Raw genomic sequence first — 57,671 nt, 5'->3', positions numbered from 1 at the left:
CATCAGGCAGGGGATGGCAATATATTCCAATCGATCGTTACACCAAGCGCTCTGCCAAATAGTCGACCAGTAGTCTGATTTTTGGCGATAGTTGACGGTTGTGTGGGTAGATGGCCCAAATGCTTTCTTTGGGTTCTCTATAGTTGTCGAGTACGCTCACCAACGCACCCGATGCCAGATGTTTTTGTACGTAGTAATCGGGCAGTTGTACGATACCCAGCCCTTTTAGCGCCGCATCAACCAGACTATAGCCGCTGTTGTACTGTATGGAACCAGAGACGCGCAGGTTTTTTTCTATGCCTTTTTCGACAAAATGCCAATAGTCGCGTGTACCTAGTAAGCAGTTGTGCTGGCTGAGATCGTCAAGCGTGCGCGGTACCCCGTATTGATTGAGATAAGCTGGTGTCGCACAGACAAAATTGGTGCGCAGGCTAAGCTTTTTTGCCATCATCGTAGAGTCGCGCAACTTACCAATACGAATGGCCAAATCGTAGCCACCCTCGATTAAATCAATTTTTTGGTTACTCAAAAAAGCGGTCACCTCAATGTCCCGATATTGCACCATAAAATCATTGATTAAGGGCAGCAATTGTTGCTCGCCATAAGTCACAGGCGCAGTCAGTTTGATTCTGCCTTGAGGTTTTGATTGCAAATTGCTCACCGCTTGCTCAGCCGCGTTCAAACCATCGAGCACACTGCGGCAATGCTGATAAAACACGCGGCCCTCTTCGGTGAGTGAGACTTTACGCGTGGTACGATATAGCAGCTTGATCTTCAGTCGCTCCTCTAACGCACTGATCTGGCGGCTGACTTGCGCAGTCGAGATGCCAAGCGCTTTTGCAGCGCGCGTAAAGCTCCCGTACTCTGCCACACAGACAAACTCACTAATCCCTTCCCAGCGCATGATTATTACCAATATGTAAAAGATATTTGCAAATATAGCATATTGTTATCTGCTCAGAAATAAATATAATGGTTAGTATCAATGTAAATAGATGCTGCTTTATGGTCATCAATGCTTGCCTACACTTGCCTACAGAGGGCAGGCAAGATAAGCTCAGTCTGTTTTTATCCGTTTTAGTCACAGAAATCGTGACGATTAAAACAAGCAGATAGCCTTATTGAACAAAAAGAATGATTGGGCGTGAATGACGTTTTAATTTTACGCTACGTTACAATCCATCAATAACAATCAAAAAGAGAGATTCCTATGTCAGATAAATTTATCAAATCAAAAGCCGCCATCGCTTGGGGCCCAAAGCAGCCATTGTCTATCGAAGAAGTAGACGTCATGCTACCACGTAAAGGCGAAGTACTGGTAAAAATCGTGGCCAGTGGTGTCTGTCATACAGATGCGTTTACCTTATCTGGTGAAGACCCAGAAGGCGTATTCCCAGCGATTTTGGGTCATGAAGGTGGCGGTATCGTTGAGCAAGTCGGCGAAGGCGTAACCAGCGTGCAGGTTGGTGATCATGTCATTCCGTTATACACGGCAGAGTGCGGCGTTTGTAAAATGTGCCGCTCAGGCAAAACCAATCTTTGCTCAGCAGTACGCGAGACGCAAGGTAAAGGCTTGATGCCAGATGGCACGACGCGTTTTTACAAAGACGGCGAGCCTATCTATCACTATATGGGTTGCTCAACGTTTTCTGAATATACTGTGCTACCAGAGATTTCTCTAGCCAAAGTCAATAAAGAGGCCCCATTAGAAGAAGTTTGTTTGCTTGGTTGCGGTGTGACCACGGGCATGGGTGCGGTCATGAATACAGCAAAAGTCGAAGAGGGCGCTACCGTTGCTATCTTTGGTCTAGGCGGTATCGGACTATCCGCAGTAATTGGCGCTGCGATGGCAAAAGCCAGCCGTATCATTGTGATTGATATTAACGAGAGCAAGTTTGAGTTGGCCAAAAAACTAGGCGCAACCGATTGCATCAATCCAAAAGACTACGACAAACCGATTCAAGAAGTTATTGTTGAGCTAACCGATGGTGGTGTGGATTATTCGTTTGAATGTATCGGTAACGTCGATGTCATGCGTTCAGCGCTAGAGTGCTGCCATAAAGGTTGGGGCGAGTCAGTCATCATCGGTGTCGCTGGTGCTGGACAAGAAATCTCAACCCGTCCATTCCAGTTAGTGACGGGTCGCGTCTGGAAAGGTTCAGCATTTGGTGGTGTGAAAGGCCGTACGGAGCTACCAGGTTATGTCGAGCGCTATCTAGCAGGTGAGATTCCTTTACAAGACTTTATCACCCACACGATGCCAATAGAAGACGTGAACGAAGCGTTTGACTTAATGCACAAAGGCGAGAGCATTCGTACGGTTGTTAATTTCTAAGCGTCATTACTGACAGTAATATCAAAATCACAGTTTTAACCTGATGACGCTACAATAAAAAAAGCTGCTTCAATTTTGAAGCAGCTTTTTTTATTTTATTTTTTTTACAATGACAGACGGTTTAGTCAGTTATGTTCGCCAATTGTTCTAATATGCTGACGTAATTTTCAACCCCTTGCGCACCGCTGACCAAATGGCGCTCGTTGAAGATAATCGCCGGCACACTTTGAATGCCTTGCTGCTGCCAATGCTGTTCTTCTGCTCGCACTTCTTTTGCAAAGAACTGACCCTCTAGCACTGCCAGTGCCTCACTACGATCCAGTCCAGTCTCAGCTGCAATGTCAGCAAGCACATTGATATCGGAGATGTTTCTGTTATCGGTAAAATGTGCCGCAAATAATGCTTGTTTTAACTCATGCATATATCCTTGCTGGTCTGCAAAATGCAGCAGCTGATGCAGATTAAATGTATTGTGCATGCGAGTGTCGTCATTGAAGTTGAACTCAAAGCCAACTTCCTGTCCAGCTTCAGTCATTCTGACTCGGCTAGCATCTGACTCTTCTTTAGTCGAGCCATACTTTTCGATAATGTGCTCACGCAAGTTTTGCCCCTCGCTTGGCATATGAGGATTCAGCTCAAACGGATGCCAATGAATGGTGTGTGCGGTATTGGTTTGCTCAAGTGCTGCTGCCAGTTGGCGATAGCCGATGACGCACCAAGGGCATACAACGTCTGAGACGATGTCTATTCGGAGTGGTTTTTCTGATGTGCTCATATATCCTCGCAGGCATTATTGTTTATTTTTTATGATGGTATTTTATAGCTAGACATATCAGCCAAAGCGACTTGGTTGAATCAGCTTTGGATAATATCGCTCAGTCAATATTAAGAGAATGAGGGAGCGATTACAATGTAGTCTGCACAGTCTGCGTTATCACTTAGGTAGCTCAATTGTAACTATTATCAGTAGGGTAGCCGAAATTTTTGCAAAAACGGTCTAACAACTGACGCACTGATAACAAAACCCATGACTACTTAACCAATCTGCCATGGTCACAAAACAGATTTTATTTAAAGTTGCTCCATTGGAATTAGCGATGATTATTTATAAATAACGCTAATACTAATAATTAAATAAACAATAAAAACTTAACACTCACTATGATGTCATATATGAAAAATATCACTGAAGCAATGAAATGGCGTTACAGCACCAAAGACTTTGATACCAACAAAAAATATCAGCAGAAGACTTTCAGAGTCTAAAAGATATCTTACGTCTCAGTCCGTCGAGCACCAATATTTAACCTTGGCATTTTGTGATTGCTGATGACGAAGCGGGTAAAGCTCGAATTGCAAAAGGCACTGAGGGCATGTATGAATTCAATGATGCCAAAGTAAAAGATGCCTCGCATGTCATTGTATTCTGTAGTCGTGTCTATGCCGATGACGAGTTTTTAGAAGGCTTGCTCGACAAAGAAGATGCCGATGGTCGCTTTGCAGAACCAAAGTTCAAAGAGTAAATGCATCAAACGCGCAAAATGTTCTTGGACATTCGTCGTTATGAGCAAAAAGACGAGGCGCATTGGTTGATAGAGCAGCTCTATCTCGATATGGGTGCATTACTACTGGGCGCTGCTACTTTGGGTATTGATGCTGTACCGATGGAAGGCGCAGACTTAAAAGCGCTTGATGAAGAGTTTGAGTTACGTAGTAAGGGCTATACCGCTGTTGCCGTGATATCGCTTGGCTATCGTAGTGAAGATGATTTTAATGCTGATTTGCCTAAGTCTCGATTTGACGAAAAAACAATCATCACTAAAGCCTAGTTTTAGGTGTTTGATTTGAAATGATCATTCTAAAGTAGCCTCATAATAGTCCTATAAACTTTCGTTTGTGGGGCTTTTCTTTATTGAAGTCTATTTAATATACTACCTTTTTCTAAAAAATAGATTGTCCACTTCACATAATATATTGCTAAATCATATGGCCTGAATTTGAGTGCTGATAAATTAAAACCAATTAATACTAGCTAGCAGCGGATGGTTAGGCTAATTGAGGTAAATGATTATCAATTACCCTGCAGCGATTGGTAATACACACTTTCAGGTACTGCCTCGGATTAAAAACTACACTGTAATAACTACAAAATAAAAACAAAACAAGTTTTTTGGTACCCCATAATGGATTTATTGCCGCCGTAGCTATGTAGCTATGTAGCTATGTAGCTATGTAGCTATAAGGCGCTTTTTTCACCCATTATATTCATCTGCCAGCGAGAAGCCAGCATGTCTACCTTGACGTTAACAATCAATAAGCAGGATTATCAGCTCGAGAATCTTGACGCCCGTACGACACTGCTCGACGTCTGTCGTCAACATTTACAAATTACTGGACCCAAAAAAGGCTGCGACCACGGCCAATGCGGCGCTTGTACCATGCTCATCAATGGTCGCCGAGTCAACTCTTGTCTCACACTTGCTGTCATGCATGATGGTGATGAGATTACGACCATCGAAGGCATCGGTATGCCGGACTCACTATCGGCGCTGCAACAAGCCTTTAAAGATAACGATGCCTTTCAGTGCGGATATTGCACCCCAGGTCAAATTTGTTCAGCGACTGCCTTAATAGAAGAAGTAAAACAAAATTGGCCAAGCCATGTGAGCACAGACTTACAACATCCTGATAGCCTTCTGGTACAAGAAATCGCTGAGCGCATGAGTGGTAATGTCTGTCGCTGCTCCGCTTATCCCAATATCATCAAAGCCATCTCACAAGTGCTTGAGAATGAAGCATCAGCGTCTACTTCTAAAACAGTTGACAACGCTGCGCAAAACTCAAGCGTAACAGGTATTTGGTCACCGCCGTCAAGCGAGACTCAGTTCCATAAGGCCTCAGCGAATAACAAAACAATAACAGGCAAGGCAGGAGACCACTCATGAAACGTTTTGAATATAGCCGCGCTGATGCACCTAAGCAAGCCGCAACCTCTGCTAGCAGCAAAGACGCTTCTTTTATCGCAGGTGGTACTAACTTATTAGATCTCATGAAACTAGAGATCGAAACCCCAATCAAACTGGTCGATATCACTCGTTTAGAATTAGAGCAAGTGGAAACGACTGCCGATGGTGGTTTACGTATTGGTACGCTTGTGACCAATAGCGATTTGGCCGCGCATCCTGAGGTGATTGCAAACTATCCGGTATTGTCCCGAGCTATCTTGGCAGGAGCGACTGGTCAGCTACGTAACAGAGCGACAACGGGCGGCAACTTTTTGCAGCGTACTCGTTGCTATTATTTTTATCAAACAGACAGCGCTTGTAATAAACGTGAACCGGGCACAGGATGTCCTGCTATCAACGGGGAGAACCGTACCCTAGCTGTCTTAGGTACCAGTGATTCATGTATTGCTCAGCACCCATCCGATATGGCAGTGGCAATGCGCTTACTGGATGCCACGATAAAGACAGTTAAAGCAGATGGCTCGACTCGCGCTATCGATGTCAAAGATTTTTATTGTTTGCCAAAAGACACGCCGCATATCGAAAATGTGCTAGAAGCAGGCGAGCTGATTACTCATGTTGTATTACCTGCCCCTATTAAGGGCATGCATACCTATGACAAAGTGCGCGATCGCGCTTCTTACGCCTTTGCACTGGTATCTTGTGCCGCAGTCGTCGATGCTGACGACAATGGCAACCTAAAGACAGTACGATTGGCGTTCGGCGGCATCGGTACCAAGCCATGGCGTAATGAAGAGGTTGAGGCACTATTAACGGATACCGATGGCAATAGCGACGTTATCACGCAGGCCGCTGATCTATTATTGCAGGATGCCAAAGGTAATGGTCAGAACGACTTTAAAATACCATTGACGCGTCGCCTACTAAAACAAGTTATTCAGCGCGCATTAGCGGGCGAGGGAGCATAATCATGGCACTATTAGAATCAATCACCCAGTCAGAACCAACCAAAAAACTGACCATGGATGAGCCTGTTGAAACGCTATTTAGCACAACGGCAAGTAAGTTAGTTGGTAAGCCAATCAACCGTGTTGATGGTTCCCTAAAGGTTAGCGGTCAAGCGAAATACAGTGCCGAAATACACTTAGACAATCAAGCCTATGGTGTATTGGTAGGCGCGACCATTGCTAAAGGTCAAGTTGAGAGTATCGATAGTGACTCTCTAAAAGGCATTCCTAATATTATTAAAGTCGTGACCGATCCTGAGCACTTTTTGCGTAACTCTCAACAAGGGACAAAAACTAAAGCACCCAAGCAAGGGGTTAGCGAGATTTTTTATCATGGTCAGCCTATTGCTGTCGTGGTTGCTGAGACTTTTGAGGCGGCAAGAGAAGGCGCTAAAGCGCTGAAAGTGACTTATAAGGATGAGACTGACCAAGCGGCACTGAACTTTACTCAAGAGCTCTCTAACGCACATGCGGTAGATGAAAAAAAAGGCTCTGATAAAAATAATGTCCAAGGCGATCCAGACCAAGGCTTAACTGATGCGGCAGTGACCGTTGATCGCTTTTATCATACCCCAAGTCAAAGCAACTCTCCAATGGAGCCCCATGCAACGTTGGCTCATTGGGAAGGCGATAAGCTCGTTCTGTATACTTCCAATCAGATGCTCGCTTCTTGCAAACAGCAAGTCATGGATGCTCTGGACCTAAATGAAGATCAAGTACAACTGATCGCACACTATGTCGGTGGTGGGTTCGGTAGTAAGCTCGGTATTGCTCCTGAATCTATTGCAGCGGCGATTGCTGCGAAAGATCTGGGTCGTCCTGTGTTAATCACTATGACGCGTTCACAAGTGATGGAAGCAACGGTCAGACGCTCAAACACGCGTCAGCGTATTGCAATCGGCGCGAACAATGACGGCGTGATCGATACATTGATACACGATACGATCTCTAGTAATTTGCCAGGTGAGGCTTTCTTTGAGCCAACTGCTCTATCTACGCACCATCTATATAGAGGCAAAAACCGCCGTGTGAATTATGAGATGGTAGACATGAACCAAGTGTTGTCAGGTTCTATGCGTGCGCCTGGCGAAGCGGTAGGTATGATCGCGCTTGAATGTGCTATGGATGAGCTTGCCACACAGTTGGAGATTGATCCGGTTGAACTACGCCGTCGTAATGAGCCAGAGCAAGATCCGAGTAAAGATATTCCTTTCTCAACGCGCCAATTGATTGCCTGTATGGAACAAGGTGCTGAGCATTTTGGTTGGAGTGAGCGAAACGCCAAGCCTGCCAGTCAATTAGAAGGTGACTGGTGGATAGGTACAGGCATGGCGGCTGCTGCCCGTGGTAACCAACTACAGCCATCTGAAGCACGTGCAACCCTACAGGTAGATGAGTCAAAAGCACTTGGTATCAAAGCAGTTATCGAGACAGACATGACAGACATCGGTACAGGGTCTTATACGGTGTTTTCTCAGGTAGCGGCAGACCTGTTAGGACTGCCTATCGACCATGTTGAGATGAAACTAGGTGACACTGCATTGCCACCAGCATCAGGCTCAGGTGGCAGTTGGGGTGCTGCGAGTGCGGGTAGTGGTGTCTATCTTGCTTGTGAGCAGCTGCGTGAAATGCTAGCAGAAAAAGTTGGTCTGTATCCTGACAACATTCAGTTAGACAATGGTCAAATCAAGAAAACAGGCGAGCATGCTTTAACGGCAATGGAAGCTGCCAAAAAGAGCGGCCAATCATTTGCTGACAGCACTATTGATAAGCTATCGCAAACCACAGGGCTTTCACTATCAGGACAGTCAGCATCACAAAAGTATGATTTTGATAATACAGAGTCTTATACGCTTGCGGATGTGGTCGCTGACTATGACGAGCAAAAAATCACTGCCAAAGGCCAGATAAAACCGGGTAAGAACGGTAAGAGCCATCGCCAAGCCTCTTTTGGTGCGAACTTCGCTGAAGTGGCGGTTCATAAAGTCACTGGTGAGATTCGGGTGAGACGTATGACAGGTGCATTTGCCGCTGGTCGTATTCTGAACCACAAAACTGCAACGTCGCAATGCTATGGCGGTATGGTGTTCGGTATTGGCTCAGCGTTGATGGAACAAGTGATTCATGACAAACGTGACGGTCGTCTCTGTAACCATGACCTTGCCGAGTATCATGTGCCAGTTAATGCGGACGTACCGCAGTTAGATGTCATATTGGTAGAAGAAGATGATCCTTACACCAATCCAATGCACATCAAAGGTATCGGTGAGACGGCTATTTCAGGTGCTGCTGCCGCGATTGCCAATGCTATCTATAATGCGGTCGGTGTGCGTGTTTATGACTTCCCGATTACCCTCGACAAGCTGCTTTATGAGATGCCAGAGTAGTTTTATCAGCTTATGTATGACAAGAACCCGCTTACTGAGCGGGTTTTTGTAACTGAGTCGGTAGTATATTTTATTACTAGCAAAAAATTCACTAACAAAAAACAATTATTAAATAAGAGGCATTATGAATCAAGTCGCTGACATTCTGAAGCTGGCAAGCGAGGCTCAGCAGCAAGGTGTTGATGCTGTATTGGCCACTGTCGTTCATACAGAAGGCTCAGCGTATCGCCGTGCTGGTGCCATGATGCTCATCCGTGAAGATGGTCGTTCGGTCGGAATGATCAGCGGTGGTTGCTTGGAGCCTCACATCATCAAACGTGCCTTTTGGCTCACGCGTGACGGTGCCAATGTGCAGGTTTATCAGACAGGTGATGACATTGAGTACGCTGATAATGGTCAAGCGCAGGTAGCGATCAACAAAGAAGCTGGCGATACAGACGATCTAGACGACTTGGATGGCCTGGATGATATGGACTTTGATGAGTTGAATTTTGGGCTTGGCTGTAATGGACGTGTGCATGTGCTGTTTGAGCGTCTGGCAACAGCCGAACCATTTTTAGAGTCAGTTCGTCAGGTGCGACGTCATCAGCAGCCAGTTATGGTCGCTACTTTGATTCGCAACAACGGTTGTCAGAATACCGAGTTGCAAGTTGGCCTGCGTATCAATCTAGACGAATATCACAATTCAGAAAATTTACCAAAACAAGAGATAATAAACCCTTCGAATGTAATTGCCGATATTGTAGAAAAGTTAGCAGAGTACAAGCTGTCTGAGAGCAATACTGAATACGTGACCATAAAAACGGACGAGGCAACCACCGAGTGGCTCGTACAACGCCTGCAACCACAAGTGCGTTTATTAATTTGTGGCGCAGGTAATGATGTGATGCCATTGGTGACCATGGCCAAGCTACAAGATTGGCATGTCACGGTCATAGACAGTCGCGCGCAATATGCGACTCGTATGCGCTTTCCTCAAGCAGATGCAGTGATGTCATTATCTTTAGAGGATAGTGATACCCTGCTGACGCTGAGTAAAAATGCTGCGGTTGCCCTGATGTCACATAGCTTGACTCAAGACCGCGCTCGCTTGGCGATACTATTAGCGCATGCGCAAAACTATAGATACTTAGGACAGTTAGGGCCGCGCTATCGTACCGAACGCTTAATCAATGAGATAAGCGCTAACATGGATCATCCTGCTATCTTGGATACTGGCGTTCAAAAACTGCATTATCCGATTGGCTATAAGCTAGGAGGAGATGGTCCAGAGGCACTCGCACTGGGTATCATGGCACAGATAAATGCAGTCATGCACGATCAAACTGCATCAGTAGAAGGCTCTTACAGTAGGGCCTCGAATTCAAAAGCAAGCGTTGGTAATACGGATGCTGATATTGTGCCGAGTACCGTATGAGTAGTATCGTCTTAGAAGACAAGGACAGACAGATGCAAAATCATGCGGTCATCATGTTGGCAAGTGGCCTCAGTCAGCGCCTTGGCCAACATAAGCAGCTGCTCGTTAAGGATGGCGAGCTATTAATCGTGCGCATGATCCGATCGGCAGTGAGCACCAATCCGCAAGCCGTCATCGTTGTGATTCCTGATAAGCATCCTGCAATTGCTAGTGTAGTGACAGAGTTGGCTCTGCAATATCCAGCGGTTCAAGCGGTAGTAAACCCAAAACCTGAGACTGGTATGGCGGACAGTTTGCGTTTGGGTATTGAGAGCATTGCGAGTCTTGGAAATTCGTTAATCGAGCGCGTGCTTATCATGGGGGTTGATCAGGTTCTATTAGATCAGTCACATTTAACGGCTTTGCTGGCTGGTGAACAGTCTGTGGTAGCCAGCAGTTATCATAGCTGGACGTATTCAGATGAATTAAGCGCTACAGAGCCAAAAAATATCATCGGCTTACCGCTAGTGATTGATACAGGTTTACTCAGACAATGGCAAACTGAATTGACAGGTGATAAAGGCTTGCGTCATTTAATCAGAGCATTACCGCCAAGCCAAATACGTACAGTGATCAATAAGCAGCTCAGTTATGATATCGATACGCCAGCACAGCTAGCGTTTGCTCAAAAAAAAGGCTGGCTTGATCAGCACTCTGAACGAATATGAATAGTAAGCGACAGACATGACAAGCATGATAGCAACCAAGCGTCTGTACCTAAGACAGTGGCAAGCAAGTGATCTTGCGCTGTTTGCCGAGATGAATGCTGATCCTGAAGTGATGGCATATTTTCCTAAACTATTAACCCCTGCATTGAGTAATACCATTGCCAATAAGTGTCAAAAATTAATTGAAGAGCATGGCTGGGGATTTTGGGCGGTGGCTCGTAAAGATAGCGCAGATAAAAGCGATGATTTTATCGGTATGGTTGGGTTAAATAACGCGCATGCTGATATGCCCTTTGCTCCTGCTGTTGAGATTGGTTGGCGATTGAATAATGATTATTGGGGATTAGGGTATGCGACTGAGGCCGCGCAGGCTGCTTTGCGCTATGCTTTTGAAGTTTTAGAACTTAGCGAGGTTGTTGCCTTTACTGCCGTTATCAATAAGCGCTCGCAAAAGCTTATGCAGCGTCTTGGTATGACTGATACGCAGGACAATTTTTATCATCCAATGCTCGATGCTGAGCATCGACTGGCTGAGCATGTTCTATATAAAATCACGCGTCAGCAGTGGAAGCTTGCTTAAGTAGTTATTTACGTAGTCAAACTAACTGGATTTCATATACCCAAACTGATATATAATTATCGATTTATGTATGCAGACTGAGAGTACTATGGAAGATATGCTGTTAGGATTTGAGAATGATATAGCAAATATAATAGAAATATTTAACAAATTTAGAGATAGTATCGGTGATAAACCAGTATCTAAAAGTACTAAAAATCATATTGAAAACTTCATAAAGGCTCTTAATGATTATGAGGTGATTTCAGATAAAGGAAGTATAGAAGAAATTGCCGAGGCTATATTAAATATCTGCTCCAGTGTAACGTCTATTGGTTTGTTTATTGATGATGTAGGTGAGCAGACCAAATCTCATAAGAATGATCTATCAGGTAGTGCCACAGCACTTCGAAAGAAGATAGAAAGCTCATCAATCTTAAAAGTAACTTTGACAGACAAAGCACGTTTAAATGTGTCAAGCGATATGCAAGACTATAGATCTTTTAAGAAAAAATTAAAAGATAATAATGAAAAGATTGAAGAGTTGAATCGTAGAATAAAAAAAGCGCTAGATGAAAGTGAAGTCAAGGCTGATAGTTTAACGAAACAAATAGAGTCTTTAGAAAAGACATATAAAAGTAAAATTGGTGCCATATCGCTAGAATATGAAAAAGAGCTAAAAGCTATTAATGATAAAAATAGTGAGTTGGATACACTTTTGGGTAATGCAGCAGGCAGAGTTATTGTTTCAGAATATGCGCTTAGTGCCGAGCAAGAAAGGAAAGCAGCAAATTGGTTAAGAATATGCTCACTAGTTTGTATGGTACTTATCGTAGCAATAGCCGGCTATTCTTTCTTGGAGTCAATTACTCAAAGCTTTGATCTTTCTAATGCTCTTTTAAGATTAGCGTTAGTCTTTTTGTTGTCAGTTCCAGCTGCTTATTTAGCTCGCGAGTCTACTAAGCATCGTCAACAACAATATACTCATCTTCAAACATCATTGGATTTAAAAGCTATTAATCCCTATATAGCCTCGTTACCTGAAGAAGAGCAACATAAAATAAAGTCAGAAATCGCTCAAAGAATATTCGCACCTAAAGACTTCCAATCTGTCAGTAATGAATCTTATCCAATTAACTCTCAAGAAGTCATCATGGCGCTTATTTCAAAGTTTGGTAACGACAAAGATAAGTCTGCCGATTAACCACTCCGCGAAAACGTCAAAATATGCCCCTTAAACGGCAACGCTAGATAAGTCGTATTTTCAGGTTTGACGTGCTTGCTACTAAAGCAAAACTCGATCATCTTATTGGTTAGCTTGTTTTTACGCCCGCGTCCAGGATCACCTACGATGACTTCACAGGTTGGCAGCGCATGACGTTCGATAAACTCAGCCAATATCCCAATATGTTGGTCTTCGTAGAGCAAGTCACTGCCGATAATGATATCAAACTTGGCAAGGTGGCTGTTATCCTCTGCCCAATCCAAACGCTCAAAATTAATCTCTTTGTTATTATTCAGTGTGGTATTTCTATCAAGGAAATACTCAACGGTCGGATGATAGTCGGTCGCTGTAATGTCAGCTTGTCTATGATTGAGCAGCAAACTTAATAGCGCCATGCCGCAGCCCACCTCCAAAATTCGTTTGTCCGCGATATCGTAATCAAGCATGTGATTGGCCAGCACCAAGCTTGACGGCCAGATTACTCCAAACATCGGCCAAGAAGCAGAGCACATACCCAAGTTTAATGCCTCATCATCAGGATCGCTAAATTGCTGATTGTCACGCAGGGTGCAAACGTCAGTATTGCCAATTTCGATCGTTTGATAGCGCACGCGCACGGTGGTCAGCGAAGTCACAAACTGTCCTAAAAAATAAGCAAAAGTGCAAGGTTTGGCAAAGGTTGCCACTGTCGATGAGGTAGGACGTTGGAATGGGGTATCTAAATCTTAGAAATGGTAGAAAATGAGCGTTTGTAGAAACTATTGTTTTAGAAAAGACTAGGCAGCGCCAAGAAAAGCGTCTTACAACTGTGAGGAGAGTATGACTTAAACGATGACAAGTTATTGTTAAATCTCAGGGTATTGTTATTGCTGGATAAAAGGGCTGGTGAAAGCGGACGGTAAAAGAAGCGCATGAGAGATGTTGAGTGGCTTTTATGCTGGCATGATAGGCTTGTCGTTTATTTTGACAAGCCCATACAAGAGAGGGTTAAAGCTGGCGTGTGCTGCTGAATCAATTTAGAAATTTGAGTCCAGAGGTCTTGAGCGCCCAGACCAGCTCTACAAAGGCGCGACTGTTGGTTAAGGGTTCGCCATCGATGATGAGCACATAACCTGCGCCATCGATCCATAAAAACACAAAGCTGGTTTCAGGTATGAGCAAGTCAACTTGCTGAAAAAACGAGATCGCTTGGCTTTCTACTGCCCAGCCACGCTGCTTTTGGCGCAGCATAAAGCCGGAAAAGTCAGCAGCAGCGACACTGAGCATGTCCGCTTCTTCTTGACTATAACCAATCCGAGCCAGACAAAACCCTTCATCAGAGCCAATTGCGGCACGGCGTTTGCCAGATAAGCTCGCGACTACGTAAGGCAAAAACTGATCCAATGGTAGATTGGGCGCTGGCAATAGCAAAGACAGTTTTTCAATCCAGCCTTGCTCGATAAAGCTTTGTAGCCATATATCAGAATAACGCTGCAACCAATCAGCGGCGAGTAGTGTCTGCCCATAAGACAATAAATCTTGTAGCGCCAACTGCTCGTCAGTCGGCTCATTCTGTGAAAACGCCTCAAAAATACCAGCAGGCGTTAAGGTTAGATAGGTCTTATCGGCATTCAAATAAGAAGACATAGCGGCTACCTTAGCGATGAAAAAGTGGTAAAAAGTGATAGAAGTTAAGTTATAAACGCATGACAGTTTATGATGTCGTGGTAGGCTTGATGGTCTGATCCAAATGCTGTTGGCAGTTATCCCAGCGTTGATCAAATTGCCAATCACTTTTGCCCAAGCTAAACCAAACTAAGGAAAATGCCAGACGATCGTTGCGCGCCGTACAGTAGGCAAAAAACTCATTTTCAATTTGCTCAATGGTGCCCCAGTCGTGGCTAGCACGTGCTTGCATCAACTCGCTTGTGATGTCTTTAGCGATTTCTTTGGCATCATCGCTACTGATGCGCAAGCGTTGTTTTTGCTCATTGAGCGACGGTGATACCAAAACGCTCCAGCGAGTGGCGAGCATACTGTTGCGCTGAATATAGCTTTTTTTATCAATACAATCGCGAAACCCTTGCTTGGCCTCAGGGGTCAAACGGTCTTTGATACGCGTAAACAGATTATTGACATCGTATGGAATGTCAAACCAGCACCCATAGAAAAAGTCTGCTACCGCGCCCTGTAGGGGTTCTTTTTCGGTGAGTAATAAGGCGGCGTTGATGCGCTGCTCATGAAAGTAACGGTTGTTGGATGCCAAAAACACTTTGCGTGAATAAAACCGAAAGACTCGGTGCGCCACTTTCTCGTTTTCTTTGATCAGGTCTGAATCAGACATAATGGTCTCCTTGTGTCATAGCCGTGACGACAACCAGTGCCTCAGGCTATGAGCTCATTCAGCAAAACAACCTCTGATAATATGAGTGTCAATGAGCCATCAATCCAGCAATGTCTGCATCAAATCAATCATAAATTCAGCATCCTCTTCACTCATGGCCTCAAACCCTTCAGGCATACCAAGCTCAGTTAAGGCTTCTTTTCCATCATCATCGCTATGCAAATCCAGGATGGCTTCTATAAAAATTTGCGCATCTGGAAAGTCGTCTTTGATGAGAAGGACGTGGCTTATGTCTGCCAGATCACTTTCAATCAATACTGAGAGCTGAGCTTTGGTCAAGCGTGAGAAGCTGTGAAAAATCTCCGCCAAGAAAAACGCCGCTTGGGCATCGCCTTTGATGACTTTACGAGCAGCTGCTTGATAGGTCTCAGTGATATCCCAGTTGAGGTCAGATTCTTCTATATCGACAGCTTCGAGCAGGCGCAAACCGATCAGCTTGACGTCTCGATTGTCTGCCATCGCAACGGTTGCGCCTTTATGGATATCGTCTAAGTGATTGATGTCGCTATTGGCCGCCGCGGCAATGACCATCTCATCAGATTTGCCAATGGGACGTGCAACTGCACGGTAGCCTTGCTCACGGATGAGGGCAGCGGCATCAAAAGGGTTGGCGTAGATAATTTGAATATCACCTGCCTCAATCAAGGTCTCTTGCTCAGCATGTGAGGCTGGGATATTGAGGTGCATGTTTAGGTTGGCACGCTTTTGAATCAAGGTGTTAAACATATGCCAGCCAGCAAAGCGCTCAGGCGAAAAATCAGGGGCGATTAACATATTGTGTGTCGTCATGATTTAGCCTTCCTCATCTTGTTTCATTTGGGCGTACTGAGCCATTGCCGCTTCGATTTTACTGCGTGATGGCTTACGGCGTACTGAAGTGTATCCTACAGTTTCGCCGCGGCGAACATTGGGCACGACCGTGGCATATACCCAGTAGTGACTGCCGTCTTTGCATAAATTTTTGACATAGCCATGCCATTTTTGTCCAGACTCAGCAGTATCCCACAGGTCTTTGTAAGCGGCTTTTGGCATATCAGGATGACGCAGAATATAGTGCTGTTGACCGATGAGCTCATCGACGTGGTAGCCACTAATCTCGACAAAGGCGTCGTTGACGTGAGTGATAATACCGTCTAAATCGGTACGCGAGACAATGAGCTTACCATCTGGGTAGGGACGCTCTACACCTGTATCATAGACAGTTCGAGAGGTGCCATCATGATAGGTCAGGGTGACTTGCTCAGCAGGCAGGTCAGGCTTGTGTGCATCAGGGATTGGAGAACCCATGGTCATCTCCTTCGTTGGTCGTTATATTTATAATGAGTAAAATCGAGTACATAGGGCACTCGTCAAAAAGCCAAAGCCATCAATCAAATGAGTTTTGCTAGGGCTTCTGAGGCGCGCTTGATGTCCAAGAATATCAAACCAAGCTTGGCATTGGGTTTTGCCATGATAGTGAGTACCGCTTCATCGCCTGATGACGTCATGATTACGTAGCCCATCTCGCCTTGAATCATGATGCGATCGATACTACCGCGTGCCAATTCGCGGCCTGCACGGTCGCCTAATGATAGCAGTGCTGCTGACATCGCACCCACACGATCTTCATCAACGCCAGTTGGTAGAGCTGAGGCAATCATCAGACCATCGTTAGAGATTAGGGCAGATGCTTCAACATCTGCTGATGAGCTGTTTAAGTCTTCCAATATCTGTTGAAATGAATCTGTACGCATATCGCTTTCTCTATACTGTGTGTTAATTTTTATTTATGAACTATAGTTAGCCAAAAATAACCCTGTTTGAAAAAGGGTATTATAAATCCTTACTAAAAATATTGATATAGTAAATCCCTATTTAAACTAAGGTTATGATAAGTTTTTTCTGCTATTTCATAAAACTTGCAATGTAACGACCAAAAAGCCTCCATCATTCAATGATAGGGGCTTTTTTAGTGACGATAAATCAAGGCGTATTCGTTAAGCTTTATCACGCCATTGACCTTGAAACATAGTGCCTGCAATGGGGTTCAGTCCCATCTGATAGGCCAAGTCAGCAGGACGAGCGATATCCCACAGTACCAGATCAGCATCACAGCCCACTTCTGTTTTGCCTTTATTAGATAGACCCAAAGCCTTGGCTGCATAAACGGTTGATCCTGCCAATACTTCTTCAGGCGTGAGGTAAAACAGCGTACAGCCCATATTCATTGCCAACAACAGCGACGTTAACGGTGAGGTACCGGGGTTACAATCGGTTGAAATCGCCATAGGAACTTGATGCTTGCGAAGTGCCTCAATCGGTGGCAGCTTGGTGTCACGCAAGGTATAAAACGCTCCGGGCAATATCACCGCAACCGTGTTGCTAGCAGCCATTTTCTCTATGTCAGTTTCTGATAAATGTTCTAAATGGTCGCTAGATAGCCCTTTGTATTCGGCAACTAAAGCGCTACCGCCGATGTCAGATAACTGCTCAGCGTGTAGTTTGACCGGCAGGTCTAAGGAGCGTGCAACCTCAAAAACGTGTCTAATCTGATCGCTACTAAACGCAATGTTTTCACAAAAGCCATCGACCGCATCAACCAAGCCTTCTGCATGCAGGATTGGTAGCCACTCACAGACTTGCTCGATATAGTCGTCCGCACGGTCCTGCATATGGGACTTATATTCAGGTGGTAAGGCGTGCGCTGCAAGATACGTGGTGCTGACGTGGATGTCGTATTTTTCGCCAAGCTGGCGTGCGACGGTGAGCATTTTGCGCTCAGTATCTAAGTCAAGACCATAACCTGATTTGATTTCGATGCTGGTGACGCCTTCTTTCATCAGCGCAAGTAGGCGCTTTTCACTTTGGGTAAATAGCGATTCAATACTGGCCGTGCGGGTGGCACTCACGGTTGCGACAATACCGCCGCCTTGTGCTGCGATGTCTTGGTAACTGGCCCCTTGCAAACGCGCTTCGAATTCATTGCTGCGGTTGCCACCATAGACAATGTGCGTATGACAATCGATAAGCCCAGGCGTTAGCCATTTGCCATCGGCGTCTGTGATTTGGTTCTCGTGATAATGTGGCAGATGCGTCGTGATTTGCTCTTGTGCCCCAATCCATGCAATCTTGCCGTCTTTAATACCGATAGCCGCGCTCTCTAGCTGACCGTATGGGACGTTATTAGTATCTGAATTTTCATAAAGATTAAAACCATAGTGCGCTGAAAACGTCGCAATATTGGCATTGATAATAAGGTGGTCAAACGATGTCATAGTAGATTCGTCGAGCGTCTGCTCTTTAAAATTTTCTGATTCATTCATAGTATGCTCCTAATAATTGGGAGGCGAGCGATCTTTGTTTGCAAGACCTTTGCTTGTAAGATCTAAGTGACAAGTAAGTGCTGTTCTACAATCGTTGCCAGCAGTCGAGCAGCGACTTTGCAGCTACGACTATCCACATCAAAGGTTGGGTTGATCTCAGCAATATCTGCCATTTTTACTTTGCCTGATGACACAATCAGCTTGACCATACGCTCAACAAAACCAAGCTCAATACCAAAAGCAGCAGGCGCACTGACACCCGGAACGACACTAGAGGGGAGACAGTCCATATCAATAGTGAGATAAATAATATCAACCTGATCTATGAAGCTTTTGACCTGCTCGGCAATGGTGTCCCAAGGCTGATAATGACAGTCTTCATCACTAATAACCTGTACACCCAGTTGCTCAGCGCGATCAAAGAGCGCGGCGGTATTAGAAAAGCGACTGACGCCAATACAGCAATAATGAAAGGGCTGATCGTGTGCGTCAAGATGCTCGGCAATCTGGCGAAACGGTGTACCAGAAGTCGCCACATCAGACTGACGAATATCAAGATGGGCATCGAAATTAATAATCCCGATTGTCGGTGCTGCGGATGTGCTGATAGTTGTATCGTTTGCCTTTTCTAAGGCCTGCCATAATCCCAAAAAGCTACCATAAGCAATGGCATGACCACCGCCAAGCCCGATGGGTAATCCACCTTGCTTGACGATAGTGCTCACTGCATCGGCATATTTGATCTGAGCTTGCTCAAGAATACTGTCGGCAAAGCCATCATTATCATCACAATGAATGTCGCCAGCATCACCCAATAAGGTTGATAATTGGCTATCAAAGCGTTGTTGCAAATCAGCGATGACTGGCAGCGTAGCAAAAGCTCGACGAATCAATGACGGTGCAGCTCTAGCACCCACGCGGCCTTGATTGCGTCTGACGCCTTGATCACAGGCAAAGCCAATTAGCCCAATATGTTGAGCCTCATAAAGCTGAGCAAGCTGATACCAATAACGGGCGCGTGCAGTCTCAAACGGCTCTGCGCGTCCTGTCCACTGAGTCATATCAGCAGGTGTATGGCAAATGGGTATGGTCAAGTTTGTGACTGCCATCATGGCTCTCCTTTTACCAGCCAATGCTTATTTAGACTCGTACCAGTCGCTACGTAGTTCTTGCCAATGCTCAGCAAGTGTACCGTCTAGTACTAACTGCTTGGCCGCTTCGATATCAGGGGCGAGGTAGCGATCTTTATCATAGAACGTCACTTTCTCACGTAGTTTTTGATGTGCCACAGTCAACGGCTCTGATGTCTCAAGTCCGCGATGAAAATCAATACCTTGACCAGCGGCCAATAGCTCAATACCTATGATAGTCGCAGTGTTTTGCGCCATCTCATATAGGCGGCGTGCGCAATAGGTAGCCATGGATACATGGTCTTCTTGGTTGGCAGAAGTCGGGATGCTATCGACGCTACCAGGATGGGCGATAGATTTGTTTTCTGAAGCCAGTGCTGCTGCGGTTACATGCGCAATCATAAAGCCTGAGTTGACCCCAGCGTTATCGACTAGGAATGGTGGCAGACCACCTGACAAAGTTGCATCGATCAGCAAAGCGACACGGCGCTCAGACATCGAGCCAATCTCAGCGATTGCCAATGCTAAAATATCCGCGGCAAAAGCGACTGGCTCAGCATGGAAGTTACCACCTGATATGGCGACCGGACCATCTTCATTATTAAAGATAAGCGGATTGTCTGTTACCGCATTAGATTCGATGAGCAGCGTTTTCCCTGCTTGGTTGATGATATCAAGACAAGCACCCATGACCTGTGGCTGGCAACGTAAGCAATAAGGGTCTTGAACGCGATCATCTTGTTCACCATCGTGCGAGGCGCGGATAGCACTGCCTTTGATCAATTGACGGTGTGCTTTGGCGATCTCTATTTGACCATGATGACCGCGTACTTCGTGAATACGCGCATCAAATGGTGAATCTGAGCCTTTGGCGGCATCAATTGACAGTGAGCCGACGATAGTAGCAGTCTCAAGTAAATCACGCGCTAAGAAATAACCACGTAATGCCAGCGCAGTTGAGACTTGCGTACCGTTGATAAGCGCAAGGCCTTCTTTGGCTGCAAGAGTAATAGGCTCAAGTCCATGCTTTGCTAGGGCATCAGCAGCTGGCACTTTTTTACCAGCGACAAACACATCACCTTCGCCCATCATCGCAAGTGTCATATGTGATAGTGGCGCTAAGTCACCAGAGGCACCAACTGAGCCTTTGGCTGGGATATTTGGGGTGATTTGATTGTTGATTAAACCAAGTAAACTATCTACCACCTCGCGACGTACGCCAGACACACCTTGTGCTAGGCTAGCAACTTTCATCACCATAATCAGGCGCACCACGCCCTCTGGTAGCGCGTCACCCGTACCTACCGAGTGAGAAATGATTAGGTTACGCTGTAGCAGTTCAAGCTGGTCATCACTGATGCGGGTTTTGGCAAGCAGACCAAAGCCGGTATTAATGCCGTAGGCGCTCTTATCACGCTCAATAATGGTTTTGACATTGTTATGCGAGGCGTCAATCGCCTCATACGCACTCTCAGGCAAGCTCAATACCACGGGCTGATCGTAGATGTCGCGTAGCATCTCAAAGCTAAGCTGGCGTGGGTGTAGGGTTAGTTGTTTGATGTTGCTCATAAGGGTAATCCTAGTTGCATAGTCATATAAGTGTTTGTTTTTATAATATTAAGGTAGTTCAAACTATTTGATCATTGGCAGATTTAAACCATAATCTTTCGCTGTCTTAATCGCCAACTCATAACCTGCATCGGCATGACGCATAACGCCTGAGCCGCAGTCATTGACCAATACGCGTGACAAGCGTTTGGCTGCGGCATCTGTACCGTCCGCCACGATGACCATGCCTGAATGCTGCGAGTAGCCCATGCCGACACCGCCGCCATGATGTAGTGATACCCACGTTGCGCCGCCTGCCACGTTTAGCATACCGTTCAACAGTGCCCAATCAGATACCGCATCTGAGCCGTCTTTCATGCTTTCGGTCTCGCGGTTGGGGCTGGCGACCGAGCCCGTGTCGAGGTGGTCACGACCAATCACGATTGGGCCTTTTAGCTCACCGTTTTTGACCATTTCATTAAATGCCAAACCTGCTTTGTCACGCTCGCCCAGACCCAACCAGCAGATACGTGCAGGCAAGCCTTGGAACTGAATACGCTCTTTTGCCATATCGAGCCAGCGATGGATATGCTTGTTTTCAGGGAACAGCTCTTTGATTTTTTGATCGGTCTTATAGATGTCTTCTGGATCACCTGAGAGCGCCACCCAACGGAACGGACCTTTGCCTTGGCAAAACAGCGGACGAATATAAGCAGGGACAAAACCGGGGAAATTAAAGGCATCCTCAACCCCTTCATCGAACGCCACCTGACGGATATTATTACCGTAATCGGTCGCTGGAATATCCATCGCTTGCAAGTCTAAAATCGCTTGGACATGTACGGCACAAGACTCAGCAGCGGCTTTGGTGAGAGCTGCATATTGCTCTGGATCTTCTTGAGCGGACTTCCATTCTTCAACAGTCCAGCCGCTTGGTAGATAGCCATTGATCAGGTCGTGCGCTGAGGTTTGATCGGTCACCAAATCAGGTTTGATGTCTCCTTCACGAGCGCGCTTAACGATTTCAGGCAAGATATCTGCAGCGTTACTAAGTAGCGCGATAGAGATCGCCTCGCCTGCTTTGGTATGCTGCTCAATCAATTCATAAGCATGGTCAAGATCGCGCGCTTGCTTATCGACATAACCCGTGCGCAAACGGAAATCGATGCTTGATTGCTGGCATTCGATGTTCAATGAGGTTGCGCCTGCAAAGGTTGCGGCCAGTGGCTGCGCGCCGCCCATACCGCCAAGACCTGCGGTCAAAATCCAGCGACCTTCCCAGCTGCCATTATAATGCTGACGACCCGCTTCAACAAAAGTCTCGTATGTGCCTTGCACGATGCCTTGCGTACCGATATAAATCCAGCTACCTGCGGTCATCTGTCCGTACATAAATAAGTCTTTGCGATCGAGCTCATTGAAGTGCTCCCACGTTGCCCAGCGTGGTACTAGGTTTGAGTTGGCAATCAATACGCGCGGTGCGTTCTCATGAGTTTGAAACACGCCCACAGGCTTGCCTGATTGTACGAGTAAGGTTTCGTCATCTTCTAATTTTTTTAATGACTCTAGGATTTGATCATAGCTCTCCCAGTTACGCGCGGCGCGTCCGATACCACCGTATACCACAAGACTTTTTGGGTTTTCTGCTACATCAGGATGTAGGTTGTTTTGCAGCATGCGATACGGCGCTTCGGTCAGCCAGCTTTTACAATGTAGTGTGCTGCCTGTAGGCGCAGCGATATCGCGAGACTCATCACGGCGGGTAAGTTTATTGTTGGTTCCGTTTTCAGTAGTCATGGTCATATCCTTGTGGTAGCTCATAGGGCGATAAAATAATCAGAGTAAATGTTTTATAGGCAGTCTATAAAGGCATCGAAATATAGAGTAGCTAGATCAAGATTTTTAGACTTGCTATAAGTTGTATATACAAATTATCAAAGATACTTTTTTCATGCAAGGATTTTTGATAAGAATTAGAATTAATGAAAAAAAAGAGCATAACTGATAGAGTGATATGAATAAAAGTTCGCATGATTGTCGTGATATTATGGCGCTACTCTTATTAGCGGAACTGACGGTTTAAAACGAATATGACAAAAACGATTCCGGCGTATCAGCGGATTAAAAATGCGATATTAGACAATATTCACTCTGGCAAATGGCAAGCGGGCAGTGCGATCTCTACAGAAATGGCACTGGCGACAGAGTTTGGTGTCTCACGGATGACGGTGAATCGCGCGCTCAAAGAGCTAAGCGAAGAGCGTGTATTGGAGCGGCGTCAAGGCTCAGGAACCTTTGTCGCGCAGCAGCAATTCAACCATACCTTTGTAGAAGTGCGTAATATCGCAGAGGATCTCAAATCTGCCAATCGCGATTATGAAGCAAAAGTGGTGAGTAAGCGCGCGGTGACTGCTGCTATGCTCGATGATGAGTTGCGCCGTAAGTTTGGTATTGATGAAATGGCTACCGTGACTCATACAGACGCTAGTGATGCACCGATTTTATATGAGGTGAAAATCATTCACGTTGCAGATGGTCAGCCCATACAATTCGAAGAGCGCTGGGTTGATGCCAAAAAAGTGCCACATTTTATTGATCAGGATTTTACCGTGGTCAATACCAGTGATTATTTGGTTGCCAAAATACCGCTAGAGAGTGGCAGCTACACCATACGTGCGCTTGCAGCACCAAACGAGGTGGCAGATGCGTTGCAGATTGCGCCGCAGTCGCCGACATTGGTATTGCGTCGCCAGACTTATTCAGCCGGTCAAGTCGTCACCTTTGTCAAGATGTGGCATGCTGGTGATCGCTATCAATTCTCAGGTGAGTTGTAGTTTTGCGCTAATGGCGGTCATTACCTGACGCACGCTCACGGAGTTTGTACGCTTTTTTATCTAAAGTAAGATATTATATTTATGAGCAGCGATTGATCCAGTAGCAACTATGAACGTCTGATCGGCTGCCTATTGAATGATCATACGCTATAAAAATTCGAAAATAACAGGGTCGCAGCATTGAAAAATATGCTGACTAACCTCAAATCGAGCAACCAAAGCCGAATGTTGCAGGGCGATTATTATATTGCCCTTTTGTATCGGCTTTTCCCTATTTATTGGCGCTAACTGTTTTCATGTAAACCCTTTTATCTCATTCATCTACTTTTATAAGGACGTCTTATGAAACGTCGTACTCTTTTAGCCCTTGCTGCTAGTACTGTGTTACTTGCCGCTTGTGGTCAGTCTAATACTAATGAAGCTGACACTACTGCCACTGACACCACCTCGACTGGCGGTTCTGATTTGCTGCAACGTATCAATAACGGCGGCACCATTAACGTCGGTACAGAGGGTACATATCCTCCATTTACCTATCATGATGAGAGTGGCAAGCTGACAGGCTATGACGTCGAAGTGACGCGTGCGGTCGCTGACAAGCTAGGCGTAGACGTTGAGTTTAAAGAGACTCAGTGGGATGCGATGCTAGCAGGTTTGGATTCAAAACGCTTTGATATGGTGGCCAACCAAGTCAGCTTAACGACGCCTGAGCGTCAAGCTAAATATGACAAATCTATGGCTTATAGCTGGTCAGGCGCGGTTGCATTGGCACCGACTGATGACAACCGTTATAGCTCTTGGGATGGCCTAAAAGGCTTACGTACGGCTCAATCACTCAGCAGTAACTACGGCGAGCTGGCAGAAAAATACGGCGCAGAAATCGTCCCTGTCGATGGTATGGCACAAGCGATTCAATTGGTGAAGCAAGACCGCGCTGACTTTACAATGAATGACAATCTAGCCGTGCTTGATTATCTCAAAAAATTCCCAGATTCTGATCTTGAGATCAAACTGACAGCCCCACCAAGTGAACAAACAGGCTCAGGTCTCGTGCTTATCAAAGGCAACGATGAAGTGGTGGCAAAATTGGATGAAGCAATGGCCGCACTCGCCGCTGATGGTACACTCACCAAGCTTAGCGAAGAGTTCTTTGGTGCTGATGTAAGTCAGCAGAAGTAATGTTGGCTTCTATCACGTCTGTGCTTGCAGAACTATTGGCATTATTGCCATTTATAAGTCCTGATCGGGCGCAGATCGTCATCTCGTCGTTTTGGCCAATGCTCAAAGGCGGTATCTATTATTCGATACCGCTGGCGCTGATATCGTTTTCTATCGGTATGGCCATTGCCCTGACCGTCGCATTGATTCGAATCGTACCGCGTACTGGTTGGTTCCATGAGATTATTTATCGATTGGCTCGTATCTATGTATCCGCGATTCGTGGTACACCGATGCTGGTTCAGCTGTTTATTATTTTCTACGGTTTACCAAGTGTAGGCGTCAAGCTCGATCCGTTTCCTTCAGCGATCATTGCATTCTCGCTCAATATTGGTGCGTATGCATCAGAGACGGTGCGTGCCTCGATTTTGTCGATTCCAAAAGGGCAATGGGAAGCGGGTTCAACGGTCGGCTTGACGTATCTACAGACATTTCGTCATGTGATTTTACCGCAAGCGCTGCGCGTGTCAGTGCCGCCATTGTCTAATACCTTTATCAGTCTAGTAAAAGACACTTCACTTGCATCACTGGTATTGGTCACTGAGCTGTTTAAACAAGCGCAGATCATCACAGCACGTAACTATGAATTTATGCTGGTGTATACCGAAGCGGCGATTATTTATTGGGGTATCTGTCTGTTCTTGACCTTTATCCAAGGCAAGCTTGAGACTCGATTAGACCGTTACGTGGCAAAGTAAGTCATAGCTGAGCTGCTTGACAAGAGCGCTTAGCAACCGACCATCGTACATATAGACCAGCACAACAGGAATTTTTATGATCAAAGTCACTAATATTCATAAAGCCTTTGGTGGCAATCAGGTGCTAAAAGGCATCGACTTGACCATCAATAAAGGTAAGGTGGTCGTCATATTAGGACCTTCAGGATCGGGTAAAACCACGTTTTTGCGCTGTCTCAATGCGCTGGAGATTCCTGATAAAGGTGTCATTGCATTTGATGATGACAGCTTAAAAGTTGACTTTGCGACTAAGCCAAGCAAAAAAACGCTGCTCGCTTTGCAGCGCAAATCAGGTATGGTGTTTCAGTCTTATAATTTGTTTCCGCACAAGACTGCGATCGAAAATCTCATGCTCGGCCCGACAGTGGTACAAGGTAAAAACAAGGCTGAGATGCGTAAAGACGCGCTGGTATTGCTTGAAAAAGTCGGACTGGCGGACAAAGCTGAGCTGTACCCGTTCCAGCTATCTGGTGGTCAGCAGCAGCGTATTGGCATCGCCCGTGCGCTCGCGATTGAGCCTTCATTGTTATTGTTTGATGAGCCAACGTCCGCGCTTGATCCAGAGCTGGTACAAGATGTGCTTGAGACGATGAAGCAGTTGGCGTCAGAAGGCTGGACGATGGTCGTGGTCACTCACGAAATCAATTTTGCCCGTGACGTTGCCGACCACGTGGTCTTGATCGAAGACGGCGTTGTCGTCGAAGAGGGCAGCGCTAAGCAGTTATTTGAAGACTCAACGCATCCGCGTACGCAGGCATTTTTGCAGCGTATCGAGCAGTAAGCGATTTATATCGTTGCAATATGTTTAGTTAGAAAGAAGCCCATTGAGGGCTTTTTTTGTGTCTATAATTTGAGTTTGACGGTTTGGGATAAATTTTACGTAGTCTCTGTCAGCGGAGATACAGCAAGCGAGAAAAATACCTTTTAATAAAGTTTATCTATTGCGTCGTTTTTTAATCCAAATTTGGTTATCGCACCCTGCCAGACAACCAAATAACAAGGCTAGACCGTTTGCCGTCTTTTAAGCCAGCGAGGGACGCGCGTGGTTGTGCCATTAACCACTGCATTTAACAACGCCGCCAGCAAAATCAGCGTTACGCCCAGATATTGAATCCAAGACAGAGCTTGATGTAGCAGTATCATTGCCAGCGCAATCGCCGTCAACGGCTCAAAAATGGTAAAAACAGAAGCACGCGAGGCAGGCAGCTTCTCTAATGCTTTCATATACAGGCCAAAGGGCACGACTGTACCCAAGAGCGACAGCCCTAACACATAGCCCCAAGTCAGTAGTGGTAACGACATTAGCTGCTCATAGGTGTGATACGTTTCGGGTAGTAGTAGCAGCCCGCACGCGCTGATGATCACAGAGGTAAAAAACACCAAAGGAGCTGGATGCGCGTCATGCATCGCGCGCTTGCCGAGCACGCCGTATAAGGAGTAGCACATCCCTGCTGCCAACCCGAGCAAAACACCCCAATTGACCTCTGCTTGCTCACCCAGCATCGTCAACCCAACCCCAAAAACCGCCATGAATGCCAGCGCGATAGATTTTCGCGTAATGGACTCACTGAGCAAAAACTTTGAGAATAGCAGGCTAAACACAGGCGCGGTATACAGCAGGGCTACCGCAGGGCCCGCACCAACATAACTGACAGCAAAAAAATAGCAGACGGACATCCCCAGCACACCAATCAAGGACTGAAGTGCCAACCCAAACCACTGCTTGGGTCGTAGTTTGATCAGCTGTGGCCATAGGGTCGGTAGCATGGCTAAGATAATCACTGCTGCCGTCACAATGCGTAATATCGTGACTTGCCAACCACTAAAGCCCATTTGATTGAGGTAGGTTGAGAATATTCCAAGCGTCCCCCAGCAGGTTGCCGCGGTGATGATTTGGACAATGCCTATCCATGACTGATGCGAGTGTATCGCCGCTGTGCTTTCAAGATTTGCCATACTGAGTTCTTCTTACGATCTAAATGACATTGGGCTATTGCCAGAGTGCCTGTGATGTAAAGGCACCAAGCCATATTGCAATAAGAAAAGACAACCGGTTCAAGGGCTGTCTTTTGTTTGTTCTTTTAGTCTATCATTAAAAGATTATAAACTGCTACTAGGGCGTGGTCTAAATTCAATCGACTATTATTTAAAATGGAAGACGTGGCTGGATAGTAGCATTTACACCTGCAGTAAAAAATTACTCAGCAAACGCTTAGCGCCTTCAGTGGCAAACGATTCTGGGTGAAATTGCACGCCTTGAATTGGATAGTCTTTGTGCTTTAGTCCCATAATTTCATCGCCCGTCAGCGCAGATTCATCAAAGCTTAATGTCGCTCGCTCGTCATTGGCGACGACTGAGGTAATCTGCAAGCAGTCGGGTAGAGTGTCGGCTTTGACCACCAGTGAGTGATAGCGCATGATTTCAAGCGCTTGCGGCAAGCCCTGATAGATACCCTTACCATCATGGCGAATCGATGAGACCTTGCCATGCATCGGCACACTAGCGCGTATCACATCGCCGCCGAACACATGCGCGATACCTTGCATACCGAGGCACACGCCCAGTAGTGGCACAGTTTTGCCCAGTTTCTCGATGACCTCGCTACATATACCAAAATAGGCAGGATCATCAGGGGAGCCAGGGCCAGGTGAAATGATGATTCTATCCAGATTCATTGCTTCTACCTCTGCGAGGGTAATCTCATTATTGCGCTTCACGGTGACGCTGGTTTCTTTATCATCGCTCAAGGTTTGCAAAATCTCGCCGACATATTGGTACAGATTGAAGGTAAACGAGTCGTAGTTATCGATAATTAAAACATTCATGGGTCATAAACTCTTTGATAAAAATAGGGGTAACTATGGTTGCATAAAGCTGTCTAATACGACTTTCATCGCCGACAGCTTACGCTGAATCTCTAGATACTCATCCGCTGGGTTTGAGTCATAGACATTGCCGCCGCACGTTTGCGCGTAGGCTGACTCGCCGCTGATAAACAGGCTACGAATTGGAATGGCAAAGATGCAATCACCATTGAAGTTAAATGAACCCAGCGCGCCGCCATACGCGCCGCGACCATCTGGTTCAAGCTCGTTAATCACCTTAATAGCCTCTACCTTAGGAGCGCCTGATAACGTACCAGCGGGGAAGTTGCTGGCAAGGGCACTGAACATATCTTCGTCAGGGTGCAGGATGCCGACGATCTCAGAGGAAATATGCTGTACGTGCGAGAAGCGCTTGATGTCCATCAAACTACGCACTTTTACCGTGCCAAATCGCGCCACTCGGCCAATATCATTACGATGCAAATCAACCAGCATATTGTGCTCGGCAATTTCTTTGTCATCGTTGAGTAGGGCGCGAGCAAGTTTGCGATCTTCTGCTACATCGACGCCACGCTTGGCAGTACCTGCGAGTGGGTAAGTTTCCATCTCGCCTTGACGCAAGCGAAACAGTAGCTCAGGGGAAGCACCAATAATGCACTGCTGAGCAAATTTCATAAAATACATGTGCGGCGAGGGGTTCACGGTACGCAATTTTTCGTAGATGGGCATTTTGTCGCCAGCAATACGATATTTGGACTTAAACCCAACCTCACACTGAAAGATACGACCAGAGATGATGTCTTCTTTGACCTGCATCACTACCTTGGCATGCTCCTCTTGACTCATACCATCGCCCAAAAATTCAACGGTGGGCGCTTCGTAGCTGGGAACTGGCTCATCAAGTAGGGCTTTGATTTGCTCGATACGATTATTCTGCTGAGCGGTTGGATAATAAAAGTAGAAAATCTCACCCGTCATTTTATCGAGCGTCAATCCATCTAAATAGACGCCAAATTTAAATGGCTCAAAGTCGTCACTGGCTTTGGCTGTCAGGCTTGGCTCAAAAAAATTGACGCAGTCATAGCCCAAATAACCAACGAGACCGCCACTTTGATCACGGGCAATGACGTGCTGCGGCGTGATGGCGCGGAGCAATTGATAAGGATTGTCAGTTTGATAACGAGTCGTTTCAGCCGTTTTATTGTCCGTGATAGCGAGCGTATTACGGTCAATAGCAGCGATGGTGGTCACAGGATCAAAGCCGATGGCATGGTGGCGTGAGATGTGACTGTCTTCGCCCAATGATTCGAGCAAATAACAGGTGTCAAAAGCGCTCTCGATACGTTTGAATAATGCAAAAAAATCGATATCTTGCGTGAGCTTGATACGTTGTGGTTTGCTCGGGATATCGATAGGTGCAGGTTGGATATGTATGGGCGTACTAGCAGTCATAATAAAGTCCAAAATGGTTCAAATATGTGTCAATCAACAATTAATAAAGTAATGAGGAAAAGGGTAAACGGTATTGGGATCGGTGGTTTAAGACCGTTCTCTATGAGTCGCAAGTAATGCACTCACATCATGGCTGTGCATGGCTCTAGCACCGCGAGAGACAGTAGCAATACCAACGCCTAGTTGCTCAGAGATGTCACGCTGCGTGATACCTCGATCAAGCAAGTCAAAGATACGAATGCGGTTAGCAATATCATGCTGCTCTTTATCTGTCAGCAGGGCACTGAGTAGCTTTTCAATCTCTGTGCTATCAGTACAGTTTGCCAGATGACTCAGTAAGCTGTGATAAGGGTCGGTACTCATAATTTATCGTCTTATAATCAGTCGTCTTAATCAAAAATAGCCAGGATAACCATGATATTTTTGGCTTGTATCAGCATTCTAGTACAGTAGTACAAGAAATACAAGTGATGAGCTAAGTTAATAGCAGGCTGCTATAGACGTGATGATAGAAGTGATGATTTTTAAGCTTTGTTTATATAGATTCAACTCGTGGCCAGCATCATATTCGATAGCATATTTATAGTTAGTACCAAGCGTTGCTGCGTTGTATTGCTACGTCCACCTGGCGTACTAAGTACTAGAATTGAGAATGTATGATATTAATTATTGCCAAATTGTTAATACTTAGTTATTATGCCTCTCATTATTTAAACGCTAATCATTATCATTAGTATTAATAGTGTTATTTGCACGACATGATTGAGTGTTTTTAAGGTAATGAATCTTCTGATAGGCGTTATTTTCAGGACTATTCGATGATAGGTTTTAAAAATAATTCTAATTTTTGACAGTAAATAAAGTGAGTAGATGTGTTATGCGCGAAGTAAAGTTATCTAGCAGATTGACTGTGCTATCTATGGGTGTAGCAGCGGCATTGTGTGCACAAGCTGCCAGTGCTGCAACGGCAGCAGATATGCCAAATACGACGTTGCAAACGATTACCGTGACAGCAAATAGCTCTGTCCGCGATAGTGTACAAGAAGACTCTGTCTATATAGATGACTATACGCCAGCAGCTCAAGCAAGCCATCTGAGCGATTTTCTGGACGTCGTACCGGGGGTAAGCGTAGGCGGTACCTCATCAGTCAACCAACGTATTCGTGTACGTGGTCTTGATGATACCAATCTAAAAGTAACGATTGATGGCGCACGTCAAGAAGGCGCGTTGTTCTACCATATGGGTGATGTCACGATTGATCCAGATCTGCTAAAACAAGCAGAGGTGTCAGTGGGCAATAACTCAGTGACGCTCGGTAATGATGCTATCGGCGGTGCGGTTGCTTTTGAGACAGTCGACGCGGCAGATTTACTTAAGCCTGGTCAAAAAGTAGGTGCTAAGCTGCATGCAGGCTACGGCAGCAACAATGATGAACTGCTAACCTCAGCTACTGTATATGGTGCGCCAACAGAAAATGTTGATTTACTGGCTTATTATGGCAAACGTGATGCTAATGCTGGTGAAGATGGTAAAGGCCGTAAAATCCAAACGGAAGATAGCGAAGGCGAAAACATCTTATTAAAAGCGGGTGCGTATGTCGGTAGTGATCATCATGTAGGCGCTAGCTTTAGCCGTACCGAAAACAAAGGTAAGTTCCCATTACGTCCAGATTTTCCTGCTGGTGGCTGGAACCCAATCATCCCGCAGGAAGTCAAACGCGATACCTATGCGCTTGACTACGCATACAGTCCTGCCAACCAGTTGGTCAATGTAGACGCCAATGTATATCAGACCAGCACGCAGATTTTGCGTAACTCTGATGGCGTACCTGGGTTTGAGTTTGATGCGGAAGTCAAAACCACAGGCGGCAAAATACAGAACACCAGTATCGTTGATAGCAATATTATCAATGGTTTGCCAGGGACTCATAAGTTAATCGCTGGGGTTGAGCATTACAAAAAAGAATCTGAGATGACACGTGATTTTGGCAAAGCGAGCACTGATGAGGCAACCAATACCTCAGTCTATCTAGAAGACCAATGGCAAATGGGTAAGCTTAGTTTAACGCCAGGCGTCCGTTATGACCGTTATGAATCTCCAGAGTACGTATCGGCTGGCAAGACTTACGACAATGTCGTTGGCGCATTGGCCGCCAGCTATGAGATTGCACCGCGTACCCAGCTATTTGCGAGCTATACGCAGTTATTTAATGGCCCAGATCTTAGCCAAACGATCTTTAATTCCGACGGTGTTGATACCTATGTGAACAATGACCTAAAAGCAGAAGAAGGTGACAATGCAGAAATCGGTATTGCGACAACGCTGCGTGGTTTGACCATGGCTGATGACTCTTTAAAACTGAGCGCTAAGTACTTTGAAACCAATATCGAAAACTATATTGAGTTCGTACGTGCAGGTGGCAGTAGAACTGGTATGAATTGTACCACTGGGCAACTAGGTACAAGTGCTGCCCCTGAAGCCTGCCAAGGTGTCATCAACAATGACGAAGATTTTAAGATCAAAGGCGTAGAGTTATCAGCTGATTATCGCGCAGATAATTTCAACATGGGTCTAAGCTATGCTCGTGCACGTAGCAAAGGCGAAGATACGGGTTACAATATCTCTTCTGTCAGCGGCAGTGGCTCAGAGTCTGGTGACAAGTACATGGTCAATCTTGGTTACGCTCCAACCAGCACCACCGAGCTTGGCTGGCGCAGTACTTATGTCGCCGATGTGACACCAAATACCGCCGGTGATGACAACGAAAAACCAGGCTATGACGTGCATGATATCTTTATGACTTATGCACCAACTCAAATCGAAGGTCTAAAGGCCACGCTAGGTGTCTACAATATCTTTGATGAGACTTATGCAAGTCATGCATCTCGCAACTCTATCGATGATGCCTATACTGATTTTGAGATGGGACGTAATATCAAAACGTCTTTAACGTATCAGTTCTAATATAGCTTATCTGGTTTGAGTCTAATCGTACTTATAGAGTCAGCTGTCTGTACATGGGAGCTGGCTTTTTATTGCCTACTGGCTTTTGGATTGGCTATAGCAGCAATGACGTGCTAACGGATAAATACCTACCCAAACAACATATAATAAAGAACCAAGACCAATGATTACATTCAATCCTCGTCAAGCCTGCTTGTGGATTCATCGCTATACGGGTCTTGTGGTGGCAGGCTTTTTATTGCTTGCAGGTTTGACAGGGGCGCTGCTCGCTTTTCATCATGAGTTAGATGACTTGTTTAACCATAAACTGGCGCGTGTCGAGGCGCAAAACACGCCGATACAGTCTGTCGCTGCGCTGCATGATAGTGTGATCCGTACCTATCCGCAATATGGTTTTTCAAGTTTGCCGACGACCATTGAGGCGGGCAAGTCAGCGGTGTTTTCGGTAGATAGATGGCGCGGCGGCAAGCCTACCACGCCTGAGCCTGCTTTTAATGAGGTTTATGTCAACCCTTATACCGGCGCGATTATCGGTACGCGTGATAAGGAGGCATGGGCATGGCACAATACCATGTGGAAGGTATTTTGGCTGCATCGTGATTTATTGCTGGGTGATATTGGTAAATGGGTCTTGGGCATTGTCTCGCTAGTTTGGACGATTAATTGCTTTATTGGCTTTTACTTAACGTTTCCTCGAGCAGTCAAATCGAGTCAGTCAAAACAAGTCTCTAGCAAAAAACGCGCCTCGCTGTTTAAGCGCTGGCTACCTGCATGGAAAATCCGTACTAAGACCAATACCTTTAAGCTTAACTATGATTTGCATCATGCTTTTGGTCTGTGGCTATGGGTGATGCTGTTTGTCATCGCGTGGTCGAGCGTTGGGTTTAATCTAAAACCCGTTTATCAGCCTGTGATGCAGGCAGTGGTCGGACTGACGCCAAAAGAAAGAGGGCGACCGCCAACCAAGCCTGAACCGAATAAAACAGTAGAAAATCAGGGTAGGGCAGATAAGTCTATAAACTCAAATACGACTGTTAACGATAGCCGCAATACAGCGGATGCCATTGCTCAAGCAGTCAATAAGAGCAACAGCATTGCCTATCTGAGTGCACAAGCCGATATTGCGGCGCGGCAGAATGGCACGGCTGTACAGCAGTTATTGGGTATCCGCTGGGTTGCAGAGGACGAGCAATGGCAAATGCGTTTCAAAACAGATAGAGATATTGGTACACACAGCGGCGCGTCATCTATTACGGTTGATGCTGCCACAGGAGAGGTTGCGCGTGTTAGTTTTGGTTATCAAAGCGGTTTTGGTAATAAAGTAGACCAATGGCTGTCAACGCTGCATATGGGACATGTAGGTCAAGGTTGGAGCCATCGACTGTATCAAGCATTTTTGGCAATGATTGGACTGGCAGTTGCGGTGCTATCAGGGACAGGTGTGTATCTATGGTGGAAAGGCCGACAGCAGCGTTTAAAGGCGTTGCAAAAGCTCAAATAGATATTAAAACATAAAATTGATGTGCTCAATATAGTGCTAGTACCAATGTACTAGCATTATATTGAGCTTTTTTACATAAGAAGAAGTGGGGTTTTACACCGTATCAACAATCACAGGACGACCCTGATGATTGAGCACAGTCACATCGACATTGTATAAATCTTTCATTGTCTCTTGAGTAATAACATCAGCAGGGCGACCAACAGCCATCACTTCTCCTGCTTTCATTGTAACGACCGTATCGGCAAATTGTGCTGCTTGATTGATATCATGTAGGACGATCACCACGGTTTTTTGCTGGCTGTGGCTAAGCGTACGTAGCTCACGCATGAGTCGACCAGCATGATACATATCTAGGTTATTGAGTGGCTCATCAAGCAATAGATAGGGCGTATCTTGGCAGACAATCATCGCAATCAGCACGCGCTGACGCTGTCCACCTGATAGCGTTGACAAGAAACGCTCGGCAAGTGGCTCAAGCTCAAAGCGTTCGAGGATTTCCTGTACTTTTTGCTGATCTTCTGCGGTTGGTTGTCCTTGATGATAAGGGTAACGACCAAACATCAGCAGCTCATGCACGCGCAGTCGTCCTTGTACATGGTTGTCTTGTCCGAGCATCGCGACCGTCTTGGCAAGTGTGCGCGCCTGACAACTGACAATATCACGTTCCTCATTATCTACAGCGAAGCTCACTTGCCCAGCCTGTAACGGTTGCAAGCGAGCCATGACAGAAAACAACGTCGATTTTCCAGCGCCGTTAGGCCCAATCAAAGCAATGACCTGCGCCGTTGGTAGGGACAACGTAATGTCATGCAAGATTTTTTGTTTGCCAATATGGTGAGAGATATTATTCAGTTTAATCATAATCGTCTTATTTAAAAAGTCTTAGGGCTTTCTTTATCAACAGCATCAGCCAAATAAACAATGTCGGCTAAGTCGTTATAACGAACGGCGCTGGGACATAAATATCAATGCCAAGAACACGAGGCCACCTGCGAGCTCTATCACAACGGACAATACGCCTGCCATATCTAGCACTTGCTCAAAGAGTGTCTGACCCAACACCAAGCAAATCATAGCGACCAAACTGACCAATATCAGCCGCTCAGTATGATACATGTGTCGAGCGATACGATTGGTCAATGCACAAACCAATAGACCAAAGAAAGTCACTGGACCGACCAGTGCCGTGGCTGTGGCGACTAGCACTGCGATAACAGTTAATAGGCCAAATGCCAGACGTTGATAATGGATACCAAGGTTAATGGCTTGGGCTTGTCCGAGCATCAGCACATCGCATTGGTAGCGCCAGCGCCAGACAAACACCGCAGTGATGATACAGATAAATAGGCTAATGCCTAATAGCTGAGGATTGACCGTATTGAACTGCGCGTAGCTAGCGGACTGTACGACCACAAAATCATCAGGGTTAATCAGCCGTGCAATGAGTGCTGATAAACTGCGGAACAACACACCAAAGATAACGCCCACCAATATCAAGCGTGTCAGATCCTGACTGCTTTTAGAAAATAATAGCTTAAATAATAATAAAGATGCCCCAAACATCAGGACAATCTCTAGCGTGAACTTGGCAATAGGATCGAGACTGGTAAAACTAATCGCCCCTAAAAAGAAAACCAGTAAGCTTTGTAGCAAAACATAGAGCGAATCAAACCCGAGTAGGGAGGGCGTTAGAATTGGATTGTGAGTCAACGTTTGAAACAATAACGTCGACACGCCAATCGCATAGCCAACCACCATCAGTGCCAGCAGTTTTTTGCCGCGTAGCGGTAGCGCAAAGTCCCAATAGCCATTGACATTGAGTGTCATAAACAAGGTCATCGAGATCAGTAGAATAATAGCTGCAATGGATTTCGGATGCGCAGCTATCCATGCCCAAAGCTTTGCCAACTGACCTTGGGCAGCAGCTGAATACTGACCATCTGCTGCAGATGAGTTATCTATCGCTGTGTTGGTTTCCGTAGAACGAGCCTTTGTGGCACTAAGCTTAGTTGATGAGAACATAAATAAATCCTATGATGCCAAGCTTATCTAAATAAGGCAAAAAATGAACGACGGTAAGTGAGTGGTTAATCGATTAAAGATTGCTGTTTTATTATTCAGCTTTACTGCTTAGTCTTATTGCTCAGCTGGCGCGCGCAGTAATAGCCATAAAAACAGCACTGTACCGACCACGCCAAATATGGTGGCAACAGGCACTTCAAATGGATAGCGAATCGAGCGACCGATAATATCGCACAGCAATACTGCCGAAGCACCAAGTAGCGCGACTGCAGGCAAGCTACGACGCAACTTATCTCCCATCAGTCGGCTCACAATGTTTGGCACGACGAGGCCAATAAAAGGAATCATACCGACCGTCACGACGACAACGGCACTCATCATGGCCACCATCCCCACACCAATCCACGTCACTTGGCGTTTACTAATACCTAAGTTCAAGGCGATATTGTCACCCAAACCAACGATGGTTAGCTTATCGGCGATGATATAGGCGAGTACACACAGCGCGCCCGTGAGCCACAAAAGCTCATAACGACCTGCCAAGACGCCTGAGAAATCCCCAAACTGCCACACGCTGAGCATCTGTAGCGATTCGGTTTGATAGGCGATAAAGGTAGTGACTGCTTCGATAATGCCGCCGAAGACAATACCAATCAGTGGAACCATCAAAAAATCAGTCGGCGGAATACGGTGAATCAATAGCATAAATAGCATCATGCCGAATACAGCGGCGATGGTCGCTACGCTCATCTTCACAATGAGCGCACTGGCAGGAAATAGCAGACTGACTACCAGCAAACCGAGCGCGGCGCTTTGGGTAGCACCGACCATGGACGGCTCTACAAAGCGGTTTTTTAGCACCACTTGGATGATCATTCCCGCCACTGCCATCGCAATGCCCGTCAAAATAATCGCAACGGTGCGCGGGATACGGCTGACCAGTAGTAGCGAGCTATCAGAGTTTGCACTATGACTAATGATACTTTGTAAGATACCCGACCACGAAAAGTCAGCCACACCAATAGATAAGCTCAATAACACCAAAAGCCCCATGATAATGAGGCTTGCGGTGTTGATTAACCACGGTGGCATGGCAGCACGTCGATATTTCGAGCCTAAAGTATGGCTAGCGCTTCCTTGCCAATTTGATACTGGCAGAGAAGCGTTAGGTTTGAGCCTAGCACGAGCACGGTGTGAAAATAACGACATAATCTTTATTGGCTTAAAAATGAGCAAGGTTAACGGTAATAATTACCTACTTGTGCAATAATCGCTTGTATAGAGAACGACGTTATTTAGCGTTAGCAAAAGCATCTTTAATCGTTGTGAGATCCTGCATCCATTGGTAATAGCCACCAAACGCTAGGTAAGAGTCTGGGCTTAGATAAACCACTTGCTGCTTGCTCCAAGCGTTGGTTTGCGCGACCAGCGGATTGTCCAATACGGCTTTGGCACCGATACCATCTTCACCAATCGCGGCGCTGCGATCGATAACAAACAACCAGTCTGGGTTGGCTTTTTGGATATATTCAAAAGAGACCGGCTGTCCATGAGGGGCATCGGCAATTTGCTTATCTGCCATTGGCACATCTAGCACCGTATGGATAAACCCGTAACGAGATTTATCGCCATATGCTGACATTTTATTGCCATTAACCATAACGACCAGACCAGTGCCTTTATCTTTAGTGACACCCTTTGTCTCGTCAATAAGCGTATCTATGTTTTGTTGCAATCTAGCGGCCTGATCGCTTTTGCCAAACAACGCACCCAAATCATGCAAACGCTGCTTACTCGACTCATAAATATTAGCCGTGTCGATAGACATATCCAACGTCGGCGCGATGTTTGACAGCTCATTATACTTTTCTGCCATGCGTGAGCCCACCAATATTGCTTGTGGTTGCATGGCATTCAATGCCTCAAGATCTGGCTCAAACACAGTGCCGACCGCTTTTGGTTCAGGCTGCGTTTTTGAGTGTAAATTGTCTAACAACAAACTGCCTGGCATACCGTCAACAGCCACATCTAGTGCTGCCAAGTCTTGCATCAAGGTCATGTCATAAACCACCAACGGTGAGGGACTCATTGCCAATTCAACATCACCCTTAACCGTATTCACCGTGATTTTTTCAGCAGAGACGGCATCGTTATTGGCCACGTTTGACGACTCATTGGCCGTTTGATTGGTAGCTGTAGCATCAGCGGTGTCAGTCTCAGGCGAGCTACAACCTGTCACACTGATAGCAGTGACTAGAGCTGTCATCATCAATAATGGACGTTTAAAAATAGGATTAGTACGACGGTGTGATAATGGGGTAGTAGACATAAGGGACTCGGTATATCAGGATGTTTAAGCAGTCTGTTAATAAGACAACTGCACAGGTAGCACAATAGAAATAGAAAATGATGAGAGCAGCTGGGCAGAGTAATGCTCATATCAAAGGGGTGCCGATAGAGCGCCTGTCAGTTTTACTCTCTAGCCTTATTCTTTTGGGTTGAGCGTTTTATGGTTTGGATATTTTTATGGGTATCAGTTTTTGATCATGATACGGAAAAACCAAACAGCCGTTATGATAAAGTAGTTGAGACTCATTATCAATAATAATAATGATAATGATTTTTATTGACGATAAGTATTTATCTAAAAGACTTATTAAAAAAGCGAGCTAAATACGGGCGAGATGGCAGTAATGCTCAATAGTTATAGGACATCTGTCAGAGATAAGAGGCAATGAGTTCACAAAGCAAAGAAAATATTATAAATTATTATTGATAATAATTATCGTTTGCATTATTATCAACGCCATTCCACCTCGGATAATAAACATTAGGCTGTTATGAGTTCAACGGATTTAGAGACACCACCAACCAGATTGATACTGCTATCTCTTCTCGTAGTAGTAGGGCTGCATGTACTCACCGCAGTCGCCTTGGCGGTGATCAAAACGCCCAAACCACAGCCTGCGCCAAAAGAAGATATCACGCCTGTCGAAATAGAGTTTGTGACGTTACCTGCTAATAATGCAGTAGCGAAAGTAGAAACGAAAGAACCTGTGCAGCAGGTCAAAAAGGTCACCGTCAAAAAAGAAGTGCAACCTAAGCCTGTACAAAAGCCAAAAGCAGAGCCACCGCCTAAGAAGCGTGTCGAGACACCTATAGAACCAGCGAAGCCTGTGGTGAAAAAAGTATCTGAAACACCGCCAATCATCGCAACCGAAAAAACATCTACTGAGAGTAGTCAAAAGCCTGTACCAAAAGAAGCAGCACCCAAAAAGATCAGCCCAGAACCGACAGTTGATACATCAGCTGCTGATGAACAGCGCAAAGAGGCTGCTGCTCGAGCCAAAAAAGCCGCTCAAGAAGCACAAGACAGAGCAGCGCAAGAAGCCAAAAGAGTCGCGGATGCTAAGGCTGCGGCACAAGCAAAAGCTGCTAGAGAAGCAGAAGCCGCCGCCCAAGCACAAGCCGCTAGAGAAGCTGCTGCTCGAGCACAGAGTAATGAGCCTGTAAGCTTTACTGCGAGCGCTGCCAATTGGGCCTCTGCGCCAAACTTTAGCTTTCCTGATCGTGCGGCACGTAGAGCGCGTTCAGGTGATACGCTCAACGTGGTATTGGTATTGCGTGTCAATAAACAAGGTGGTATCGATAGCGTGCGAGTGGCGCAGTCTTCAGGCAATACTTTGCTGGATAAAGAAGCCCAGCGTCAAGTACGCTCTGGCAAGTTCAAACCCTTTACCAAGAATGGCGCACCCGTGGTGGGCAATGTGACCTTGCCGATCAGCTATGCGGTTCCTTAAGTATTTATATTTTATAACAACGTATTTATTGATAATCTTTCATAATAAGACAAGGCATGATACTCATTTTAGTAGCATGTGATGGCATAAAACATTAAGGAGTCTGATATGGACTTTATGCAATACTGGCAGATCAGCGACATGGTGACAAAGACGTTATTCTTTTTGTTACTTGCGTTATCTATTCTCTCTTGGGTGACAGGTATCGTCCGCGTATTGCAAAGTCGCAAACTGGCGACCAGTGTAGCAGATGACTTGAGTCAACAACTACAAGCAAAGCAGGCCGATTTGGTCGGCTCCGATGCTGCCGCTCGTCGTTTGGTCACTGAACAGACGTTACTCAAGCACATAGGGCGCTACCGTTTTGCCAGCGAGCGCGGCTTACCTATTCTTGGAACGACGGCAGCGATCGCGCCATTTATCGGCTTATTTGGCACGGTGTGGGGCATTTTCCACGCGCTGCATAATATTGGTATGAGTGGACAGGCAGGATTGGGACAAGTGGCAGGCCCCGTTGGTGAGGCACTAATTATGACGGGTCTTGGTATCGCTGTGGCTATTCCAGCTGTGGTGTTTTACAACCTAGCAGTACGTATCAATCGCCGTGTGATGTATCAAGCCAATGATAGAGCACATGATCTGTTGTCCGGGTCTGCTGAGCCTGTGCCATCGTCTACTAGCCCGAATGCGGGCGCAACATCGGTGCAGGCGGTTAAAGGCAATCGCTCAAATACTATCGATGCAGCAGTAGACACGCAGCAAGCGCGCCACTACAGCAGCTCTGTGGCAGAATAAAAAAGCACCTCTTGGTGGCATGACAATAAACACAAGTATTGAGAATAATTATGGCATTTCAACTGGGTGATGATGACGTTCAAGGTATGAATGAGATGAACCTCATTCCGCTTATCGATATCATGCTGGTATTGATGATTATCTTTTTATTGACAGCGACCGTGCTGAATCCGACGGTTCCTTTAGATTTGCCAAAGACCAGTGCTGAGGTCAATCAAACGCCGCCAGAAGCCATTCAAATCAGTATTGATAAAGACGCGGGGATATTTTGGGACAGCGATCCCATCAGCATGGAAGCGCTAGAGGCGCGTTTGCAGGAGCAAGGCGCAACCGGCAAAGATCCTTCAGTACAACTGCGCGCCGATAAAGAAGGTAAGTATGATACGGTCGCTCAGGTCTTGGCGGCTGCCAGTCAAGCAGGACTTACCAAGATTGCCTTTGTCAATGAATAATAGCAGCGATAAACGGTAGTAAGTAGTAATAAGCAGCGAAATGCAACGTCCGTTACAGCAAAAAATTGTCGATATAAATCAACAAGCCAATGAATAGCACGAGCGCCATAACAATAATAAGAACGATCAAAATAATAAGCTTCTCTCCGACCTCAGTGACGACTTAAACCTCAAATTAAGTCATCACTGAGGTTTTCTTTTTACCAGCCATAGCCAAATGGACGGTAGCCAAAGCCCAGATGTCCGTAACCAAACGGATAAGGCGAGCGCAAGTAATCCAGATCGCGCTGACGGATATAGTAGTAGCGTCCTTGAGAGTAAGCTTCTTCTAATTTCTCAATACCTTCTAATGGACAGACTGGCTGCCAGTCATAGCCTTCGCGACCGAGCTTATAAGCGTTCAGCTCGGTACAGTAGTTTTTGAGACCTTGCTGTCGTCCTTGCTCCCACTGTATGCGGTTAGGACTGGCGCCTCCGACACTGGCGCAGCTGTTGGTATAGTGCCCGAAGTAAGCCCCTGAACGACCTTGTAGACCATCGGCATAACCGACTTCTTGCCAGTTACTGCTTTGACATTGCTGCGGGGTCAGGCTTTGGGTAGTGGCACAGCCTGACACTGTTAGTACGATTGCGCCAAGTGATGATAAGCTTATGCCAGTGTTGCTCAGGAGTTTACCTGTCAGCTTGCTAGCGATATAAGCGCTTGACGAGTTTGACTTAATAAGATAATTCATAATAAACCTGCGCGCGTTTAAAATTATGGTTTATCATAGCACTTTTTTACGCCGACCACTTTTTGTATCTGGTTTTTGTATGTGGCTATGCTACTGATGATTAGGCACGCTAAATGTCTGATTTAACAGTATAACTGACAAATAAAGAGTGAGCCATATAGCCAGTTTTTGAATAGTAGTTGAGTGGCAGTGCTTGATTTTTGCGGGTTCGAGCTCATTATAAGTCTTGCTATATCGTTATCTGTCATGTGAGTAGCAGCCAGTTCACGTTAACGATTTATAGGATAGTTATTTATAAAGCCGTTATTTTTACTGTTGGCGTAGACAGCGGTTATTAGCCGTGGCAGTTATATTGATATTGTTTAGCATCATTTTTATTTAGTTAAAAGGCCAGAGCATCATGGGAACATTGATTGGCGTTATCATTGTACTATTCGTCTTAGGGAGTATGATGGCGCTCAAACCGAATGGTATCGATCAGCGTTTAGACAAGCTGCGTATGACCGCACGCCGTTTGCAGCTTAATCCAAAGCTCGTTGCTTGCCCTGATTGGATCAAAGGTCGTGATAATGAATATGGCCGCGGTATGCTTGGACAGTATTGTCTGATATTAGAAGAGACCAAACTGCCGCACACACGCTATCAAGTGATCGATGGACAATGGCGACCAGATAGCAGTTTTGTTGATACCAGCGATGATGCAAAAACACTCCATATTCCAAGTGCCATTCGCTCTACGCAAAGCAGCAATAATGTGACGGTGAAAAAAACCGATTTTAGTTTGGACAAAGCACCATTAGAGCTACCAGTGAGCATTGAGCCGTTTGTTAAAGGGCTGATGACCAAGGCCAATAGCATTATCATTTATTGGGAAGACATTGCTTACGTGCGCCCAAACTCTAATCCCACGTATCATCAGCAACGGATTGAGGCAGATCTGTTAGTGCTCAAAGCCAATCTTGAGAAATGGGCGATACAAATGCAAAAAGACGCGAGAGGCTAGTAAAGCGCTTTTTTGTCTCCATTAAAGGGCGATATGCAAGTAGTTTTTCATATTCAGTTTATTTAAAGTTGACAGTTTAACGCTTAGCAGTGTAACGTCTTTATAACTATATCTTTATTTTATGGTTATAATTTGTTTTATAACCTTTTTTATCAGCAGCTACTATTACTATAAATCGCTGAGTCATGGCCAACCCCTGATCATCAGTACCCATAAATTACTCTGCTACTGACTGTAATGTTACTTTCAATCTACTTATACTTTTAATCACTTATATTATGGTGTCGTCAAATATGGCAAAAACCACAACCAAAAAAACCGCAGCATCAGCTGCTGACAGCCCAAAGGGCAAGTCTTTGGTGATTGTAGAATCACCAGCCAAAGCAAAAACCATTAATAAATATCTTGGCGATGATTTTATCGTACGCTCGAGCATCGGTCATGTCCGTGATTTACCAGTTAGTGCAAATAAAAGCGCAAAAAAAGCAACCACGACCAAAAAAGATGACAGTCTGACCAAAGAAGAAAAAGCACAGCAAGCACTGGTACGCCGCATGGGCGTAGATCCAGAGCATGATTGGGCGGCGGTCTATGAAGTATTGCCAAACAAAACCAAGGTCATCAAAGAGCTCAAAGCACTGGCCAAAGACGCTGACAAAATCTATCTGGCAACGGATATGGATAGAGAAGGGGAGGCGATCGCTTGGCATCTAAAAGAAGTTATCGGTGGGCCTGATAGCAAGTATCAACGTGTGGTCTTTAACGAGATTACCAAATCAGCCATCCAAAATGCCTTTAAACAACCCTCAAAGCTTGATATCGATCGCGTCAATGCTCAGCAAGCGCGCAGATTCTTGGACCGTGTCGTTGGCTTTATGGTATCGCCACTATTATGGCAAAAGATTGCTCGCGGACTATCAGCAGGCCGTGTGCAGTCAGTTGCTATGCGCTTGGTTGTTGAGCGTGAGCATGAAATTCGCGCGTTCATTCCAGAAGAATACTGGCAAATCCATGCAGATACACATGTCGCTCATGATAAAACCAAAAAAGCCTCAGATGCGGAGCAAATCGGTATCCGTTTAGAGGCTACCAAACAAGGCGGTAAAACGCTAAAGCTTGGCAATAAAGAGCAAACCGATAAAGTGCTTGAGATACTCAAGGCAAGCGATTTTATCGTTAAAGAGCGTGAAGAGAAGCCAACCCAGTCACGTCCAAGTGCGCCTTTTATCACCTCGACTTTGCAGCAAGCCGCCAGTACACGTTTGGGATTTTCTGTTAAAAAGACCATGATTTTGGCGCAGCGTCTATATGAGGCGGGTCACATCACTTATATGCGTACCGACTCGACGTTCTTGTCTGGTGATGCGCTCGCGGCTGTCCGTGGTCATATCGAAGACAACTATGGCGCAAAATACGTGCCAGAAAAGCCAAATTTTTATGGCAATAAGCAAGGCGCTCAAGAGGCGCATGAAGCGATTCGTCCTTCTAATGTCAACTTAAAGTCAACGCAAATGAAAGGCGTTGAGCGTGATGCCATACGTCTATACGAGCTAATCTGGCGTCAGTTTGTGGCTTGTCAGATGACGCCTGCCAAATATCTATCAGTCAATCTTTTGGTAGAGGCGGGTAATGTCGAGCTAAAAGCGCGCGGCCGTACGATGACTTTTGATGGCTATACTCGTGTTATGCCGCCGGCCAAAACTGATGATACGCTGCTCCCTGATGTCAAAAAAGGCGATAAGCTCACCCTAGATAAGCTCGATCCAAGCCAACACTTTACCAAGCCGCCACCGCGCTATACTGAGGCAAGTCTTGTCAAAGAGCTTGAGAAAAAAGGTATTGGTCGTCCCTCGACTTATGCCTCAATTATCTCGACCATTCAAGACCGCGGCTATGTCAAGCTCGAAAACAAGCGCTTGTTTGCCGAAAAAATGGGCGATATCGTCACCGATAGATTGACCGCAAGCTTCCCAGATTTGATGGATTATACCTTTACTGCTGCGCTTGAAGACAAGCTCGATCATGTCGCCGAGGGTGAGCAAGATTGGAAAGACGTGCTCGATAATTTCTATGGTGAGTTCAAAACCACCCTTGAGCATGCCAAAGGCAAAGATGGCATGCGTCCGAATGATCCAACCGACGTGCCAGATGTGCATTGCGATATTTGCGATCGTCCGATGCAGCTGCGTACAGGCTCAACAGGCGTATTCTTGGGCTGTACTGGCTATAACTTGCCGCCAAAAGAGCGCTGTAAAGGCACCAAAAATCTAATGCCAGTTGAAGCATTTGCCAATCTAGATGATCCAGAGGGGGATGATGAAACGGCAGAAGTCAAAGATTTGATGGAGAAAAAACGCTGTCCGAAATGCGGCACCGCAATGAATGGTTATATCGTTGATGGTGGTCTCAAGCTACACATCTGCGGTAATAACCCTGATTGTGACGGTTATATTCTAGAAGAAGGTAAGTTTGAAGTACCAGGCTCAGATGCGCCAACCATCGACTGTGACAAGTGTGATGGTCAGATGGAGCTAAAGACAGGTCGCTTTGGTCCGTATTTTGCTTGTCAGAAATGTGATAACACCCGCAAGGTACTAAAAACAGGCGAAGCAGCACCGCCGCGTATGGATCCTATTCATCTACCAGAGCTAAAATCGACCAAGCATGATGATTACTTCATTTTGCGTGAAGGGGCGGCAGGCATGTTCTTAGCGGCTTCTAAATTTCCAAAGGTGCGTGAGACTCGTGCGCCCAAGCTCGCTGAGCTACGGGAAATAAAAGACAAGATGGAAGACAAGTTCCAATATCTGTTTGAGGGACCAGATGAAGATCCTGAGGGTAACCCAACTATATTACGTTGGTCACGTAAGAAAAAAGAGCAGTACATCGGCTCTGAGAAAAATGGCAAGGCCACTCGTTGGGGTGTTTACTGGCGTAAAGGCGAGTGGGTAGAAGAGTAACTACTTTTCTACCGGTCATAAAAAAACCTCTTAACCATATACAATATAGTTAAGAGGTTTTTTATGGCTAATATATATAGTATTAGTTCATCTCGATAATACCGCAAGCAACACGGTCACCTGATGCGCCTGATGGTTGGCTGGTATAATCGTCAGCGCCAGCATGTACGATAAAGGCGCGGCGATTCACGCTATACTTACCTGCTTTATCGGCCGTGATTTTTTTGTTCACATAGTTGATAGTAGCGACGCCATCTTCATTGGCTGTCAGGTTAGGTAGGTCACCTGCATGACCATTCATATCATCGGGATTAGAATGTGGTTTGTTGTTAGGATTGAAGTGACCGCCTGCCGCTTTACCCATATCAGCACAGCTACCTGTCTCATGAATATGTAGTGCAACCGTTTGGCCCGGCTGTAGATTCATGAGCTTACCGTAGACTTGTACACCGCCGTCGACAGGACGCAGGAACATCTGTCCGACTTCGTTTTTATCACCGCTCACCGCTTTGATGGTAGATTTTAGTGCTGGCTGATTGACAGGATTGCCTGTTTGCATTTGACCTTCGACCGTTTGGCAACCAGTCATGGCTAACGCTGATCCGCATAGTAGGGCACTTGCAAGCATTGTCTTATTCATTATTATCTCCAGTTATTTTATTCATTATTTAGAACGTAGTTAAAGTCACAAATATCTGTATTTATTGTTCTGTTAGAGCGCGTATCGATATTTGTTAACATCATCGTCAGTATAGCCAAGCAAACCCTATAGTTATTCATTAAATGCGCAACAATCGGTTAATAAATGTAAGTAACGTATGGGTTTGAAAATGTATTAAGGGATTTTCTTTGGCTCATTTTTCCAAATTAATGTTTCGCCTGTTGCCATGGTTTGCAGTAGGTTATAACGTGGATAATCGCCTGTATTACCTGTTGCTGATTGTAGCTGCATACTTAACGTCAGGGTGCTGCTGCTTTCCTGCATAAAGTTAAATAGTGTGGTTTCAATGCGATTGCCTGTTTCGCCGCAGCCCATCATTGTGCTGATAATCATGCCAACCTTTAGCGTATTATCGTCAAGTAGAAAATAAGGTGCACCAGAGCCATTGCAATTCGAACCAAAAGAGATGATTGAATTTTCAGATTGACTAAAAATCTCGAATGAAATAGGATAATCAGGATGATAAAAATAACTAATCGGTTCTCTATTCATCAGCTTTCCTTGCTCGTCATAATGATTGGCAACCGCGCTTTCCAAATGCCACTTATAGTTAGCTAGCAGTTTAGTACTGATTGGTAACCCTATCGGTGGTGAAAGTAGCGGTTTTGCCATCCCTGTAAAGATAAGTTGGTTGCCATTTTCCATAGTCAGTGCAAGGCGCTTTGGCGAGGCTATGGTATCGTCCTGTGCTGTTAGGGATGTTGTAGGTAGTAACTTAATCCCAAACATATACGTACCATAGTCCTCAAACAACGTGCGAATATTATAGTCATCAGTACTGCTGTTCGTACAGGTCGCAGGTAGCTGTACAATATAGCTGCTATAACTGAATGGGGGTGCACCAGAGAATAGGTCGATTTTATCGTGCGTACAGCCCTGATAAAAATGCAGTCTACCTGGATCAATAGCCAAACGTATGGGGTTTGTACTTTGGATAGGGATAAGCTGACCATCATCTCGCGTCACTTCTGACAGTTGCCAGTTGTAGCCACTACTCCATTGCATGACTTGATTCTTTGGAATATCAAGCGTATCGGCCTGTGTGGTACTGTACGCTACGGATACGGTATTTTTACTCGTCGATTGACAGCCTGATATGGCAAGCACAGTACTGCAAAATAACGCGCTGGCGAGCATCAGTTTTTTCATGAGGGTGTCCTTTTTTCAGTGTTGAATGGCTTATTTATTTTTTTTGATATTTTTCCAAACCAACATCTCGCCAGAATCTAGCGTTTGGGTGAGTAAGTAGTTTTGCTCTGACTGCTCTATAGTTGCCTTTGCCTTATTATCCGCGTGCGTTAAGATCAGTCGACTCGTGCTATAGGCCATCATACGTCGAAGCCGTGCCTCAATGTCATCAATAGCGTCACCGCAGCTCATCATTGTGGAAGGAAAACCGCCAGTGAGTAAATTCTGATTGACAGAAAGGGCATAAGGCCCACTAACGCCGTTGCAGCCAACAGAGATACCAAAGCTTTGACCATATATACCTGACTCAAAACCATTTTTTTCGTCACTTTCATCGCCACCATAGTTATCTAAACTATAGGAAAGGGTGATGGGCTTTTCTGTCTGCGTAAATTCGCTCATGACGGCGCCTGTTTGGTCCGTCACTTGTAACAGTTGCCAACGATAGCGCTCTAATAGTTCATTGGTGAGTAGTATGCCAGCTACGGGGCGTTCAGGTTTAGGCGTGCCCGTAAAGATTAGGGTTTTGCCCTTATCCGTTCTTAAAGACAGCTGTTTTTCCAAGGTTTTGGTAGCACGTACTGACTGAGGCAGCGCGGGAACAAATGTAAAATTCGTTCCTGCATAAGGCTTAAAAGTTGCGTTTAATAGATGTGCTGTATCGCTAGGGATGATTGTATTACCGCGCCAATCTTGGGTAGTTGCTTGATATATCGCAGTGCAGTCAGCAGCCGTGACTGGTGATTTAGTTGTATCTTGTATTGATGCTTGTGTATAAGGATAAGGTAGAGGCAGCCACATATCAAAGGACACGATGTATCGGTAACAGCCGTCATCAAAAGTTAACAGGTCTGGGCGAACGTCCATCATTAGCGGCGGCTGAAGGTTGAGGCGTGTGAGTTTGCCTTTATCATTACTAACCTGTGTTAATTGCCAGTTATAGCCTGTGATGGTTTGAAACAGTCTGGGTTTGAGGGTAGCCGCTGACCAGTTTTTATCGTCAATGACGGTACTGGTTTGCGCTGAATGATTGAAGTTGTTTGTTTGGCAACCTAGTAGGGCGAGAGGTAATAAGGCGCTTATTATCGCTAAAGGCATCCGTGAATTATTTGACATTATAATTTCCAATAAATAGACATTTGTCTGAAATATATCACAAGATTCTAGAGAGATTGTTGTTTATTATTGCCAAAAAAAAGCCGCCCATCATAGTGATGAGCGGCTCTTATTTTTTAAGCATTGACTAACGAATACTCAATTAGTTGTGTAGCGCTTTGCCTGCTGTTTTATCAACCGTCACTTTTGCAGGCTTAAGCGGTTTTGGCATATCTACCAAAGCAACCTTTAAAATCTCTTCAATCGTCGCAACTGGCTGAATGGTCAAGCCTTCTTTAACATTATCAGGGATATCGGCCAAATCACGCTCATTACTTTCTGGAATCAAGACATGCTTGATGCCGCCGCGATGCGCTGCCAGTAGCTTCTCTTTGAGACCACCGATACGTAGGATTTTGCCGCGCAAGGTGATCTCACCTGTCATGGCGATATCTGGACGAATGGCAATACCTGTCAAGGCAGAGACCAGTGCAGTCGTCAATGCACCACCAGCAGAAGGACCGTCTTTTGGCGTGGCGCCTTCTGGCATGTGCACATGGATATCTGTGGTTTTGACTGTCTCATAGTCAATGCCAAGACTGTCACCGCGAGCACGCACCACACTCATCGCCGCACGAATCGACTCTTTCATCACATCGCCAAGTGAGCCAGTGAAGCTAAGCTCACCTTTACCTTTCATAGCGACCGCTTCAATAGTAAGCAGCTCGCCGCCCACTTGTGTCCACGCAAGACCAGTGATACGTCCAATCTCAGGCTCTTCTTCCGCCAGACCGTAGTCATACTGGTGCACACCTAGATAGTCATCGATGTTCTTGTCATCGACGGTCACTAGCTGACGTTCCGCTTTTTTCGGAGCGCGCGCGCCATGAGTCTCAACCGAACCGCGAACGACTTTACGGCAGATTTTATTGACTTCACGCTCAAGGTTACGCACACCCGCTTCACGCGTATAGCTTCGTACGATACTGTGTAGGGCCGCTTCAACGATTTCAATTTCACCTTCTTTAAGGCCATTATTCTTGATCGCTTTTGGCACGAGGTATTTCTGCGCGATATTGACCTTTTCTTCTTCGGTATAACCCGGCAGACGAATGACTTCCATACGGTCAAGTAGCGCAGGTGGAATATCCATGCTATTGGCCGTACAGATAAACATCACTTGCGACAAATCTAAGTCCATATCTAAATAATGGTCGTTAAAGGTGTCATTCTGTGATGGGTCCAATACTTCAAGCAATGCTGATGCTGGATCGCCGCGGAAGTCTTGCGCCATCTTATCGATTTCATCCAATAAGAACAGTGGGTTTTTGACTTCTACTTTGGCCAGTGACTGCACGATTTTACCCGGCATCGCACCGATATAAGTACGGCGATGACCACGAATTTCCGCTTCATCACGTACACCGCCAAGCGCCATACGGACAAATTTACGACCCGTTGCGCGCGCAATCGACTCACCCAATGAGGTTTTACCCACACCTGGAGGGCCGACGAGACACAGAATCGGACCACGCAGTTTTTTCACGCGTGATTGTACGGCGAGATATTCTAAGATGCGGTCTTTAACATCTTGTAAGCCATAATGATCTTCGTCTAAGACCGTTTTTGCCTTGTCTAGATTGATTGAGACTTTGGTCGTCGCATTCCACGGCGTATCCAAAATCCACTCAATGTAGTTGCGTACCACTGACGATTCGCTTGATGCAGGTGGCATCATTTTGAGCTTTTTAAACTCTTGCTCCGCTTTTTTGCGCACATCGTCTGGCAAGTCAGCATCTTCGAGACGCTGCTCTAGCTCAGCGACATCATCTTCGCCATCAAACGCGCCATCATTGAGATCTGATAGCTCGTTTTTGATCGCTTTCATCTTCTCATTTAAGAAGTACTCGCGCTGATTGTCTTCCATCTGCTGACGGACCGCATCTTGAATATCTTGCTCGATATTTTGCTCAGCACTTTGCTTGACCAGATATTCCGTCAAGGTGTTGATATGCGTTTTGATATTATTTTCTTCTAAGAACGACTGTTTAACATCCAAATCCATTGACACGCGGGTTGAGATGAAATAAACCAGTTCAAGCAAATCATCGATGCGTTTGGCCACGCGAGTTAGCTCACGGGCATTACGCAGACGCGCATCCGCATAGCCTTCAAACAGGGTGGTCAACGCCTGAATAGTGTTTTTCTTCTGGCTCTCATCCATGCTGACATCAAGATCAGCACGCTCAAATCTCGCCATCAATAAGTCGTCATGACTTTCGATATTGTCGACACGGGCGCGATATTGACCTTCGATGAGTACTTTGATGCAGTTCTCATCGCTATCGTGCGGCATGGTGCTGACGATGCGGCACACCGTACCGTATTGATACAAGTTGTCTTGATCAATGTCTTCGGTCAATGAGTCTTTTTGGGCGACGACCAGTACTTTGTTGCCATACTCAGCTTGTGCCAGCTCAACGGCTTTCACCGATGGCGCACGTCCCACAAACAAGGCAATCTGCATGTGCGGGTAGACAACCACATCTCGCAATGCCAAGAGTGGCAAGTAGCTTTCATCTTGGTTGTCGTTTACATCTTTATTATTAGAGTCAGTGTTATCAAGACCAGTGTCTGTCTCATTGGTTGACGCCGCTTTTTGTGCTGCATTCGACAAGGCCTCTGCCTCATTGTTGTTTGTAGCAGTAGATGAAGCGTCGACATCAATGTCGATATTGTCTTGGGTAATTTTATGTTCACTCATATATTTTTCCTCTTTCCCCGGACTTGTAAAGTCAAGTTCGTGGTTCATGTCTAGATAAATGGTGTCCGCATATAAAATTGCAAGTCTCATTGGCAAAGATGCACAGTTATCTTTGTTAAATAGTGCGACAAACGCCGACGTTTCAGTGCGGTTATTGGATTAAAAGTTGGATTAAAAATGCTGTGTCTGGATTAAATAAGTAAAATCTCACCATGAGATAGCGAGAGCGTGTGTGAGATGCGGGTGTCTAATCGGTTCTATACGTAGGCTTTATATCCAAAATAAGGTAAACTGGCGCCCGTCTAAAAACAGGGGTTGTTAGGGCAGTATTTTAGACATCATAGCGCTAGTCATCAGTGTTACTATTCATCAGTCTCAATGAGACCAAGTTATAAAGAGCAAGGGGCAATACATGGCCATCAATGCGGTACTGCTGGCAGTTATTATTATGCTAGGACTGTCACTTTCGCGCGTGCACGTGGTGCTTAGTTTATTAATCGGGGCGCTGGCAGGTGGATTGCTGGCAGGGCTTGGTATTACCGATACGTTAAATGCCTTCCAAGAAGGTATCCGTAATGGCGCACAGATTGCGCTATCTTATGCCTTGCTAGGGGCGTTTGCCGTGGCGATCGCGCACTCGGGATTGCCGCAGTCATTGGCAGGGGCGGTGATTAGACGCATTGATGCCGCGGGCACGAGTGGGATGATTAAGTACATGCTGTTTGCAGGTCTTATTACCATGAGCTGTTTTAGCCAAAACCTAATCCCCATTCATATTGCCTTTATTCCACTGCTGGTACCGCCACTGCTTTTGGCGTTCAACCGTATGCAGATAGATCGCCGCCTGATTGCCTGTCTGATTACCTTTGGCCTTGTCACCACTTATATGTTTATACCGTATGGGTTTGGTGATATTTACCTCAATCAAATTATGCTAAAAAACGTCGGTGAAGCGGGCATTGATGTTGCCAATATTTCTGTGGTGAAAGCCATGGCAATTCCTGCGCTTGGCATGCTCATTGGTCTGCTGGTCGCGGTATTTATAAGCTACCGTAAGCCGCGCGAGTATCAGCAGATTGCGATAGATCAGCAAGCGCATGATGCCGTCGTAGAAGGCGATGCATTAAGTAAAACAGCCGCTGGCGCTCAGTCGCAAAGCAAGCTAAAGACGCTGGTTGCATTGGCTGCGATCGTGACGGCTTTCGTCGTGCAGCTATACACTGATTCGCTACTACTTGGCTCGATGTTTGGCTTTGGCGTGTTTATGGCGACAGGCGTGGTGAAATGGCGTGATGCTGATGGTGTCTTTAATGACGGTATCAAGCTGATGGCGATGATTGGCTTTATTATGATTACCGCGCAAGGTTTTGCTGAAGTCATGAAAGCGACAGAGCAGATTCAGCCACTCGTTGATGGGGCGGCGTCACTGTTCGGTGGTAATAAAGCGATGGCAGCCTTTATCATGCTCTTGATTGGTTTGATTGTGACCATGGGTATCGGCTCGTCCTTCTCGACCATTCCTATTTTGGCCGCGATCTATGTGCCGCTATGTATCTCTTTAGGGTTTTCACCGTTAGCAACCGTTGCTATTATCGGTACGGCTGGTGCGCTTGGTGATGCCGGTTCTCCTGCGTCAGATTCGACATTGGGTCCCACATCGGGTCTTAATATTGATGGTCAGCATGATCATATCAAAGACAGTGTGATACCGACTTTCTTGCATTACAACATTCCGCTGCTGGCCTTTGGTTGGATCGCAGCGATGGTGCTGTAGTAAATGATTTGAATGATTGGGTTTGATAGGAGAGGCGAGTATAAACAATCACTATACTCGCCTTTTTTCGTTTCTATTAATTGCTCAAACTGCCTATATTTTTAACAATCTTCATCAAAATCCTCAATCTCACCGTTCAAACTGCTCAAAAACGCATCACTTTGCGCGAGCAGCTCATTTAAGCGTTCTTCATTGACTAATCGTGTCATCTCATCAGTGCTAAACGGCTGCTCTTGACTGTAATAACGTTGCTCTCTAGCGTCCTCATTGCCTAATGTTTGCAAATATTCATCCACACTGTCTGCACTGGAAACAGCAGCGCTAGAGTCTTTTTCAAATTGTTCATCGTCTTTCATTAAAACCACCTTAAGCCACTTGGCGTAATTAAGCCATCTAATGGCACATCCCACGGCTGACGCGCTAATTGTTCAACCACTTGAAAGTCATAACACCAGCCAATTTTTAATGGTTTCTTGGCCCCTGAGCGATAGCTTTTGCCAAGCGTCGTATCATAAAAACCGCCACCCATGCCCATACGATTGCCGTGTTTATCTACCGCGACTAACGGACAGATGATCATATCTAATTCTGACGCCCAGAGCAGAGCGCGGCTATGATTTTGTTTCATGCCGAGCTGATGAATGCGAGTGGGGAGGTTGATTAGTTTTGAGTGGTAAACAGGTACAAAACGCAACCGTTTATCATCACTGCCATTACTAGTACGACCGAGAGAACCAACGACAGGTAAATAAGGAGAATAGCCTAAGCATATGCACCAATCCAGCAGTGGCTGAGTGGGTAGCTCGCCAAATCCATCATAATATAGCCCAATACGTGCATTTTTTGATAGCCGCTGCTGTAATTTGCTCAAATGCAAGCTCGCTGCTTGCGCCATATTCCTACGCGCGCCATCACTTAATTGACGACGCTGGCGAGTGAAGTGCCGTCTGGGTGGATTACTTAGCGTAGGTTCTTGTGAGTTAAGCATTTTTGACTCAGTGGGCATGGTTTCAGAGTGCATAGGTATCTTATCCAATGACATATCAGATTGATGAGGGGCGCTTTTAGACATTCGTTTTTAGGCATTGACCAAAGCGATTTGTGAATATTCAACACGTCCTAGTCATGCTATCATAATGCCACTTTATATCGTATTCTCCTTTATGTGCAGCGGATGTTGCATTTTTTAGAGCAGTCATAAAACAACAAACCATCAAAGAGGGTAGTTATGTCGACACAGAATCAGGCAACTCGTACCGAAAAAGACACCATGGGTAACGTAGAAGTCCCAGCTGATGCCTATTGGGGCGCGCAAACACAGCGTAGCCGCGAAAACTTCAAAATCGGTGGCGAGACTTTGCCGCGTCCAATGATTGAAGCGATGGCACTGGTCAAAAAAGCCGCTGCGATTACCAATGCAAGCCTAGAGCGTATCGAAGGTGACAAGCGTGATCTTATCGTACAAGCCGCTGACGAAATCATCAATGGTGGTCTGGTTGATCAGTTCCCATTGGTCGTATGGCAGACGGGTTCAGGTACACAGTCAAACATGAACATGAACGAAGTGCTTGCTAACCGTGCTAACGAAATCGCGGGTTCTGAGCGTGGCAGCTACACGCCAATTCACCCAAATGACCATGTGAACCATGCACAGTCTACCAACGACAGCTTCCCAACGGCGATTCGTGTCGCTGCTGCGCGTCAGATCAATAGCCTACTTATCCCAGCGGTCAAAGCGCTACGTGATACCTTAGATAAAAAGTCCAAAGAGTTCGATAGCATCGTCAAAATCGGTCGTACACATTTGCAAGACGCGACGCCTTTGACCTTAGGCCAAGAGTTCAGCGGCTATGTCAGCCAACTTGACCACGCGTTAGTACGTATCGACAACGCGCTACAAGGTCTATATGAGTTACCACTAGGCGGCACTGCAGTAGGTACTGGTCTAAACGCCCATCCTGACTATGCAGTAAAAGCAGCTGAGCAACTAGCGACTTTGACGGGCTTGCCATTTGTCACATCCCCAAATAAATTTGAAGCACTAGCGGCTCGTGATGCAGAAGTATTTGCATCAGGCGCACTAAAAACACTAGCCGCTAGCTTAAACAAAATAGCTAACGACGTACGCTGGCTCGCCTCAGGTCCTCGTTGTGGTTTGGGTGAGTTGACGATTCCTGAAAATGAGCCAGGCTCTTCTATCATGCCAGGCAAAGTAAACCCAACGCAGTCAGAAGCAATGACCATGGTTGTCGCTCAGGTCATGGGTAACGACACGACTATCAGCATGGCTGGCGCCTCAGGTAACTTTGAGCTAAACGTGTATAAGCCTGTGATCGCATTTAACTTGTTGCAATCTATCAAACTGCTTGGCGATGCGTGCAACAGCTTCAACGAGAACTGTGCCGTCGGTATCGAGCCAGTAAAAGACAAAATCGATGACTTCTTGCATAACTCATTGATGCTAGTGACGTCATTAAACCGTCATGTTGGTTATGAAAATGCTGCAAAAATCGCTAAGACGGCGTATAAAGAAAACAAAACGTTGAAGCAAGTGGCGGTTGAGCTAGAGCTATTAACCGAAGCGCAGTTTGATGAGTGGGTCATTCCTGCTGATATGGTACATCCTAAGTAAGCTATCTAATAGTTTTTTAGAATAGTAAAAAGACCTTGTCATGTGGCAAGGTCTTTTTTTGTTTTAGAAGTTGGCTCTGTTCTTTGTATATATAAGCCAGTAAGATGTGTAATAATGCAAATTTATAGATACCTTCAGTTGTTTAGGTGAGATAGTTATGTATCAACATTTACCAAATATATGCTACGAGTGTGGAATACTGCTAAATCAAGAAAGCTTAACAAAAGAGCATGTACCTCCTAAATGTTTTTTCCCTAAAAATGATAATTTTTCTTTGATTACTGTGCCTTCATGTATTGAGCACAATGGCGGTAAGTCTAATGATGATGAGTACCTTCTACAAATCATATCTCTTCAAATTCTAGCTAATGAAAAAGGCCAAAATATTGCTACAAACAAAGCTGTCAAGGGTATATTAAGAAATAAAAAGAGAACTAAGAGTTTAGCTAGCAACGCAACCCTAGTCTATGTTGATGAAGAGAAAACAGGGCAACTCAAACCTACTTTTGCATTCAAGTTCGATGAATTTAAATTCAATAATAGTGTGTCTTCTATTTGTAAAGGTCTATACTACCACGAGTTTCATAAGGTCTTTAATGGAGACATTGAAATTTATAATAGATCTCTTGCAAAAGTACCAGTTCATTGACTTCCACTGACGGAGTTACAAGGGCTGGCGATGACTTATGCAAGAAGTCTAATGAGTTTCAAATATCACTTGATGACGACTCAATACACAAAAACCAAGAATATGAAAAAAATAGAATTTCGATAAAGAAAAACTTTTCTGACGTCGAAAGAAAAGGAAAAAACCAAGAAATTTTTTACTACCAGATAATGAAGCTACCGAAGGGTTTGGGTTTTTCTCTTGCTATTAGGCTTTGTTTTTATGAAGCTTAGATTAACACACCAAGTGCAACGCTAATTAATATTATAGAACGCCTGCATAGGCGTTTTAAACCCTAATCGTTTTCTTGGTCTGTTGTTTAGTTTGTTCTCAATGTCCTGTATTTCATTATCAGAGACTTGTCTAAAGTCACAACCCTTAGGCAAGTACTCTCTGATAAGGCCATTGGTATTCTCGTTGGTTCCTCGCTGCCATGACGCATAAGCATCGGCAAAGAAGAAAGGGCTAAAGAGCTTTTGTTTCACCTTCTTATGCTGAGCAAACTCTTTACCATTGTCAGAGGTAATGGTCTTAACCTGCAACCTCACTGGCGCTAAGAGTT

Annotated in this window: 52 protein-coding genes; 24 read left to right on the top strand and 28 right to left on the bottom strand. The window is 45.5% G+C overall.

Annotated elements, in window-relative coordinates:
* Window positions 1-37: 37 nt before the first annotated feature.
* The gene (locus BLR43_RS08985) at window positions 38-904 is read right to left on the bottom strand and encodes a LysR family transcriptional regulator (RefSeq protein ID WP_093070578.1); all 867 of its coding nucleotides are present in this window, start codon (window positions 902-904) and stop codon (window positions 38-40) included.
* Window positions 905-1,225: 321 nt separating this feature from the next.
* Here BLR43_RS08985 and BLR43_RS08980 point away from each other — a divergent pair, with 321 nt between their 5' ends.
* Window positions 1,226-2,335, top strand: a complete 1,110-nt coding sequence (locus BLR43_RS08980; protein ID WP_201587549.1) for an S-(hydroxymethyl)glutathione dehydrogenase/class III alcohol dehydrogenase — start codon at window positions 1,226-1,228, stop codon at window positions 2,333-2,335.
* 121 nt (window positions 2,336-2,456) lie between these two features.
* Here BLR43_RS08980 and BLR43_RS08975 read toward each other — a convergent pair whose 3' ends face one another.
* Window positions 2,457-3,110: a DsbA family oxidoreductase gene (locus tag BLR43_RS08975; protein WP_093070573.1), complete on the bottom strand. Its 654-nt coding sequence runs from the start codon at window positions 3,108-3,110 to the stop codon at window positions 2,457-2,459.
* Between the two features lie 544 nt (window positions 3,111-3,654).
* On the opposite strand from BLR43_RS08975, the gene BLR43_RS13860 reads away from it, so the two are divergent.
* The 9 genes from BLR43_RS13860 (at window position 3,655) to BLR43_RS08935 (ending at window position 12,582) form a co-directional block, all read left to right on the top strand.
* Entirely contained in the window at window positions 3,655-3,858 is a 204-nt protein-coding gene (locus BLR43_RS13860) for a nitroreductase family protein (protein WP_244265494.1), read from the top strand.
* A complete protein-coding gene (locus tag BLR43_RS13855) occupies window positions 3,859-4,164 on the top strand; it encodes a nitroreductase family protein (RefSeq protein ID WP_244265493.1) in 306 nt (101 codons plus the stop codon).
* 459 nt (window positions 4,165-4,623) lie between these two features.
* Complete coding sequence (locus BLR43_RS08965) at window positions 4,624-5,280, top strand: 2Fe-2S iron-sulfur cluster-binding protein (RefSeq protein ID WP_093070570.1); 657 nt, start codon at window positions 4,624-4,626, stop codon at window positions 5,278-5,280.
* Window positions 5,277-6,269: an FAD binding domain-containing protein gene (locus BLR43_RS08960; RefSeq protein WP_093070567.1), complete on the top strand. Its 993-nt coding sequence runs from the start codon at window positions 5,277-5,279 to the stop codon at window positions 6,267-6,269. The genes BLR43_RS08965 and BLR43_RS08960 overlap by 4 nt, the downstream gene beginning before the upstream one ends.
* A gap of 2 nt (window positions 6,270-6,271) precedes the next feature.
* Window positions 6,272-8,695 (top strand): xanthine dehydrogenase family protein molybdopterin-binding subunit, encoded by a 2,424-nt coding sequence (locus tag BLR43_RS08955; protein WP_093070565.1) that lies wholly within the window; start codon window positions 6,272-6,274, stop codon window positions 8,693-8,695.
* A gap of 124 nt (window positions 8,696-8,819) precedes the next feature.
* Window positions 8,820-10,112 carry an XdhC family protein gene (locus BLR43_RS08950; RefSeq protein WP_093070562.1) on the top strand — a complete coding sequence of 431 codons (1,293 nt, stop codon included), beginning with the start codon at window positions 8,820-8,822 and terminating at the stop codon, window positions 10,110-10,112.
* A complete protein-coding gene (locus BLR43_RS08945; RefSeq protein ID WP_093070560.1) occupies window positions 10,109-10,819 on the top strand; it encodes a nucleotidyltransferase family protein in 711 nt (236 codons plus the stop codon). The genes BLR43_RS08950 and BLR43_RS08945 overlap by 4 nt, the downstream gene beginning before the upstream one ends.
* 25 nt (window positions 10,820-10,844) lie before the next feature.
* Window positions 10,845-11,399, top strand: coding sequence for a GNAT family N-acetyltransferase (locus BLR43_RS08940; protein WP_244265495.1), 555 nt, complete (start codon window positions 10,845-10,847; stop codon window positions 11,397-11,399).
* 88 nt (window positions 11,400-11,487) lie between these two features.
* Complete coding sequence (locus BLR43_RS08935; RefSeq protein WP_143007425.1) at window positions 11,488-12,582, top strand: hypothetical protein; 1,095 nt, start codon at window positions 11,488-11,490, stop codon at window positions 12,580-12,582.
* Here BLR43_RS08935 and BLR43_RS08930 read toward each other — a convergent pair.
* The 10 genes from BLR43_RS08930 to hutU all read right to left on the bottom strand — a co-directional run bounded on the left by BLR43_RS08930 (window position 12,579) and on the right by hutU (window position 22,763).
* Complete coding sequence (locus BLR43_RS08930; RefSeq protein WP_093070552.1) at window positions 12,579-13,238, bottom strand: class I SAM-dependent methyltransferase; 660 nt, start codon at window positions 13,236-13,238, stop codon at window positions 12,579-12,581. The genes BLR43_RS08935 and BLR43_RS08930 overlap by 4 nt on opposite strands.
* 376 nt (window positions 13,239-13,614) lie before the next feature.
* Entirely contained in the window at window positions 13,615-14,229 is a 615-nt protein-coding gene (locus BLR43_RS08925) for a hypothetical protein (protein ID WP_093070549.1), read from the bottom strand.
* Window positions 14,230-14,296: 67 nt separating this feature from the next.
* Entirely contained in the window at window positions 14,297-14,926 is a 630-nt protein-coding gene (locus BLR43_RS08920; protein WP_093070547.1) for a hypothetical protein, read from the bottom strand.
* A 99-nt stretch (window positions 14,927-15,025) separates the two neighbouring features.
* Window positions 15,026-15,775, bottom strand: coding sequence for a PhnD/SsuA/transferrin family substrate-binding protein (locus BLR43_RS08915; RefSeq protein ID WP_075106833.1), 750 nt, complete (start codon window positions 15,773-15,775; stop codon window positions 15,026-15,028).
* A 3-nt stretch (window positions 15,776-15,778) separates the two neighbouring features.
* Complete coding sequence (locus tag BLR43_RS08910; protein WP_093070544.1) at window positions 15,779-16,273, bottom strand: PAS domain-containing protein; 495 nt, start codon at window positions 16,271-16,273, stop codon at window positions 15,779-15,781.
* Between the two features lie 83 nt (window positions 16,274-16,356).
* Window positions 16,357-16,719, bottom strand: coding sequence for a roadblock/LC7 domain-containing protein (locus BLR43_RS08905; RefSeq protein WP_071002172.1), 363 nt, complete (start codon window positions 16,717-16,719; stop codon window positions 16,357-16,359).
* Between the two features lie 243 nt (window positions 16,720-16,962).
* The gene (gene hutI, locus BLR43_RS08900) at window positions 16,963-18,288 is read right to left on the bottom strand and encodes an imidazolonepropionase (protein WP_201587484.1); all 1,326 of its coding nucleotides are present in this window, start codon (window positions 18,286-18,288) and stop codon (window positions 16,963-16,965) included.
* A 62-nt stretch (window positions 18,289-18,350) separates the two neighbouring features.
* On the bottom strand, window positions 18,351-19,400 hold the full coding sequence (gene hutG / locus BLR43_RS08895) for a formimidoylglutamase (RefSeq protein ID WP_227674138.1): 1,050 nt from the start codon (window positions 19,398-19,400) through the stop codon (window positions 18,351-18,353).
* 24 nt (window positions 19,401-19,424) lie between these two features.
* Complete coding sequence (hutH, locus tag BLR43_RS08890) at window positions 19,425-20,987, bottom strand: histidine ammonia-lyase (protein ID WP_093070539.1); 1,563 nt, start codon at window positions 20,985-20,987, stop codon at window positions 19,425-19,427.
* A 63-nt stretch (window positions 20,988-21,050) separates the two neighbouring features.
* Window positions 21,051-22,763 (bottom strand): urocanate hydratase, encoded by a 1,713-nt coding sequence (gene hutU / locus BLR43_RS08885; protein ID WP_093070537.1) that lies wholly within the window; start codon window positions 22,761-22,763, stop codon window positions 21,051-21,053.
* Window positions 22,764-23,056: 293 nt separating this feature from the next.
* Between hutU and BLR43_RS08880 the strand changes: the two genes are divergently transcribed.
* The 4 genes from BLR43_RS08880 (at window position 23,057) to BLR43_RS08865 (ending at window position 26,536) form a co-directional block, all read left to right on the top strand.
* Window positions 23,057-23,800, top strand: a complete 744-nt coding sequence (locus BLR43_RS08880; RefSeq protein WP_093070534.1) for a histidine utilization transcriptional repressor HutC — start codon at window positions 23,057-23,059, stop codon at window positions 23,798-23,800.
* 342 nt (window positions 23,801-24,142) lie between these two features.
* Window positions 24,143-24,979 (top strand): amino acid ABC transporter substrate-binding protein, encoded by an 837-nt coding sequence (locus BLR43_RS08875; protein WP_093070531.1) that lies wholly within the window; start codon window positions 24,143-24,145, stop codon window positions 24,977-24,979.
* Window positions 24,979-25,716 carry an amino acid ABC transporter permease gene (locus BLR43_RS08870; RefSeq protein WP_093070529.1) on the top strand — a complete coding sequence of 246 codons (738 nt, stop codon included), beginning with the start codon at window positions 24,979-24,981 and terminating at the stop codon, window positions 25,714-25,716. Before BLR43_RS08875 ends, BLR43_RS08870 begins: the two co-directional genes overlap by 1 nt.
* Window positions 25,717-25,792: 76 nt before the next feature.
* Complete coding sequence (locus BLR43_RS08865; RefSeq protein ID WP_058024436.1) at window positions 25,793-26,536, top strand: amino acid ABC transporter ATP-binding protein; 744 nt, start codon at window positions 25,793-25,795, stop codon at window positions 26,534-26,536.
* A 221-nt stretch (window positions 26,537-26,757) separates the two neighbouring features.
* Here BLR43_RS08865 and BLR43_RS08860 read toward each other — a convergent pair whose 3' ends face one another.
* The 4 genes from BLR43_RS08860 to BLR43_RS08845 form a co-directional block, all read right to left on the bottom strand.
* Window positions 26,758-27,711 (bottom strand): DMT family transporter, encoded by a 954-nt coding sequence (locus tag BLR43_RS08860; RefSeq protein ID WP_093070526.1) that lies wholly within the window; start codon window positions 27,709-27,711, stop codon window positions 26,758-26,760.
* Between the two features lie 222 nt (window positions 27,712-27,933).
* Window positions 27,934-28,581 carry an anthranilate synthase component II gene (locus tag BLR43_RS08855; protein WP_093070524.1) on the bottom strand — a complete coding sequence of 216 codons (648 nt, stop codon included), beginning with the start codon at window positions 28,579-28,581 and terminating at the stop codon, window positions 27,934-27,936.
* Window positions 28,582-28,614: 33 nt separating this feature from the next.
* Complete coding sequence (locus BLR43_RS08850) at window positions 28,615-30,033, bottom strand: anthranilate synthase component I family protein (RefSeq protein WP_071002163.1); 1,419 nt, start codon at window positions 30,031-30,033, stop codon at window positions 28,615-28,617.
* Between the two features lie 87 nt (window positions 30,034-30,120).
* Window positions 30,121-30,396 carry a Trp family transcriptional regulator gene (locus BLR43_RS08845; protein ID WP_093070521.1) on the bottom strand — a complete coding sequence of 92 codons (276 nt, stop codon included), beginning with the start codon at window positions 30,394-30,396 and terminating at the stop codon, window positions 30,121-30,123.
* Window positions 30,397-30,910: 514 nt separating this feature from the next.
* Here BLR43_RS08845 and BLR43_RS08840 point away from each other — a divergent pair.
* Both BLR43_RS08840 and BLR43_RS08835 read left to right on the top strand, forming a co-directional pair.
* Window positions 30,911-32,998, top strand: coding sequence for a TonB-dependent receptor domain-containing protein (locus BLR43_RS08840; RefSeq protein ID WP_093070519.1), 2,088 nt, complete (start codon window positions 30,911-30,913; stop codon window positions 32,996-32,998).
* 163 nt (window positions 32,999-33,161) lie between these two features.
* Window positions 33,162-34,499 carry a PepSY-associated TM helix domain-containing protein gene (locus BLR43_RS08835; RefSeq protein WP_093070516.1) on the top strand — a complete coding sequence of 446 codons (1,338 nt, stop codon included), beginning with the start codon at window positions 33,162-33,164 and terminating at the stop codon, window positions 34,497-34,499.
* Between the two features lie 93 nt (window positions 34,500-34,592).
* Here BLR43_RS08835 and BLR43_RS08830 read toward each other — a convergent pair whose 3' ends face one another.
* From BLR43_RS08830 to BLR43_RS08815, 4 genes are all read right to left on the bottom strand, one after another.
* Window positions 34,593-35,363 (bottom strand): iron ABC transporter ATP-binding protein, encoded by a 771-nt coding sequence (locus BLR43_RS08830; RefSeq protein ID WP_093070513.1) that lies wholly within the window; start codon window positions 35,361-35,363, stop codon window positions 34,593-34,595.
* A 75-nt stretch (window positions 35,364-35,438) separates the two neighbouring features.
* The gene (locus tag BLR43_RS08825) at window positions 35,439-36,524 is read right to left on the bottom strand and encodes an iron chelate uptake ABC transporter family permease subunit (RefSeq protein WP_093070511.1); all 1,086 of its coding nucleotides are present in this window, start codon (window positions 36,522-36,524) and stop codon (window positions 35,439-35,441) included.
* A gap of 114 nt (window positions 36,525-36,638) precedes the next feature.
* A complete protein-coding gene (locus tag BLR43_RS08820) occupies window positions 36,639-37,616 on the bottom strand; it encodes an ABC transporter permease (RefSeq protein ID WP_071002159.1) in 978 nt (325 codons plus the stop codon).
* A gap of 199 nt (window positions 37,617-37,815) precedes the next feature.
* The gene (locus tag BLR43_RS08815; protein WP_093070508.1) at window positions 37,816-38,853 is read right to left on the bottom strand and encodes a siderophore ABC transporter substrate-binding protein; all 1,038 of its coding nucleotides are present in this window, start codon (window positions 38,851-38,853) and stop codon (window positions 37,816-37,818) included.
* Between the two features lie 511 nt (window positions 38,854-39,364).
* Between BLR43_RS08815 and BLR43_RS08810 the strand changes: the two genes are divergently transcribed.
* From BLR43_RS08810 to BLR43_RS08800, 3 genes are all read left to right on the top strand, one after another.
* A complete protein-coding gene (locus BLR43_RS08810; protein ID WP_093070505.1) occupies window positions 39,365-40,324 on the top strand; it encodes an energy transducer TonB in 960 nt (319 codons plus the stop codon).
* Between the two features lie 108 nt (window positions 40,325-40,432).
* Complete coding sequence (locus tag BLR43_RS08805; RefSeq protein WP_071002156.1) at window positions 40,433-41,119, top strand: MotA/TolQ/ExbB proton channel family protein; 687 nt, start codon at window positions 40,433-40,435, stop codon at window positions 41,117-41,119.
* A 50-nt stretch (window positions 41,120-41,169) separates the two neighbouring features.
* Window positions 41,170-41,571 (top strand): ExbD/TolR family protein, encoded by a 402-nt coding sequence (locus BLR43_RS08800; protein ID WP_071002155.1) that lies wholly within the window; start codon window positions 41,170-41,172, stop codon window positions 41,569-41,571.
* A gap of 200 nt (window positions 41,572-41,771) precedes the next feature.
* Here the strand turns inward: BLR43_RS08800 and BLR43_RS08795 are convergent, their stop codons facing one another.
* The gene (locus BLR43_RS08795; RefSeq protein WP_093070503.1) at window positions 41,772-42,305 is read right to left on the bottom strand and encodes a DUF2799 domain-containing protein; all 534 of its coding nucleotides are present in this window, start codon (window positions 42,303-42,305) and stop codon (window positions 41,772-41,774) included.
* A gap of 400 nt (window positions 42,306-42,705) precedes the next feature.
* Here BLR43_RS08795 and BLR43_RS08790 point away from each other — a divergent pair, with 400 nt between their 5' ends.
* Together BLR43_RS08790 and topA are read left to right on the top strand one after the other, a co-directional pair.
* Window positions 42,706-43,308 carry a hypothetical protein gene (locus BLR43_RS08790; protein ID WP_071002153.1) on the top strand — a complete coding sequence of 201 codons (603 nt, stop codon included), beginning with the start codon at window positions 42,706-42,708 and terminating at the stop codon, window positions 43,306-43,308.
* Window positions 43,309-43,601: 293 nt separating this feature from the next.
* A complete protein-coding gene (gene topA, locus BLR43_RS08785) occupies window positions 43,602-46,268 on the top strand; it encodes a type I DNA topoisomerase (RefSeq protein ID WP_093070500.1) in 2,667 nt (888 codons plus the stop codon).
* Between the two features lie 82 nt (window positions 46,269-46,350).
* Here topA and BLR43_RS08780 read toward each other — a convergent pair whose 3' ends face one another.
* The 4 genes from BLR43_RS08780 to lon form a co-directional block, all read right to left on the bottom strand.
* Window positions 46,351-46,908, bottom strand: coding sequence for a superoxide dismutase family protein (locus BLR43_RS08780; RefSeq protein ID WP_093070498.1), 558 nt, complete (start codon window positions 46,906-46,908; stop codon window positions 46,351-46,353).
* 195 nt (window positions 46,909-47,103) lie between these two features.
* Window positions 47,104-48,138: an META domain-containing protein gene (locus tag BLR43_RS08775; protein ID WP_093070496.1), complete on the bottom strand. Its 1,035-nt coding sequence runs from the start codon at window positions 48,136-48,138 to the stop codon at window positions 47,104-47,106.
* Between the two features lie 30 nt (window positions 48,139-48,168).
* Window positions 48,169-49,293: an META domain-containing protein gene (locus tag BLR43_RS08770; RefSeq protein ID WP_093070494.1), complete on the bottom strand. Its 1,125-nt coding sequence runs from the start codon at window positions 49,291-49,293 to the stop codon at window positions 48,169-48,171.
* 142 nt (window positions 49,294-49,435) lie between these two features.
* Complete coding sequence (lon, locus tag BLR43_RS08765) at window positions 49,436-52,036, bottom strand: endopeptidase La (RefSeq protein ID WP_227674140.1); 2,601 nt, start codon at window positions 52,034-52,036, stop codon at window positions 49,436-49,438.
* A gap of 412 nt (window positions 52,037-52,448) precedes the next feature.
* Between lon and BLR43_RS08760 the strand changes: the two genes are divergently transcribed.
* A complete protein-coding gene (locus BLR43_RS08760; RefSeq protein WP_093070492.1) occupies window positions 52,449-53,810 on the top strand; it encodes a Na+/H+ antiporter family protein in 1,362 nt (453 codons plus the stop codon).
* 101 nt (window positions 53,811-53,911) lie between these two features.
* Here BLR43_RS08760 and BLR43_RS08755 read toward each other — a convergent pair whose 3' ends face one another.
* The gene (locus BLR43_RS08755; RefSeq protein ID WP_071002147.1) at window positions 53,912-54,166 is read right to left on the bottom strand and encodes a hypothetical protein; all 255 of its coding nucleotides are present in this window, start codon (window positions 54,164-54,166) and stop codon (window positions 53,912-53,914) included.
* Window positions 54,166-54,882, bottom strand: a complete 717-nt coding sequence (locus tag BLR43_RS08750; protein ID WP_071002146.1) for a 5-formyltetrahydrofolate cyclo-ligase — start codon at window positions 54,880-54,882, stop codon at window positions 54,166-54,168. The genes BLR43_RS08755 and BLR43_RS08750 overlap by 1 nt, the downstream gene beginning before the upstream one ends.
* Before the next feature lie 156 nt (window positions 54,883-55,038).
* Here BLR43_RS08750 and fumC point away from each other — a divergent pair, with 156 nt between their 5' ends.
* On the top strand, window positions 55,039-56,442 hold the full coding sequence (gene fumC / locus BLR43_RS08745; RefSeq protein WP_093070490.1) for a class II fumarate hydratase: 1,404 nt from the start codon (window positions 55,039-55,041) through the stop codon (window positions 56,440-56,442).
* Window positions 56,443-56,599: 157 nt separating this feature from the next.
* The gene (locus BLR43_RS08740; RefSeq protein ID WP_093070488.1) at window positions 56,600-57,091 is read left to right on the top strand and encodes a hypothetical protein; all 492 of its coding nucleotides are present in this window, start codon (window positions 56,600-56,602) and stop codon (window positions 57,089-57,091) included.
* 272 nt (window positions 57,092-57,363) lie between these two features.
* On the opposite strand, the gene BLR43_RS08730 is transcribed toward BLR43_RS08740, so the two are convergent.
* The coding region (locus BLR43_RS08730) for an IS30 family transposase (protein ID WP_143007424.1) at window positions 57,364-57,671 on the bottom strand (308 nt) is incomplete at its 5' end.

This window comes from Psychrobacter pacificensis (assembly GCF_900101915.1).
GTDB lineage: Bacteria > Pseudomonadota > Gammaproteobacteria > Pseudomonadales > Moraxellaceae > Psychrobacter > Psychrobacter pacificensis.
The sequence above is the reverse complement of the archived record's forward strand: the minus strand, read 5'-3'. Positions and strand labels throughout refer to the sequence as shown.

What these genes read in the sequence shown, in the direction of transcription:
- BLR43_RS08985 (WP_093070578.1), bottom strand. Translation starts at nt 904, where the DNA reads ATGCGCTGGGAAGGGATTAGTGAGTTTGTCTGTGTGGCAGAGTACGGG.
- BLR43_RS08975 (WP_093070573.1), bottom strand. Translation starts at nt 3,110, where the DNA reads ATGAGCACATCAGAAAAACCACTCCGAATAGACATCGTCTCAGACGTT.
- BLR43_RS13855 (WP_244265493.1), top strand. Translation starts at nt 3,859, where the DNA reads ATGCATCAAACGCGCAAAATGTTCTTGGACATTCGTCGTTATGAGCAA.
- BLR43_RS08965 (WP_093070570.1), top strand. Translation starts at nt 4,624, where the DNA reads ATGTCTACCTTGACGTTAACAATCAATAAGCAGGATTATCAGCTCGAG.
- BLR43_RS08960 (WP_093070567.1), top strand. Translation starts at nt 5,277, where the DNA reads ATGAAACGTTTTGAATATAGCCGCGCTGATGCACCTAAGCAAGCCGCA.
- BLR43_RS08955 (WP_093070565.1), top strand. Translation starts at nt 6,272, where the DNA reads ATGGCACTATTAGAATCAATCACCCAGTCAGAACCAACCAAAAAACTG.
- BLR43_RS08950 (WP_093070562.1), top strand. Translation starts at nt 8,820, where the DNA reads ATGAATCAAGTCGCTGACATTCTGAAGCTGGCAAGCGAGGCTCAGCAG.
- BLR43_RS08945 (WP_093070560.1), top strand. Translation starts at nt 10,109, where the DNA reads ATGAGTAGTATCGTCTTAGAAGACAAGGACAGACAGATGCAAAATCAT.
- BLR43_RS08940 (WP_244265495.1), top strand. Translation starts at nt 10,845, where the DNA reads ATGATAGCAACCAAGCGTCTGTACCTAAGACAGTGGCAAGCAAGTGAT.
- BLR43_RS08935 (WP_143007425.1), top strand. Translation starts at nt 11,488, where the DNA reads ATGGAAGATATGCTGTTAGGATTTGAGAATGATATAGCAAATATAATA.
- BLR43_RS08925 (WP_093070549.1), bottom strand. Translation starts at nt 14,229, where the DNA reads ATGTCTTCTTATTTGAATGCCGATAAGACCTATCTAACCTTAACGCCT.
- BLR43_RS08920 (WP_093070547.1), bottom strand. Translation starts at nt 14,926, where the DNA reads ATGTCTGATTCAGACCTGATCAAAGAAAACGAGAAAGTGGCGCACCGA.
- BLR43_RS08915 (WP_075106833.1), bottom strand. Translation starts at nt 15,775, where the DNA reads ATGACGACACACAATATGTTAATCGCCCCTGATTTTTCGCCTGAGCGC.
- BLR43_RS08910 (WP_093070544.1), bottom strand. Translation starts at nt 16,273, where the DNA reads ATGGGTTCTCCAATCCCTGATGCACACAAGCCTGACCTGCCTGCTGAG.
- BLR43_RS08905 (WP_071002172.1), bottom strand. Translation starts at nt 16,719, where the DNA reads ATGCGTACAGATTCATTTCAACAGATATTGGAAGACTTAAACAGCTCA.
- hutI (WP_201587484.1), bottom strand. Translation starts at nt 18,288, where the DNA reads ATGAATGAATCAGAAAATTTTAAAGAGCAGACGCTCGACGAATCTACT.
- hutG (WP_227674138.1), bottom strand. Translation starts at nt 19,400, where the DNA reads ATGATGGCAGTCACAAACTTGACCATACCCATTTGCCATACACCTGCT.
- hutH (WP_093070539.1), bottom strand. Translation starts at nt 20,987, where the DNA reads ATGAGCAACATCAAACAACTAACCCTACACCCACGCCAGCTTAGCTTT.
- hutU (WP_093070537.1), bottom strand. Translation starts at nt 22,763, where the DNA reads ATGACTACTGAAAACGGAACCAACAATAAACTTACCCGCCGTGATGAG.
- BLR43_RS08880 (WP_093070534.1), top strand. Translation starts at nt 23,057, where the DNA reads ATGACAAAAACGATTCCGGCGTATCAGCGGATTAAAAATGCGATATTA.
- BLR43_RS08875 (WP_093070531.1), top strand. Translation starts at nt 24,143, where the DNA reads ATGAAACGTCGTACTCTTTTAGCCCTTGCTGCTAGTACTGTGTTACTT.
- BLR43_RS08870 (WP_093070529.1), top strand. Translation starts at nt 24,979, where the DNA reads ATGTTGGCTTCTATCACGTCTGTGCTTGCAGAACTATTGGCATTATTG.
- BLR43_RS08865 (WP_058024436.1), top strand. Translation starts at nt 25,793, where the DNA reads ATGATCAAAGTCACTAATATTCATAAAGCCTTTGGTGGCAATCAGGTG.
- BLR43_RS08860 (WP_093070526.1), bottom strand. Translation starts at nt 27,711, where the DNA reads ATGGCAAATCTTGAAAGCACAGCGGCGATACACTCGCATCAGTCATGG.
- BLR43_RS08855 (WP_093070524.1), bottom strand. Translation starts at nt 28,581, where the DNA reads ATGAATGTTTTAATTATCGATAACTACGACTCGTTTACCTTCAATCTG.
- BLR43_RS08850 (WP_071002163.1), bottom strand. Translation starts at nt 30,033, where the DNA reads ATGACTGCTAGTACGCCCATACATATCCAACCTGCACCTATCGATATC.
- BLR43_RS08845 (WP_093070521.1), bottom strand. Translation starts at nt 30,396, where the DNA reads ATGAGTACCGACCCTTATCACAGCTTACTGAGTCATCTGGCAAACTGT.
- BLR43_RS08840 (WP_093070519.1), top strand. Translation starts at nt 30,911, where the DNA reads ATGCGCGAAGTAAAGTTATCTAGCAGATTGACTGTGCTATCTATGGGT.
- BLR43_RS08835 (WP_093070516.1), top strand. Translation starts at nt 33,162, where the DNA reads ATGATTACATTCAATCCTCGTCAAGCCTGCTTGTGGATTCATCGCTAT.
- BLR43_RS08830 (WP_093070513.1), bottom strand. Translation starts at nt 35,363, where the DNA reads ATGATTAAACTGAATAATATCTCTCACCATATTGGCAAACAAAAAATC.
- BLR43_RS08825 (WP_093070511.1), bottom strand. Translation starts at nt 36,524, where the DNA reads ATGTTCTCATCAACTAAGCTTAGTGCCACAAAGGCTCGTTCTACGGAA.
- BLR43_RS08820 (WP_071002159.1), bottom strand. Translation starts at nt 37,616, where the DNA reads ATGCCACCGTGGTTAATCAACACCGCAAGCCTCATTATCATGGGGCTT.
- BLR43_RS08815 (WP_093070508.1), bottom strand. Translation starts at nt 38,853, where the DNA reads ATGTCTACTACCCCATTATCACACCGTCGTACTAATCCTATTTTTAAA.
- BLR43_RS08810 (WP_093070505.1), top strand. Translation starts at nt 39,365, where the DNA reads ATGAGTTCAACGGATTTAGAGACACCACCAACCAGATTGATACTGCTA.
- BLR43_RS08805 (WP_071002156.1), top strand. Translation starts at nt 40,433, where the DNA reads ATGGACTTTATGCAATACTGGCAGATCAGCGACATGGTGACAAAGACG.
- BLR43_RS08800 (WP_071002155.1), top strand. Translation starts at nt 41,170, where the DNA reads ATGGCATTTCAACTGGGTGATGATGACGTTCAAGGTATGAATGAGATG.
- BLR43_RS08795 (WP_093070503.1), bottom strand. Translation starts at nt 42,305, where the DNA reads ATGAATTATCTTATTAAGTCAAACTCGTCAAGCGCTTATATCGCTAGC.
- BLR43_RS08790 (WP_071002153.1), top strand. Translation starts at nt 42,706, where the DNA reads ATGGGAACATTGATTGGCGTTATCATTGTACTATTCGTCTTAGGGAGT.
- topA (WP_093070500.1), top strand. Translation starts at nt 43,602, where the DNA reads ATGGCAAAAACCACAACCAAAAAAACCGCAGCATCAGCTGCTGACAGC.
- BLR43_RS08780 (WP_093070498.1), bottom strand. Translation starts at nt 46,908, where the DNA reads ATGAATAAGACAATGCTTGCAAGTGCCCTACTATGCGGATCAGCGTTA.
- BLR43_RS08775 (WP_093070496.1), bottom strand. Translation starts at nt 48,138, where the DNA reads ATGAAAAAACTGATGCTCGCCAGCGCGTTATTTTGCAGTACTGTGCTT.
- BLR43_RS08770 (WP_093070494.1), bottom strand. Translation starts at nt 49,293, where the DNA reads ATGTCAAATAATTCACGGATGCCTTTAGCGATAATAAGCGCCTTATTA.
- lon (WP_227674140.1), bottom strand. Translation starts at nt 52,036, where the DNA reads ATGAGTGAACATAAAATTACCCAAGACAATATCGACATTGATGTCGAC.
- BLR43_RS08760 (WP_093070492.1), top strand. Translation starts at nt 52,449, where the DNA reads ATGGCCATCAATGCGGTACTGCTGGCAGTTATTATTATGCTAGGACTG.
- BLR43_RS08755 (WP_071002147.1), bottom strand. Translation starts at nt 54,166, where the DNA reads ATGAAAGACGATGAACAATTTGAAAAAGACTCTAGCGCTGCTGTTTCC.
- BLR43_RS08750 (WP_071002146.1), bottom strand. Translation starts at nt 54,882, where the DNA reads ATGTCTAAAAGCGCCCCTCATCAATCTGATATGTCATTGGATAAGATA.
- fumC (WP_093070490.1), top strand. Translation starts at nt 55,039, where the DNA reads ATGTCGACACAGAATCAGGCAACTCGTACCGAAAAAGACACCATGGGT.
- BLR43_RS08740 (WP_093070488.1), top strand. Translation starts at nt 56,600, where the DNA reads ATGTATCAACATTTACCAAATATATGCTACGAGTGTGGAATACTGCTA.